This is a genomic window from Nitrospira marina, from assembly GCF_059568365.1.
In genome coordinates, this window is sequence record NZ_JCANTH010000001.1 from 2,422,203 (window position 1) to 2,479,873 (window position 57,671).

General features: G+C 50.7%; 50 protein-coding genes and 1 tRNA gene (2 of these 51 cut by a window edge). 25 read left to right on the forward strand and 26 right to left on the reverse strand.

All coding sequences use genetic code 11. The annotated features are described in order from the left end of the window. Window positions 1–704: the 5' portion of an HDOD domain-containing protein gene (locus LX98_RS10055; RefSeq protein WP_496428770.1), read on the reverse strand. The gene continues 538 nt to the left of window position 1, outside the view; only the first 704 of its 1,242 coding nucleotides appear in the window; it begins with the start codon at window positions 702–704; the stop codon falls past the left edge of the window. A gap of 203 nt (window positions 705–907) precedes the next feature. Here LX98_RS10055 and LX98_RS10060 point away from each other — a divergent pair. Beyond that, window positions 908–983: transfer RNA gene (locus tag LX98_RS10060), tRNA-Met, on the forward strand. Window positions 984–1,064: 81 nt separating this feature from the next. On the opposite strand, the gene LX98_RS10065 is transcribed toward LX98_RS10060, so the two are convergent. Continuing rightward, window positions 1,065–2,030 carry an ATP-binding protein gene (locus LX98_RS10065; protein WP_496428771.1) on the reverse strand — a complete coding sequence of 322 codons (966 nt, stop codon included), beginning with the start codon at window positions 2,028–2,030 and terminating at the stop codon, window positions 1,065–1,067. 382 nt (window positions 2,031–2,412) lie between these two features. Between LX98_RS10065 and LX98_RS10070 the strand changes: the two genes are divergently transcribed. Continuing rightward, window positions 2,413–2,727: a hypothetical protein gene (locus tag LX98_RS10070; protein ID WP_496428772.1), complete on the forward strand. Its 315-nt coding sequence runs from the start codon at window positions 2,413–2,415 to the stop codon at window positions 2,725–2,727. Between the two features lie 32 nt (window positions 2,728–2,759). On the opposite strand, the gene LX98_RS10075 is transcribed toward LX98_RS10070, so the two are convergent. Next, complete coding sequence (locus LX98_RS10075) at window positions 2,760–4,253, reverse strand: methyltransferase domain-containing protein (protein ID WP_496428773.1); 1,494 nt, start codon at window positions 4,251–4,253, stop codon at window positions 2,760–2,762. Window positions 4,254–4,421: 168 nt separating this feature from the next. After that, window positions 4,422–5,777 carry a glutamate-5-semialdehyde dehydrogenase gene (locus tag LX98_RS10080; RefSeq protein WP_496428774.1) on the reverse strand — a complete coding sequence of 452 codons (1,356 nt, stop codon included), beginning with the start codon at window positions 5,775–5,777 and terminating at the stop codon, window positions 4,422–4,424. 411 nt (window positions 5,778–6,188) lie between these two features. On the opposite strand from LX98_RS10080, the gene rpsB reads away from it, so the two are divergent. From rpsB to alr, 5 genes are all read left to right on the forward strand, one after another. After that, on the forward strand, window positions 6,189–6,971 hold the full coding sequence (gene rpsB / locus LX98_RS10085; RefSeq protein ID WP_496428775.1) for a 30S ribosomal protein S2: 783 nt from the start codon (window positions 6,189–6,191) through the stop codon (window positions 6,969–6,971). Window positions 6,972–7,032: 61 nt separating this feature from the next. After that, on the forward strand, window positions 7,033–7,629 hold the full coding sequence (gene tsf, locus LX98_RS10090) for a translation elongation factor Ts (RefSeq protein WP_496428776.1): 597 nt from the start codon (window positions 7,033–7,035) through the stop codon (window positions 7,627–7,629). After that, the gene (gene pyrH / locus LX98_RS10095; RefSeq protein WP_496428777.1) at window positions 7,629–8,357 is read left to right on the forward strand and encodes a UMP kinase; all 729 of its coding nucleotides are present in this window, start codon (window positions 7,629–7,631) and stop codon (window positions 8,355–8,357) included. The genes tsf and pyrH overlap by 1 nt, the downstream gene beginning before the upstream one ends. A 14-nt stretch (window positions 8,358–8,371) precedes the next feature. Further along, window positions 8,372–8,929 (forward strand): ribosome recycling factor, encoded by a 558-nt coding sequence (gene frr, locus LX98_RS10100; protein ID WP_312640923.1) that lies wholly within the window; start codon window positions 8,372–8,374, stop codon window positions 8,927–8,929. Between the two features lie 9 nt (window positions 8,930–8,938). Further along, window positions 8,939–10,162, forward strand: coding sequence for an alanine racemase (gene alr / locus LX98_RS10105; RefSeq protein ID WP_496428778.1), 1,224 nt, complete (start codon window positions 8,939–8,941; stop codon window positions 10,160–10,162). Window positions 10,163–10,205: 43 nt separating this feature from the next. Here the strand turns inward: alr and LX98_RS10110 are convergent, their stop codons facing one another. The 5 genes from LX98_RS10110 to LX98_RS10130 form a co-directional block, all read right to left on the reverse strand. Continuing rightward, window positions 10,206–10,517, reverse strand: coding sequence for an MTH1187 family thiamine-binding protein (locus LX98_RS10110; protein WP_496428779.1), 312 nt, complete (start codon window positions 10,515–10,517; stop codon window positions 10,206–10,208). After that, window positions 10,517–11,173 carry an NAD(P)-dependent oxidoreductase gene (locus tag LX98_RS10115; RefSeq protein ID WP_496428780.1) on the reverse strand — a complete coding sequence of 219 codons (657 nt, stop codon included), beginning with the start codon at window positions 11,171–11,173 and terminating at the stop codon, window positions 10,517–10,519. The genes LX98_RS10110 and LX98_RS10115 overlap by 1 nt, the downstream gene beginning before the upstream one ends. Window positions 11,174–11,385: 212 nt before the next feature. Continuing rightward, entirely contained in the window at window positions 11,386–12,285 is a 900-nt protein-coding gene (metF, locus tag LX98_RS10120; RefSeq protein ID WP_496428781.1) for a methylenetetrahydrofolate reductase [NAD(P)H], read from the reverse strand. A 32-nt stretch (window positions 12,286–12,317) separates the two neighbouring features. Next, window positions 12,318–13,406 (reverse strand): hypothetical protein, encoded by a 1,089-nt coding sequence (locus tag LX98_RS10125; RefSeq protein WP_496428782.1) that lies wholly within the window; start codon window positions 13,404–13,406, stop codon window positions 12,318–12,320. A gap of 152 nt (window positions 13,407–13,558) precedes the next feature. Beyond that, window positions 13,559–14,377, reverse strand: coding sequence for an ATP-binding cassette domain-containing protein (locus LX98_RS10130; RefSeq protein WP_496428783.1), 819 nt, complete (start codon window positions 14,375–14,377; stop codon window positions 13,559–13,561). Between the two features lie 386 nt (window positions 14,378–14,763). On the opposite strand from LX98_RS10130, the gene LX98_RS10135 reads away from it, so the two are divergent. The 5 genes from LX98_RS10135 (at window position 14,764) to LX98_RS10155 (ending at window position 20,885) form a co-directional block, all read left to right on the forward strand. Further along, a complete protein-coding gene (locus LX98_RS10135) occupies window positions 14,764–14,997 on the forward strand; it encodes a YtxH domain-containing protein (RefSeq protein ID WP_442433981.1) in 234 nt (77 codons plus the stop codon). Between the two features lie 694 nt (window positions 14,998–15,691). After that, window positions 15,692–16,810 carry a glutamate-cysteine ligase family protein gene (locus tag LX98_RS10140; RefSeq protein WP_496428784.1) on the forward strand — a complete coding sequence of 373 codons (1,119 nt, stop codon included), beginning with the start codon at window positions 15,692–15,694 and terminating at the stop codon, window positions 16,808–16,810. Beyond that, window positions 16,803–17,549: a gamma-glutamyl-gamma-aminobutyrate hydrolase family protein gene (locus tag LX98_RS10145; RefSeq protein WP_496428785.1), complete on the forward strand. Its 747-nt coding sequence runs from the start codon at window positions 16,803–16,805 to the stop codon at window positions 17,547–17,549. Before LX98_RS10140 ends, LX98_RS10145 begins: the two co-directional genes overlap by 8 nt. A 374-nt stretch (window positions 17,550–17,923) precedes the next feature. Then, window positions 17,924–19,534: an ATP-binding protein gene (locus LX98_RS10150; protein ID WP_496428786.1), complete on the forward strand. Its 1,611-nt coding sequence runs from the start codon at window positions 17,924–17,926 to the stop codon at window positions 19,532–19,534. Continuing rightward, window positions 19,527–20,885: a sigma-54-dependent transcriptional regulator gene (locus LX98_RS10155; RefSeq protein WP_312640901.1), complete on the forward strand. Its 1,359-nt coding sequence runs from the start codon at window positions 19,527–19,529 to the stop codon at window positions 20,883–20,885. The genes LX98_RS10150 and LX98_RS10155 overlap by 8 nt, the downstream gene beginning before the upstream one ends. 969 nt (window positions 20,886–21,854) lie before the next feature. On the opposite strand, the gene LX98_RS10160 is transcribed toward LX98_RS10155, so the two are convergent. From LX98_RS10160 to LX98_RS10235, 16 genes are all read right to left on the reverse strand, one after another. Then, window positions 21,855–22,478 (reverse strand): DUF3015 family protein, encoded by a 624-nt coding sequence (locus tag LX98_RS10160; protein WP_312640899.1) that lies wholly within the window; start codon window positions 22,476–22,478, stop codon window positions 21,855–21,857. A gap of 371 nt (window positions 22,479–22,849) precedes the next feature. Next, window positions 22,850–23,065 carry a hypothetical protein gene (locus LX98_RS10165; RefSeq protein WP_496428787.1) on the reverse strand — a complete coding sequence of 72 codons (216 nt, stop codon included), beginning with the start codon at window positions 23,063–23,065 and terminating at the stop codon, window positions 22,850–22,852. Between the two features lie 419 nt (window positions 23,066–23,484). Continuing rightward, window positions 23,485–24,150, reverse strand: coding sequence for a cyclic nucleotide-binding domain-containing protein (locus tag LX98_RS10170; protein WP_496428788.1), 666 nt, complete (start codon window positions 24,148–24,150; stop codon window positions 23,485–23,487). 66 nt (window positions 24,151–24,216) lie between these two features. Next, entirely contained in the window at window positions 24,217–24,588 is a 372-nt protein-coding gene (locus LX98_RS10175; RefSeq protein ID WP_496428789.1) for a response regulator, read from the reverse strand. Window positions 24,589–25,019: 431 nt separating this feature from the next. Beyond that, window positions 25,020–25,241, reverse strand: a complete 222-nt coding sequence (locus LX98_RS10180) for a CsbD family protein (RefSeq protein ID WP_496428790.1) — start codon at window positions 25,239–25,241, stop codon at window positions 25,020–25,022. 809 nt (window positions 25,242–26,050) lie between these two features. After that, on the reverse strand, window positions 26,051–26,995 hold the full coding sequence (locus LX98_RS10185; RefSeq protein WP_496428791.1) for a hypothetical protein: 945 nt from the start codon (window positions 26,993–26,995) through the stop codon (window positions 26,051–26,053). Window positions 26,996–28,314: 1,319 nt separating this feature from the next. Further along, window positions 28,315–28,767 (reverse strand): DUF1499 domain-containing protein, encoded by a 453-nt coding sequence (locus tag LX98_RS10190; protein WP_496428792.1) that lies wholly within the window; start codon window positions 28,765–28,767, stop codon window positions 28,315–28,317. Between the two features lie 250 nt (window positions 28,768–29,017). Next, window positions 29,018–29,299 carry a hypothetical protein gene (locus LX98_RS10195; RefSeq protein ID WP_496428793.1) on the reverse strand — a complete coding sequence of 94 codons (282 nt, stop codon included), beginning with the start codon at window positions 29,297–29,299 and terminating at the stop codon, window positions 29,018–29,020. Between the two features lie 541 nt (window positions 29,300–29,840). Beyond that, entirely contained in the window at window positions 29,841–29,990 is a 150-nt protein-coding gene (locus LX98_RS10200; protein ID WP_496428794.1) for a hypothetical protein, read from the reverse strand. Between the two features lie 107 nt (window positions 29,991–30,097). Further along, window positions 30,098–30,679: a ferritin-like domain-containing protein gene (locus LX98_RS10205; RefSeq protein WP_496428795.1), complete on the reverse strand. Its 582-nt coding sequence runs from the start codon at window positions 30,677–30,679 to the stop codon at window positions 30,098–30,100. A 231-nt stretch (window positions 30,680–30,910) separates the two neighbouring features. Then, window positions 30,911–31,180 (reverse strand): hypothetical protein, encoded by a 270-nt coding sequence (locus tag LX98_RS10210; RefSeq protein ID WP_496428796.1) that lies wholly within the window; start codon window positions 31,178–31,180, stop codon window positions 30,911–30,913. A 273-nt stretch (window positions 31,181–31,453) separates the two neighbouring features. Then, window positions 31,454–31,690: a hypothetical protein gene (locus LX98_RS10215; protein ID WP_496428797.1), complete on the reverse strand. Its 237-nt coding sequence runs from the start codon at window positions 31,688–31,690 to the stop codon at window positions 31,454–31,456. 397 nt (window positions 31,691–32,087) lie between these two features. Then, on the reverse strand, window positions 32,088–32,480 hold the full coding sequence (locus LX98_RS10220; RefSeq protein WP_496428798.1) for a DUF3309 family protein: 393 nt from the start codon (window positions 32,478–32,480) through the stop codon (window positions 32,088–32,090). A 523-nt stretch (window positions 32,481–33,003) separates the two neighbouring features. Then, window positions 33,004–33,303: a hypothetical protein gene (locus LX98_RS10225; protein ID WP_496428799.1), complete on the reverse strand. Its 300-nt coding sequence runs from the start codon at window positions 33,301–33,303 to the stop codon at window positions 33,004–33,006. 137 nt (window positions 33,304–33,440) lie between these two features. Beyond that, window positions 33,441–33,617, reverse strand: coding sequence for a hypothetical protein (locus tag LX98_RS10230; protein WP_496428800.1), 177 nt, complete (start codon window positions 33,615–33,617; stop codon window positions 33,441–33,443). Between the two features lie 179 nt (window positions 33,618–33,796). Further along, window positions 33,797–34,450, reverse strand: coding sequence for a cyclic nucleotide-binding domain-containing protein (locus LX98_RS10235; RefSeq protein WP_496428801.1), 654 nt, complete (start codon window positions 34,448–34,450; stop codon window positions 33,797–33,799). A gap of 598 nt (window positions 34,451–35,048) precedes the next feature. On the opposite strand from LX98_RS10235, the gene LX98_RS10240 reads away from it, so the two are divergent. Next, complete coding sequence (locus LX98_RS10240; protein WP_496428802.1) at window positions 35,049–35,441, forward strand: DUF4398 domain-containing protein; 393 nt, start codon at window positions 35,049–35,051, stop codon at window positions 35,439–35,441. A gap of 91 nt (window positions 35,442–35,532) precedes the next feature. Here the strand turns inward: LX98_RS10240 and LX98_RS10245 are convergent, their stop codons facing one another. Continuing rightward, window positions 35,533–35,790 carry a hypothetical protein gene (locus tag LX98_RS10245; RefSeq protein ID WP_496428803.1) on the reverse strand — a complete coding sequence of 86 codons (258 nt, stop codon included), beginning with the start codon at window positions 35,788–35,790 and terminating at the stop codon, window positions 35,533–35,535. A 2-nt stretch (window positions 35,791–35,792) separates the two neighbouring features. Here LX98_RS10245 and LX98_RS10250 point away from each other — a divergent pair, with 2 nt between their 5' ends. The 12 genes from LX98_RS10250 to sthA form a co-directional block, all read left to right on the forward strand. After that, on the forward strand, window positions 35,793–36,656 hold the full coding sequence (locus LX98_RS10250; protein ID WP_496428804.1) for a mechanosensitive ion channel domain-containing protein: 864 nt from the start codon (window positions 35,793–35,795) through the stop codon (window positions 36,654–36,656). Between the two features lie 184 nt (window positions 36,657–36,840). Next, entirely contained in the window at window positions 36,841–40,173 is a 3,333-nt protein-coding gene (treS, locus tag LX98_RS10255) for a maltose alpha-D-glucosyltransferase (RefSeq protein WP_496428805.1), read from the forward strand. 148 nt (window positions 40,174–40,321) lie between these two features. After that, the gene (locus tag LX98_RS10260; protein ID WP_496430589.1) at window positions 40,322–42,301 is read left to right on the forward strand and encodes a maltotransferase domain-containing protein; all 1,980 of its coding nucleotides are present in this window, start codon (window positions 40,322–40,324) and stop codon (window positions 42,299–42,301) included. Between the two features lie 425 nt (window positions 42,302–42,726). Beyond that, window positions 42,727–43,209, forward strand: coding sequence for a response regulator (locus tag LX98_RS10265; protein WP_496428806.1), 483 nt, complete (start codon window positions 42,727–42,729; stop codon window positions 43,207–43,209). 221 nt (window positions 43,210–43,430) lie between these two features. Continuing rightward, window positions 43,431–44,846 (forward strand): TrkH family potassium uptake protein, encoded by a 1,416-nt coding sequence (locus tag LX98_RS10270; RefSeq protein ID WP_496428807.1) that lies wholly within the window; start codon window positions 43,431–43,433, stop codon window positions 44,844–44,846. A gap of 1,415 nt (window positions 44,847–46,261) precedes the next feature. Next, window positions 46,262–48,346 (forward strand): transketolase, encoded by a 2,085-nt coding sequence (tkt, locus tag LX98_RS10275; protein ID WP_496428808.1) that lies wholly within the window; start codon window positions 46,262–46,264, stop codon window positions 48,344–48,346. 43 nt (window positions 48,347–48,389) lie between these two features. Next, on the forward strand, window positions 48,390–49,403 hold the full coding sequence (gene gnd / locus LX98_RS10280; RefSeq protein ID WP_496428809.1) for a phosphogluconate dehydrogenase (NAD(+)-dependent, decarboxylating): 1,014 nt from the start codon (window positions 48,390–48,392) through the stop codon (window positions 49,401–49,403). Between the two features lie 399 nt (window positions 49,404–49,802). Beyond that, window positions 49,803–50,012: a hypothetical protein gene (locus LX98_RS10285; protein WP_496428810.1), complete on the forward strand. Its 210-nt coding sequence runs from the start codon at window positions 49,803–49,805 to the stop codon at window positions 50,010–50,012. Window positions 50,013–50,200: 188 nt separating this feature from the next. Beyond that, window positions 50,201–53,374, forward strand: a complete 3,174-nt coding sequence (locus LX98_RS10290; protein ID WP_496428811.1) for an efflux RND transporter permease subunit — start codon at window positions 50,201–50,203, stop codon at window positions 53,372–53,374. A 1-nt stretch (window position 53,375) separates the two neighbouring features. Beyond that, window positions 53,376–54,710, forward strand: a complete 1,335-nt coding sequence (locus LX98_RS10295) for an efflux RND transporter periplasmic adaptor subunit (protein WP_496428812.1) — start codon at window positions 53,376–53,378, stop codon at window positions 54,708–54,710. 55 nt (window positions 54,711–54,765) lie between these two features. Then, complete coding sequence (locus LX98_RS10300) at window positions 54,766–56,334, forward strand: efflux transporter outer membrane subunit (protein ID WP_496430590.1); 1,569 nt, start codon at window positions 54,766–54,768, stop codon at window positions 56,332–56,334. Window positions 56,335–57,049: 715 nt separating this feature from the next. Beyond that, window positions 57,050–57,671, forward strand: partial view of a Si-specific NAD(P)(+) transhydrogenase gene (gene sthA, locus LX98_RS10305; RefSeq protein ID WP_496428813.1) — the 5' portion only. 785 nt of this gene lie beyond the right edge of the window; only the first 622 of its 1,407 coding nucleotides appear in the window; its start codon is at window positions 57,050–57,052; its stop codon lies beyond the right edge, outside the window.

Sequence of the window (57,671 nt, forward strand, 5' to 3'; positions counted from 1 at the left end):
AATTCCTCAAGATCTTTTATTTGAATATCAGGATCTTGCAATTTGGCCAATAAAAGCACTATCGCCATGCGGTTACCGGAAAGCTTGACTCCCTCCATGATTTGCGGTTTACAAAAAAAGTATCCTTGAAAATATTCAAATCCTTTTTCATAACACAGCGCATAGACTTCTTGATTTTCGACCTTTTCTGCAAGCAATCGAACCGGGTATTGCTTCAACACATCAATTTGCTCAAGAAGCTGATCACTCGTTAATGCTAATATATCCACCTTCACAAAGTCCGCAACATCTAATAATGCTCGATGAGAATCTCGAACGATAAAGTCATCCAACGCAATTTTGTAGCCAAGTTGCCTAGCCCTGAGAAGAGATTGGATGACGATGGGCGTAGGCTCAATGGACTCCAACACCTCAAGAACCACATTGTGATTTGGCAGGACTTCATAATTTTGGCTTAAAAAGAAATTTGCTGTCAGATTGATGAACGCCTGACTCGTCCCAGCAATTTGGTCAATTCCCATCTCTAAAAACGTATTCACCATGACCCTGGCGGTAGCCTCATCCCCGTCAACTACTTGCGCACTATTGCCTTGACCATCTCGATACAGGAGTTCATACCCAAAAACTCCATTTTGACGATCAAAAATAGCTTGTCGCCCAACCAGAACGGATTGCTTGATGTTTGGAGCAGCCGTTGAAGTCATAAAAACCTTCCAAGAAAAATAAATAAGAGTTTTAAAAGTATCTCCACGATCCCTAGGACTTACAAGGATCAAGTAAGGGCGGCTCTCATTGAATCCAGGATGCTGGGCTAAGAAATCCACCTAAAACTTGATCATTTTTCAGAAAAAGATTTGTCCCAAGTTCTCTAGCTATGGTATAGATCTTTTTGTTCAAGGTGAAATACGGCGGTGTAGCTCAGGTGGTAGAGCAGCGGACTCATAAGCCGCGGGCCGGGGGTTCAAATCCCTCCACCGCCACCAAGTTCCTTCTTCCCCTTTGCCTCTCTGATCCCAGAAGAAGCCGAAGGCTCTCTCTCTCTTCGGAAGCATTGGACACAAACGTCACCCAACATGAACGTTTTTGTTTGCATTCAATGAGACATTGACTAATGAAGCGGAATGTCCTCTATCAGGCGACGATTCATTAAATGGCACTTCAATGAATACCGAAGTCCCCTTAGACGGTTGACTGTGAATTTTTAGACGAGCCCCTATCTTCTTTGCCCGATTGACCATAATTCCCAATCCATGTCCCTGAGCCCCGACAAGATCAACTTCAAAGCCCTTTCCATTATCTGACACCTCAATAATTGTGTCTGTAGGCGTCGTCTTTGCAGACACTTGCCCTCGTTTGGCATGCGAATATTGTACGCTATTCCGAACGGCTTCTCGTACAATATGTAACAGTTGGGCACCCTGCTCCCGTGACAGATGATTCTCACAGGAAGGATCAACATAGACCAATATCGGGAATGGGGCTTCTCGACTCAAATCCTCAACAAGAGTCTTAAGAGCCACCTCAAATTTGTTTCCAAGCAAAACTCCTGCCTTGAGATTCTCCAAAAACACCTGGAGCATTTCTGACATTTCCGCCACTTGCTCAATAATGAAGGTGGTGGGACGCCCTACTTCCATAGCCATTTGAATTTTATGCAAGGCGAGGGCTATTCGTTCATGAAAATGCAGAATAATAGCATTTCGTTCATCAATGACGGCTAACAACTCCTTATTGCGTTGAAGAAGATACAGGAATGGAGACAACTGCACGATTCCGCCTAGCAATAATCCCGCGATAACAAAACCAAGCCATGTACTCACAAAATTTAATGGAGGAGGATTGATTTCAAGAAAAGGAATAGATACCCCATAGGTTTTTTGAATGGCCAGGAGCCCAACTGCCGCACTTAAGAGTTTCCACACCAGGGGGTTTTCAGTCGAACGGACCCGACGAAGAAGCAAAAAGACCGTCAACCAATGCATCAGGCAGGTTGCGATCAATACCCAAAACAAGAAGCTTCCACCATCCATCTACCTAAGAGATCCTTCCCTCGTGATACCCGGACATTCCTTCTTCACCTTGTATGAGCCATTCTCTGTTCACTGTGTTTCGTGAAATCCAATGATGTGGGCCATGGCAAGAACAGATCAAGCCACGAAATTTACAATTCTTGCCGGGTGCATTTCATAACCTCACTTTCTTTCTTTGTCGGAAATTTCCCAAGGCATCTTAAGAAAACGGATGCCCAATCACTTTGAGGTAGGCTTTTTGCTTTGACAATAAACTCCAGTCCAATTTCCTTCCCAAGACCCTGCCGCCATGACATGCCGTTAATTCTAGGGTCCTACCTTTGAGGTATTTACCTGTAGGGGTAGGTCAGACAGACTCCTCGCAGTAGGGAGATCTAGTCATATGCGATTTATCCTTATTTTCTTGTCAAGTCTTCTTTTCTGGTCTATGACCATCTCGATTGAGTATGGGAATCGAAATCCCGGCAACACTTCCACAGCGCAAGCCTGTTCAGGAGAAGCCAATGGAGAAGTTTTATTGGATTATCTATACATCGGTAGGATTAAGGGCATAAGGGATAATGGGCACATACTCACTGTTGGCCTCCCATCTGATTGGGCATCCCTCCCCCCAGACGTTCAGCAGGAGACATATGAAGCAGTCACCTGCTATGCAAAAACCCAACAGCGCACACTACAGGTTTTTGAAACGCAATAAAGAACCGGACGAACGACTCAGCTTGAATAAACTCAGGCAGGTGGACCGGGTGGGCGCTGCAGAGACTCTCGATAATATTCATATAGGACCTGAGCCCGTCCTTCATCAATAAGAACGAGCTGTCGTTGATCGAAACTATTGGCGCAATACAGATACGTCAATCGGGTTGTGGTCCCTAACTCAATATGCATTTCTCTTCCCCCACCATCCCGGCAGGTCGTCTCCTGTTGAATGCATTTGGAGGGAAGACCCTCGTAAATGATTTGAGCAGAGGAATGGTGGTTTTCATAGCAAGGCAAGGACGGATCCTCAGGAGCGTGAATCATGTTTCCCCAAAAGTCATGAACCAATTGTTGAAAATCGGATTCGGTTATGTGCGTAACAATTTCAACTAATTGATACAATAAATCCCGATCTGCCTCACCCCCAATAACCAACCCTGTCAAACCAGAAGAATGCTCGCACAAACCCCAAGCTAAGACCTCCTTCCATAGTCCGAAACGAAACATCCAGGAGCCCAAATTGGAATGATCACCAGTAATGCTGGCAATCACGTCATCCTTAACCAGGACCTGCCCCATTCGCTCGGCGGCAATTCCGATACAACGATAAAGTGTTTCGCCTGCTTCCCGATACGGTTCCTCATTCCACTCAAAAGGTTTCACACCATGTGAGAGTCGGGCAACTTCATACAGAGGTCCATCGATCACCTCTTCATCAACTGACCGATATCGGCAGAAAACCGGAGAAGATATGGGAAACACGCCTCTGGCATCTAATGCTCGTTGAAATAAAATTCGTCGACCAAGATTCCAAGTTTTCTCAAAAAGGATCATACGTCCCATTGGCCCTAACGTCCGCAACAAGGCATCTAAGCGTTCCCGTATTCCCGTCAGAACTTCCAGTTGCTCCTGTCGTTGAAGGTCAAAGGCACGTTGAAAGGTGTTCCAGGTTTGGCTTGGAAGCCCTGGCTCCCGTTCCGCCTGAAATAACCCATGAGTCGAAAGAATAAGATCGTAAGTTCCCGAGATCTGCTGTTGTGGCACCTGAGAGACCTCAAAGCGAACATTCCGGATTCCTCGTTTTTCTGCTTCGAAACAAGCTACTTTAATGGATTGAGAGGACCGATCGATTCCTACAAATTCAATGTCAGGATGCTGTTGGGCAAAAAAAATGGTTAGAATGCCAACTCCACAACCAAAGTCCAATACCTGGTTTGCTGGAGCAATCCTGCCACACACAGAGGTTCCAACCGTCAAAAAATAATGGAACCGTTGGGAATACAGAACAGGGATAAAATCCCGACGTGCCAATTCATCATAAAAATCAATGTCGCCTTTTCCGTCTTCACCATCGTCTCGATGCTCGAGTAACCGTTGAAAGTCGCACAATTCCTCTTTGGAAAGAGTCTCTCGTTGCCAGTCATAATATGACGCCTCATCATGAAACTCTCGCAATCCCCATGACAGCAAATACGGGAGAAGCTCCACAGGGTAATCAGAAATTTCTTCCCTTTTATATCCCATAATAAACCAGATTAAGATAATTCCTCTAAAAAATGAATACAGGAAATGTTGGGAAACAAAAGAAACACAGGGATAGAAGAAAGACCACTAACAGGAATGGGGAACGGAGACCTGGGTATATGCACAGCCGACACGAAAGGGCCGGCCATTCATGCTTCATCTGAAAAGCTAGAACTTGGCAGATAACATCATCGCATCCTGGTAGATCTGAGGAACTGGATGTGGCTGTTGAAGTTGTCCAGTTCCCAATACCATATATTTTTCAATCGTGAGCTTCGAGAGAATAAGAGGACCTCGCCCATGCAAACGAGTGCTATTACTCCCGATATCTGGACCAAGACCAAACTGGGGCCCGCCATGAAGACGGGTCGAAGCATTCACCATAACGGCGCTCGAATCGACTTCTCGAACAAAGCGCATGGCTAACTGGTAGTCTCGAGTTACAATAGTATCGGTATGCCCTGGGGCATAGGTCCCAATATGATCGATAGCTTCTTGACTGTCTTTCACCACTTTAATATTCAGAGTTAAGGATTGATATTTCCTCCCCCAATCCGCTTCCTCCGCCGCTTTAATCCCTAAATGCCCGGTCATTTCCAAAATACCCATCATGGAAACCGTTTTAGGACAGCCACACAAAGTCACACGATACTCCTGAAGAAGTCTTCGTGTTAACCCTGGCAATAAATGCCGACAAACGCCCTGATGAACCAAGAGAGTATCCATGGCATTCGCTGCAGATGGCATTTGAAGTTTGGCATTCACCGCAATGGTTTGAGCTAAAGGGATATCGACATCCTGATCGACATAAACATGACACAGCCCCCCCTCAAATCCAATGACAGGAACCCTCGAATGCTCCAAGATCCCATTTCGTAAACCAGCACTCCCTCGTGCAATGACGGTTTGGACATACTGAGGATATCGCACCATTTCCAGGGCCGCCTCTGGGGAACTCCGGTCAAGAAATGTCAGCCCCCCTTTAGGAACACCATTGGACACCGCCGCCGCTTGGAGATAGTGAACAATCGCACTATTAGTGTGAAACCACTCGGTCCCACCACGAAAGACACAGACATTGTTGGTCTTCATGCACATCCCAAACGATTCCGTGGTCATCAAAGGCCCCATATCCGACACCACCGCGACAATACCCAACGGAGAACGGACAGTATGAACCTGCATTCCATCTGGAGTTAGCCAGGCATGACTGGCCTCTCCGATTGGATCAGGAAGAGCTTGCAGATCTAACAATCCTTGGTACATGAGGCGAATCGTGTCTTCTGAAATTCGAATCCGTTCTGACGCCTCACGATGGGCTTGTTGATCGGTTTCCTTAGAAATGCCAGCCAGATCTTTGGCATTGGCCTCCAATATTTCCTGAGTATGATCGACTAAACTCTCAGCCATCGCCTTTAAGACCTGATTTTTCACACTGGAAGACAGGCACGCCATGGGGCGAGCAGCCTCCTTCGCTCCTTTCAAGAGCGCTTGCACATATAATTTGAGAGGTACTTCAACCATCCTTCGCACTCCTTCATTATAAAAATATCTGAATGCGGACTGACTATAGCCATGAAGGCTCACAGAGTCAAAAATAGCATTGATTCAAAAAAGATTTTCCTCAGAACACTTTCAGTTCATTCTACGATCCCTCTCCGAAGCTAAAAGCGCGTTGCATACCCATAAAAATAGTCAGGGTTGAATTATAATTTTCACCTATGCTAATCTCCATTGGTTTAATGGAAAAATATTGAACATCTCTATAATTGCATGAATGTCTCTTCACTTGGAACAGCCTGCCTGATAAGACAATCCACCTCTATTGTCTCCTGCCGGTCCCATTTGAGCCAAATTACTGTTTTGTGTTTCTTTAAAAAATCCACGGTTTTGTGTTAATTCGAATATCTCTGAAAGGGGGTGGGAAGGTCCGTTATGGTCACGATTAAATCGTTATTAGAAGCTGGGGTTCACTTCGGGCATCAAACCAATCGCTGGAATCCGAAGATGAAACGCTATATCTTTGGGGAAAAAAACGGCATTTATATTATTGATCTCCAAATTTCTCTCCAATGCTTTCAAAAAGCCTACGAATTTACCCGGGATACAGTGGCTGCCGGGGAATCCGTCTTATTCGTGGGGACCAAGCGGCAAGCCATGGGTATTGTGGAGGAAGAAGCCAATCGTTGTGGAATGTTTTTTGTTAACCAGCGATGGTTAGGTGGTATGTTAACGAATTTCCAGACACTCCGTCGCAGCATTAACCAACTTAAAAAACTTGAAGCTGCGGAAACCGATGGCACATACGAACGACTCAAAAAGAAAGAAATCGTTCGCATGAAAAAAGAGCAAGCCAAACTGGAAAAATATTTAAGCGGTATTAAAGGCATGAATGATATTCCTGGGTGCATTTACATATTGGACACCAGGATCCAGCACATTACGGTCAAGGAAGCTAATCGCCTTGGCATTCCGGTTATTGCGTTAGTCGACACCAACTGTGACCCTGAAGGCGTAGACTTTCCTATACCCGGTAATGACGATGCCATTCGATCCCTCAAATTATTTACCGGACAGATTGCCGACGCCTGCATAGAAGGTACGGAACTTCGCCGGAAGCGCCAGGAGTCAGTGGCGAATGGCGAAGGGTTTCTTCCCGACAACACCGAGCAAGGTCATCCATCGGTTGTGCCAAACAAGAATACCCAACCTGTCTAAGGATCTTGGGTTCATCTAATAAAACTGAAATTTATACCACTGTCAGTAGGAGAGCATGCACATGTCTAGTTTGAGTGCCTTGGTGAAGGAGTTGCGAGGCAAAACAGGGGCCGGAATCCTTGATTGCCAAAAAGCCCTTCAAGACACAGGAAATGATGTCGAAAAAGCCATCGATCTATTGCGTCAAAAAGGGTTGGCCGCTGCACAAAAGAAAGCAGGCCGAGAAACCAAAGAAGGTATTATTTCCTCGTATATTCATTCAGGATCAAAAATAGGAGTCCTGATTGAAGTCAATTGTGAAACAGACTTTGTCGCACGCAATGAAGAATTTCAAGCTTTCGTTAAGGAAGTGGCTTTACAAATCGCTGCCTCTCATCCTATGTACATTAAACGGGAAGACATTCCGGTGGACTTGATCGAACGGGAAAGGAATATTTATCTCGCACAGATGAAAGAGTCCGGAAAACCCGAAGGGACCTGGGAGAAAATCATCAAGGGGAAACTCGAAAAATACTATCAAGAGCAGTGCCTCTTGGAACAAGCCTTTATTAAGGATCCCAGCATCAGCATTCAAGATCTCCTTTCGCAGAAAATTGGGAAGTTAGGAGAAAACCTCACGATCAGTCGCTTTACACGCTACCAACTCGGCCAGGACTAATGCCCCTCAAATATCGTCGGGTCCTCTTGAAAATTAGTGGAGAAATGCTCGCCGGAGAGCAAACCTACGGCATCCAACCTTCAATTTTACAAAATCTCGCAGCCGAAATTGCCGACGTTCTGACCCTGAAGGTCGAAATGGCCATTGTGATTGGAGGTGGCAACATTTTCAGAGGTCTTGCTGCCAGTGCCTCTGGCATGGAGCGAGCTTCGGCCGATTACATGGGCATGCTCGCTACCTTGCTGAATGCTCTGGCTTTACAAAATGCTTTAGAGAGCAAAGATATCCCTACACGCGTCTTATCGGCAATTGAAATGCGGCAGTTAGCCGAGAGTTACATTCGTCGCCGAGCAATTCGGCATTTGGAAAAAAAGCGCGTGGTGATTTTTGCCGCCGGTACCGGGAATCCCTACTTTACCACCGACACCGCCGCCGCGCTCCGAGCCATGGAAATTGGTGCGGATGTTATCATGAAAGGCACTAAGGTTGATGGCATCTACGACGCGGACCCTATGACGACACCCTCGGCCAAACGCTTCACGGAGTTACCATTTTTATCGGTGCTCAATAAAAGCTTGAAAGTCATGGATGCCACAGCCATTACACTCTGTATGGATAACGATCTGCCTATCATTGTGTTCGATCTGACCTCATCAGGAAATATCAGAAAAATCCTTGAAGGGGAACCGGTCGGCACCATTGTTTCCAAAAATGCGCTTGTCACTTAACGTGGGGAATGATCATGAACGATCCAACCATTCTTAAAACCACGCAGCGAATGGAGGGAGCCATTGAGCACCTCAAGAGGGAATTCATGTCCCTTCGAACCGGTCGCGCCTCCTTGGGATTACTCGACCATATCACCGTTGATTATTACGGGACACCCACTCCACTCAAGCAAGTTGCCAACCTTGCGATTCCTGAGAGCCGACTGATCACCATTCAGCCATGGGATACCTCCCAAATCAGAGAAATTGAACGTGCCATCATTAGTTCAGAGCTTGGCCTCACTCCATCCAATGATGGCAAACTCATCCGGCTTCCCATTCCCCCACTGAGTGAAGAACGACGAAAAGATTTGGTCAAACTCAGCAAAAAATACGGGGAAGAAACCAAGGTACAGATTCGTGGATTTCGTCGGGAAGGCAATGACGAACTCAAACACCTTCACAAAGAAGGCTCACTGACAGAAGATACCCAGCACCGGCTAGAGGCAGAAATTCAAAAACTCACAGATAAATTTATACAGACCGTCGATGATCTCACCAAGAAAAAGGAGGAAGAAATACTCGCGATTTGAGGAATATTTGTGATACCGATTAGGCCACCTTCACCTTCCAATCTCCGACACGTCTCGTCACCGATTACCGTTTCTATCAGTCTTGATGCGTTAACCAGGAATTTCCAACAAATCCGGCAATGGGTCGATCCATCTACAAAAATTCTGGCCGTCATTAAAGCTGACGCCTATGGCCATGGGGCGATTCCTGTGGCTCAGACTCTGGAGCACCTGGGAATCTTTGGATTTGGTGTGGCATCCGTGATGGAAGGGATAACCCTTCGAGAACACCACATTCACTGCCCCATCCTGGTCATGGGGCCTATCCTCCCTCAGCATCTAAACGAAGTTATTCGCCATCAGCTTACTCCGGTGATTTCTCGTGCAGAAATCGTTCAACAACTTATCGAGCTTCTTTTTCCTCGCGCCACCCCATTTCCCATACATCTCAAAGTCGACACCGGATTACACCGACTCGGCTTCGAGGCGGATGAAGCCCTCTCCCTTCTTAACAAACTATCGCTCTCGCCCCCTCTCATTGAAATAGAGGGCCTCTTAAGCCATTTTGCAGATGCCGACAATCAGGATCACACCTTAACCAATCTTCAAATCAAAAAATTTTTGGCCTTTATCGACCAAGCAAAGCAATTGGGAGTCCAACCACCTATACTGCATATGGCCAATAGCGCAGGAATCCTGTTTCATCCAACCGCCCACTTGGGAATGGTCAGACCTGGATTAATGTTATATGGATACGCACCCCCGCAGAAGAATTCGCCCCAATCCCTCACTCTTGAACCGGTGATGCGTGCCACCACATACGTGGCCCATCTCCGGTCTCTACAGCCTGGTGAAATTGTAGGATATAACGCCCTATTCCGTACACGGAGGCCATCTCAAATCGCGGTCCTGCCGGTGGGGTATACCCATGGATTTCCCAGACACCTCACGGGAGTCGGACATGTCCTCATCAAAGGAGAACAGGCCCCCATCATTGGAAAAATTTGCATGGATATGATGATGGTGGATGTCACGGACATTCCGCAGCCAACGGTTGGAGACGAGGTCGTATTACTGGGAAAACAGGGAACACGGGAAATAACAGCTGAAGATCATGCCGGATGGTTGAATACGATTCCCTATGAAGTGTTGTGCGGGATCGGAGGAAAAGCGAACCGGATTTACCTTCCCCCTACACTTGACTCCTCTCCTTCACACACTTCAACGGAGTCAGCCAAAAAAATATTGGAATAACTCCTCAACACGGCCATCCTGGCTCGTTCAAACCGTTTCAGGATCATGCCGTTTTCAGCTTACGCTTCAAATGTTTCTCCACGCTCGCCACCTTTCCGGTTAACCGGCCTTTGTGGCCACGCCGGTAATCAACCTTAATTACACAAGAAATCCGCGGACAATCCTTTTTCATTCTGGTATAGCATTGCTTCACGACTCGAAACACGTCATCCCACTCCCCTTCCAACACCGTCCCCATGGGATTGAGGCGATACTCCACCCCGCTTTTATCAATCAGGTCCAGTGACCGTGACACGTATTTTCCGACACTTTCACCCTTACCAAGAGGTGACATGCTAAATTCCAACAGCACCATTACCCACCTTCCTTTCCAACGGATTCCACCTGCTCTTCACCGGACAACTTCCAACTATTGGGATACTGCAATTCCCCGGACAATTGAAAGCCATTGACCGCTTCCGCCAAGCGCTCCCGACGTCGCAGATCGCTCACTTCAGTGGTCTTTAGCTCTTCACGCAGGGCGCCCAGCCAATCCAGAAACTGATCGAATTCTTCATCAAACAGCAATTCAAGATTGTGCCGAAGCACCTTGGCCAGAGCCGGAGCGGTTCCACTCGTACTAATCGCTATTCGAAGATTCCCGCGGTTGACCAGCGCCGGCATCATGATCGTGGAGTACTCAGGCAAATCCATCGACCACACCAGGAAACGTTCGGTTTTCGCCAACTCAAATAAGGACTTGGCCAAGTCCAAATCATCCTTCAACACATTCATAATCAGCACAACCCCTTGGGCATCTCCCGATCGAAAAGTCCGTCCCCGGTGGATAATTTTTCCTGAGGCGGTCAACTTCCGCAAATCAACATGAAGAGTGGGATTGACCACAGTAATTTTTGCTCCGGCATCCAACAAGCGATGCACCTTCTCCACAGCCTCTTCATCACCACCAATTACCATACACTGGCGGCCATCCAAATCAACTGTTACTTGAAATCCTGCATTCTTCGTCATGAGTATCCTCCTTTAGAACCCAAGACATCTTACCCAAGATACACCATAAGGGGAAAGGGGAAAAACCAATCTCCTGGCCCACCCAATTAGATAGGTCACAGCCACCACAAAACCTAAAAAGAGGGAAACAGAGGCCAGGCCAAGAGAGCTCTGAGAAACCGAATGCCCATCATTGATGAGTGGAGGAAAATACAGGATTACTGAGGCAGGACTTATTCAACCGGATGCTGCAAACTTTCCGAACTTTGAATGCCGAGAGATTCATAAATTTTCAAGGTCGCTTTTGATTTATTCAAGGTATAAAAATGAATTCCCTTCACTTTATGATCCACAAGATCCACCACCTGTTCGGTTGCCCAATGAATGCCAACCCCTTCCGCATAGTTATCATTTTCAGCTCGATCCATAGCCCGTAACAGTTTGGCAGGAATACGGGCTCCAAGCGCCAACTCAGACATCCGAGCCATGCCCTTTCGTGAAACTATCGGCATAATTCCGGCAATAATGGGAACTTTAATGCCCACGACTTCGCAACGTTCACAAAAATCGAAAAAGTCCCGATTATCAAAAAATAATTGGGTGCAGATATAATCAGCTCCCGCGTCGACTTTTCGTTTCAGATTGTCCATTTCCTGTAACCGGTTGGGCGTACCGGGATGCCCCTCGGGAAATCCTGCCACGCCCACGCCCATCTCAGGAAACTGCTGCTTAATAAACCGCACAAGGTCAGACGCAAACTGAAAGCCGTCTTCGGGAATCTGGACATCCTTGCTTCCCTTGGGAGGATCTCCCCTCAAAGCCATAATGTTATGAATACCGCTCCCCTGATATTTCGAAAGAATATGATGAATTTCATCACGCCTAGACCCCACGCAAGTTAAATGCGACACAATGGTCAGGTCGGTTTCCCGTTGGAGCTTTACCACTAAATCATGCGTGCGTTCACGGGTGGATCCGCCAGCACCATAGGTCACACTGACATAGGCAGGCTTTAACGGCATGAGGGCTGAAATCGCTTCAAACAGTTCTTGAAAACCCCGTTCCGTTTTTGGAGGGAAAAACTCAAAACTAATCGCAGGATTATACGTCCGCAACACTTCTGAAATATGCATGCCATTACCTTAAATTGCTCACCAAGATTTGTCTAGTCTCCAGCACGGTTTGACCCTGCTTGAAGAACAGCAATGGGCCATACGCACCAACGAACGAGAATCGCTCCAACAAGACCTGTTAGGATCAGAACGGTCAGAAGATGAAACAGGGTCAGATTTCCAATCGCAATGGGAATCCCCTGTGCCTGCAGGGTGCCCAGAAACATCACATACCGAATCATCCCCATCAGCACCAGCGTAATCACCGTACAAATGAGCCCTCCCCAAACAAGCCCTTTGACCTGGGGAACCATAAATGACGCATTCAACAAGACCATGGCCAGCAACGCAGTCGTTACCCCCACAAAGAAGAAGACAGAGGGCAAACCTGCCCCGTCAATCAGTCCTCCCCTCGGCACCTCACCCAAAACGAGAAACAACCAGGGTCCGATAAGCACTTGCGGAACCAGCCCCGTTAACATCCACCCAACACCATATCGAACACGCTCATCAGAAGGGCGGTAGCGGTTTAGAATGGTGGAGGCGGAACCATTCGACGCACCGGACCATCCGAGCAGACCAAGCAACGTCACCACCAACCCCCCTGCCGCCAAGCTGGCAAAAAGGAGGTGAAGGCTTTTCGGAATGACACGAGTCCAATCCACGGTCGACAATCCAAGGAGAAACCACCCACCGCCCACATACCCCTCATGAGCCATCGCATCCCATCGCCCAATCCATACGACACCTGCTCCAAAGAAGAGCATGCTTGCACCAGTCAGCCAGACAAGGCCTGAATTTCCTCCAGGAAATTCCGGCGGCCGGCTTTTCCAAAGACAGATTCCCCCCAACACAAAACCCAGTATTTCTTCATAGCTCCACGGTCCCCCGGCAATATGAGATTCCGGCAGCGGATACCCAAGGATGGCGGGCACAAGAAGACCGACAATCCCGGACAGTACCAATAAACCCAGCGTTAAGCGAAGGACCAAGGGGCTGAGAACGTCGCGCAGGCCTTTATGGGGAGAATCGCTCTGCCATCGACACAGTAGGTCCGTCATCAGCAATAGAAGTGTCAACCCTAACGGCAACACCATCCGCCATACATCCAAGACCGTAAAGAGAAGAAATCCGTCAACCATATCCGCTCTCTTTCCTTAACACATGATTTAAAAAAAATTGGAAAACTTCGGGCCCAGGCCATACCGGATGAACGAGAAACCTGTAGAGAATAGAACACGTCCCGGAAGGCAATGTCATCCTCAGCCCATTACACGGTCTTCATGACCCGATTTTATCCGGGTAAGGCCGGAACAATCTGAAACCACCCCTGATCATGAAGAAGATGAACCGGAGTCTCAAAAAGGGCAGACAAACTCTGATCATTCAGAACATCCCCCTTAGGACCATCTTTCATGATCCGGCCCTGCTTCAACAACACAACCCGCTCAATCTCCGGAGGAATTTCATGGACATGGTGCGTCACCAGAATCACCGTTCCTCCTTGGCGTATAAAATTCCGAATGATTTGAAGGTATTGAAAACAAGCCTGCACATCCAGCCCGGTAGTTGGCTCATCCAACACAAGGATCTGAGGCTCGTGAACCAAAGCCCGACCCAACAAGGCTCGCCGTTGTTCTCCTGTCGACATTTCCCCGAAAGGGCGATCCCGAAGATGGGCAATCCCGAGGATGCTCAACATCTCAGAACTTCTGGTGCGATGTCGGAGACTGATGGTTTGATGTTCATACACATCCAAACTAGAGAAAAATCCCGAAAGAATAATATCCAGCCCGGTTGTATGACAGGGATAAGCTTGTTGCATATCCGCCGAAATTAACCCGATCTGTGAACGTAGGTCCCACACATTCCAGTGCTCCTTCCCCATCAGCCGGACATAACGATCCGACCCGGCGACGGGATACAGTTCCCTCGAAAGCAGCTTCATGAGTGTCGATTTGCCTGAACCATTTGGACCCAGGATGACCGTCGAACGGCCCTGAGCAATCGCCAGAGACAGATCATGGAGGACAGGCTGAGTGCCCCGGTACACCGTCGCATGGTGAATCTGAATAAAAGCGGATATGTCTGAACTCAACATGTCATCTGACATACACAAGCCCTCCTGCCATGAACAAATAAGCACGGCCCACAGGCCATATCAAACCCATGACGCCTTCTCGGAATTGGTAGAGTCCATAGACCTCAAGCGAGGGCAGTGCATGTCCCGGCAACTTTTCTTACCCCAAAACCCAGCAAGTCTATCCTTTACCAAAACAAACCGTCTCACACAAAGACAAATTGTTCCATCTTGATTACAGAATCGAACTGGAAATTCACATAATGCTCAAAATCAGGTCATCGTTTATAATGAACAGAACAACCATCACTGGCATGTCAGTTGCTTCTACATAAAGGTTGTGTGTGTGAGAAAGTAAACCGAACGGGACGGGCAATATTTACCATTTTCAGCAGACGGATAAAACCAGGGAGGTCGAAATGAAAAGGATGTCTTCAGGATGCGCAATCGGAACCATGGCCTTTGTGTCCGGAATTACATTGGGAATCGCAGCAGGGCTGTTGTGGGCCCCACAGTCCGGGAAACGAACCAGAGAAGACCTACAGGATCTTGCGTCCGATACATTGGATCAAGCCGAAGACTGGCTAGATAATACTAAAGAAACAGTTGACGACTTTGTCAAAAGAGGAAAAGCGGCCGTCATGGGCGCCTAATTCCGGCACTTTTTGTAGGCGAGTGGTCAGACAATGTTCACGGTATATTTAACCATGAGCGAAGCGAACACGCCGTGGGAGGCGATGCCATTTTGAGCGACCTTGTCCTCCAGAGCTGTTCGACAAGCCTGCCCTGAGCGCAGTCAAAGGGGATCAGTCCGAGTTCAATCGAAGGCCCTCAGTCTTAGTTGTGGCTAATCTTTATTGTCGCAGACCTTCCCACGGGCTCAGGACGACAAATTGGGAGAGGGCCTCGCCAATACAGCAGATGTTTGTCGCCTGCCTGGTTTAGAGTATCTCTGGTTGTACACATACTTCCAAACCTACCTCAAACCCTGTTGCCTTGGACCCCAGGAACAATCCGAAACAATCGAGGAACAATATTTTTTCTAGACTCTTCCTGCCCAGGGGGATACAATTAGTTCCTGTTGTCTGTACCATTGACCTTCCAATATTTCGGTATCTATTTGAACGTGTTTCCACATTACAAGTTATTCCCGAAACTTTGAGCGGGATACGCTGCAGTGGTCTGCTGTACATTCACCAAGCCCAACCTCTTCCCATTCGCAGGAAAATCTCATTCTCTGACGGATAGTTCCGCCAAGGGAAGGTGGCACAAATCTGATTAGATACCGGACACAAAACCAATCCCGTTCTTGGACCACCACAACCGATAAGGACATACGATTTTGCCATGCCAGGCCTAACACAAACTCCGTTTCATCAACGAATCGTCATCGGCGTCGAAATTGAGGCGTACAGCATCAATGTTACCGATCACAAGATCGGCAGACGCCTGTCAAAACCCCGGCCTGGTCTTTCTGAATCCGGCGAACGATTTACCCGGGATGCCTCCATCGGCAGTGAATATAATAGCCGACCATTCACGACCATCCGGGAAAGCCTGTTTTTACTTAAGGCCGGTTTGCGAAAATATCTGCGAGGCCTGTATCGCAGTCGAGAAGACGAACAGGACTATCGTGTGCCGTTATTTGTGGGAGGCTGGACGAACCGATTTGCCGGCACCCACCTCCACATCTCTGTCGCCAATCGTAAACTCACCAAACAAGAAGCCACCGCACTCAGCTGGCATCTCCATGACCAGCTTCCGTTGCTCATCGCGACCGGAGCCAATTCTCCCATATGGGACAAAAAAGTCACGGGCAAAGCCTCCAACCGGTTTCTTCGTGGAAATGCCACCTACTTCACCCCCACAAAACGAGGGGATCTCACATCGGTGGATACCAGGGAACTGGTCTATAGCAAAGGCCGGAAAACCAAACCGCCCACTCTGGAAATACGGGTATTCGATTCCAATATTCCAGAATTTGTCGTGGCTAATTTATGCCTGGTCAAGGCGGTCTGCCTGCGATGGCTGCGGGGAGAAGCCGCGGCCAATCGGATGAGCCATGCCGATTACCTCCTCGCCCGGACAGAAGCCGCCACGAAAGGCATGAAAGCCAGGCTTCCCTGGAAACGCGAATGGATGCCGGCTCCGGACTATTTAGACCAGTTCTTGTGGGAACACCGGGAGGAATTCGACGCCATGGATATTCCTGAAGAAATTTATGAGGTCCTGCGCTTGCTCAAACGCAGATATAACGGAGCCCGGCTCATTCATGATGCGGTGGCCCTGGCCATTCGCGAGCACCCGCAAACCTGGCAACGCCGTTTCGCCAAACGCTATCGCTCAGGATTGGGGCATTTGCTCAGTGGCAATACCTTGCAGGATTTTGCCGCAGAACTGGAAGTGCCCTTTCCCGGCACCGAACGAGTATGGCTGGGTCGAAAACGAGCATCCATCGATGAGTAAACGCTATCCCGCCCCGTTAATCGGGATCACCTGTGAAGCCGTGTCTAAACGTAAGGACTTCGCCAACTACGACTTGTTATGTGATCACCGCTATGCGGCCGCCGTCACCGAAGCGGGCGGCCATCCCGTGTTGCTCCCGATTAACCACAGGGAAACCCTTCGCAACCGCTATCTGGAAGGCATCGACGGGTTAGTCATTGTCGGAGGAGACGATTTGGATCCAACCTGGTATGGAGAACGCCCCAAAAAACGCACAAAAGTTGCGTTTCAAAACCGGTCCAAATTTGAAGCCTGGTTATACAAGGCCGGGAAAACCCGTCGGTTACCCATTTTAGGAATTTGCTATGGCATGCAACTGATCAATGTCCTGGAAGGCGGAACCCTTCATCAACATATTCACCCGCCCAAGAAGGGCTACAATGTGGACCATGAAGGAAAGAAAAACGGGCTGCACCCAGTCAAAGTCATTCAGGGCACTCGATTAGCAAAAATTCTCGGAAAGGGTCGCAAGGTAGTGGCCACAGAACATCACCAGGGCGTCCGGACACTGGCTCCAGATTTCATTCCTGCCGCCATCGCCAGCGACGGGCTCATCGAGGCGATGGAACATCCCAAATACCCTCATATTTTTACCATTCAGTGGCATCCGGAACGACAACTCCGCAGCCAAACCACCCAACGGCTCTTGCGGGCCTTCGTCCGATCCTGCCAACACTATCAGCGAACAAGAAATCCGTAGTCGGCCTTCAACCCCTCCCCTATTGTCCAACCAAAAAAAAATCGTAAATAATAGGGCAAGGAATCAGACAATGAGACGGGAAAGAGTGACGGGCTGTGTCATGTGGCAATCTGCAAGGCACCGGCATAAGACATTGGCAAGGTGAACCGGAACGCCCGCACCATCTGACCATTCTGAGCCGGAGGCGAAGAATCTGGCCCAGGTCGAACAGTCCCACACCCTCCGAAAGATCTTTCGTTTTTCTCAGGGTATTAAGATGACTCAAAATATGGACACGTACCTGACGCATTCACCATTCTCCATCGGGCATGCGGGCTTTGACATTTCTGGAATCCTTTCCAAAAGATGACAACAATCCGTTGGAATTTTAAGCAATGATTTCCTGGCAACATCCCTGGAAGCTCCAAGCCAAAGCTTCCTTCATCATCATCCTCATTGTAGGCGGGGCCATTCTGGTCACGGAACTCTTGCATCAGTATTATGTGGCGGAATTGGCAAAAGATGTCATTCACTCAAAATCTCTTGTTCTTCTCCGCCAAATCGGGGCGCGCTTTCAATCAGAAAAGCATTTTCACAATGCGATATTGCGGGAGAAATATTTAAACGATTTAATGAGCCGGAACCCGGATCTCATCTTTCTCAGGGTCTACGGGAAAAGCGCCAAACCCGATGAACCGCCTATCCTGCTGACGCAAGTTGGAGACACCAAGGACGCTTCAAGTGAAATCCCGTTGATGGTCACCCACACCTTCCAATTTGAAGAACCCCAAGGCCGCTTTCACGATCAACCCGGCGATGATCGGCTTAAACTATCCACGCCTCTTGCCATACAGGGAAAAACCAGCGGGGTCATTTACGCCGAATACTGGACTGGACAACTGACCACCATTACGCGATTTTTTCTCAATTGGTCCCTCGTCATCAGCCTGATCATGGGATTCGGCATCGTGGTGGCGTTAAACTTCTTTCTCTATCGACATGTGATCCGTCCACTTGGACGGCTAAAAGCCGGGCTGGCTGAAGTTGAAAAGGGGCAATGGGCCACCCTGGTCCCGATCGAAAAAACAGACGAGATAGGCGAATTAGCCCGCCAGTTCAATTCCATGGCACAACAGATTCAGGAGGTCATGAGGGAAAATGCGTCATTGAATCAGGCATTAGCTCAGGCCCGGGATGCCCTACAGACCAGAGTGGAGGATGCGACGGCAGAACTCCGGCAACGGAATGAAGAGTTGGCCGCCGTCAACGAGCGCCTCTCCATTGCGCAACGTGATATTCTCCGGCAACAACGGTTGGCTGTTTTGGGGCAACTGGTCGCCACCATCGCCCACAAGATCGGCACACCCTTAACGGCCATCTTCGGACACCTGCAACTGCTCCAGGAAGACCCGCATCTTTCCCATGAAGTCCTGGAGCGGGTGCGAACCATGCTCAAACAAACCGACCGGCTCACCCACAGCATCCAGGACTTACTTACCTTTACGCGCACACCCACCATTTCCGTCGAACAAGTCTCGGTTCCGACCCTGATCGACCAGTCGTTACTATTATTTCGCCCCCTTCTCCAGGAGCACGGCATTCAAGGCCTTACGCATTTTGCACCCGATTTGTGGTCGGTCCAGGGAGATGCCTTTCATCTTCAGGAGGCCATCAACAACCTCATCGATAACGCGATCGATGCCATGCCGGACGGCGGGCAATTGACCATTCGGGCCCGAAACGCCGAAGATACCCCTCAGGCAGGACCGGAGGTCATCATTGATATTCACGATTCAGGACCAGGGATTCCGCGTGAACACATAGAAAAAATATTTGACCCCTTCTTTACCACCAAAAGCGTGGGTTCAGGAACGGGCCTTGGGTTGGCCATCACCACCGAAATTATTCAATTGCATAAGGGTCACATCACCGTGCACAGCGAAGAGGGCCATGGCACCCGCTTTCTCATTCGGCTGCCGGCCTGGGGGAACTCGGATCATGCATAAAGCTACCATCCTCATCGTCGATGATGAACCGGACACACTGATCCTCCTTCGGGAAATCATGGAAAAAGAAGGCTATCAGGTCTACACCGCGACTAGCAGTCAAGCCGCCTTACACACCTTCGTCGATCAAACGCCCGATGTCGTGTTATCGGATATTCAAATGCCACACATGGACGGGCTCGCCCTTCTGGCTGAAACACGGAAGCGGAGCCCTCTCACCCAGGTCATTCTCCTCACCGCCTATGGATCATTGTCGACCGCAGTGGAAGGGATCAAAGCCGGGGCCTTCGATTACCTCTCCAAGCCATTCGCATTGGAAGAAATCCGTTCCGTCGTCAGACGGGCCTGTGACCATAAACACACTCTGGAGCAGGCACGCGTATCGATTCAGCCACTTCTGCCAAAAGGAAATGGCATCAACCAGATACAAGGCAACAGTCCGCCGATGGTGGCCGTATACAAACTTATCGCCAGGGTCGCCCCAACGGAATCCACCGTCCTCATCCATGGTGAAACGGGAACTGGAAAAGAACTCATTGCCAGGGCGATCCATGCCAACAGTCTCCGAAGCGACGGGCCGTTTATCGCCGTGGATTGCGGCACCCTCACAGAAAATCTTCTGGAAAGTGAATTATTCGGTCACGAACGCGGCGCCTTCACGGGAGCCATCACCCTCAAAAAAGGACTCCTGGAATCGGCCAATCGAGGCACCTGCTTTCTGGATGAAATCGGCGATATCTCCCCGAACCTGCAGAGCAAACTTCTCCGGGTTCTACAAGAGCATGAAATCCGCCGAGTGGGCGGCATGGAATCGATCAAAGTCGATGTCCGCATCATTGCCGCCACCAACAAACACCTTAAAAAGCTGGTGGAATCCGGGAAGTTTCGGGAAGACCTGTATTATCGGCTCAACGTTGTCACACTGCATCTGCCATCGCTGAGAGAACGGGTCGAAGATATCCCCACACTCATCGACTACTTTCTCACCAAATATACCCAGCTCAACAATAAAGTCATCACCGGAGTGCACCCCCAGGCGTTAGCCCTGCTCACCAACTATTCCTGGCCGGGAAATGTGCGTGAACTCGAACATACCATCGAACGAGCCGTGGTCATGACTCCACACTCGCTTATCATGTCTCACGACCTCCCGTTAGCGCTTGTCGCCCCTCCAGCCCTACCCGACCAATCGCCATCCCACCCAGACTGGAAAACACTCGGACAGCTCGAACGGGAACACATCCTTAAAGTCTTAGATGCCCAGCAAGGCGATGAAAACCGCACCTCGGAACTTCTGGGCATCCACCGGAAAACCCTCCAACGCAAACTCAAAGAATATGGCCTCCGCTAGCCTCAGTCCGCCCTCCCCGTCATCCGCATCCGATATCCACCCGTGTTTCTCATCATCAGAAAAGGAAACCAGCAGGAAGCAAAAACTACAAGTAACCTTCACTGACCTTTCACCTTCAGGTCGGCTAACCAGCCTGACGTGTATTTCGTCAGGCGGATCTTGTTTGACCCTTGCGAGTTGGGCCGTCCTCCCTGCGCCCACGTCAGCTGGATTCAATGAGGCCGACCTGGGTGAAAGTATGATTGTTGCGTCTCGAGGAGCGCAACCGTTGCTTGGCGACTTTTCCCGAAACAAAAGGACCTTACCGTACGGGGGCGAAACCCCGGAACCTCACTTCCCTCTTTTCTTAATCACCAAGACATTTTTACGGTCCGCGCTTTTTCCTGGAAGGTCCTGAAGGGTTCGTCTTCTGTGATCCGACGCCTGCCGGCTGGCCCCAAGGAGGGCGCTCTTTTCAGCAACGGACCCTGTTTGAGCGGAGCGAGTTGGGCGAGAGGGGAGTCATTAGATCTGGCGTCCATGAAATAGAACTATGCCAAGCCGGCAAGGCCAGGAGAGGATGATTGTGCGCCTATGCCTCTCGCCAATTGATGGAGAAAGGAAAGGTGGATTCCCGATAATGCATTGCGGAAAGAAAAAAAATGACTGATCGATGCTGGATTTTCTTCCTTGCAGCTAAGACCCATTTTATTCGAAAAAGATACCCAAAACCATGTTTACCCAGCTCAGCCAGATGGAATTGGCCCACGTGGGCCCACGAAGGGTGGCCAACTCGCAAGGCTCAAAACAAGGTCCCTAACGAAAAAAACGTCAGCCCGGTTAGCAACCTAAAAGTGAGGGCCGTAGGAGAAACCCTCGTCATATTTTTTCTCATTCCCGTTTGCAATCGGCGGGAACGAGAGAGTGCCCCTTCCTCACACCATGCAGAGGCAAACTTAGAGTCCGAGGGTCATCCAATGAGGCCTTCCCCTACGAGTAGGGTGACGTCACGCGTAACGTTTTGATCAGACGTCTAAACGATTCCGGCCGGGATTGGCTCTCATCAAAAATAAAGGCATGTTGGCGTTGTGCGGATTGTAAGAAATTGTCTCGCGTTTCTGGTGGGATACCCATTAACACGGACAGAGAGACCAGATATTCTCCAGATCCCCTGGATATGTCCTCTTGCAAATTGTCAAAGTTGACGACCACAAACGCAATCTTTTTATGATCAGGGTTGAGCATGCCATCCGCATTGAACCATGCTCCGGGTGTCGTGCTGGAAAGAAATTCTCTGGTGGGCTCGGTGAGATCGGATGTGGCTTGGCTGGTCCCGTCGGTCAGTCTGGTAATCGAATCTGTCGAGGCGTCAGTCAGCTCGGTGGAAGCATCAAACGGGGCCTTGGTCAAATCAACCGTGGCATCGGTAATACATCCAGTTAAGAACCCGCCCATGAGCATGGCCACACACAACCCCCGTATGGAATGGAAGAAAAACGGCTTCCGGTTTTCCCGTAGATCCCATTCGACAGTTTCGGACGAGAGACAGAGGTGTGTCGGTGCGAGCCGCGGCCTTTTAAGAAAACGATATAAATGACGGAAATAAGTACTCATGCGCTATTCCCCCTTAGTTAGGAAAATAAAAAAATGTATGAATTATTGAAAATAATAGACAATTACTCTGCTTTCCTTCCCTCCCCAAGTTTATCCTGAAAGGACAGGATTTTGTACTATTGACGCATACATGGATCATGGTTCGCCGCCACATCTCTCACAGCATTAGATTGAGAGGGACTACCCAACCCCGCCTGAGGTCATGTGGGCCCTGAGGGCCTACACGGCTTCGGACTGACATTCTCCCGGTGTTTCCGTATTTCGAAATGTTGAGAATCCTGAACAAACGGGGTGGGACGTGGTTCATGCTGCCCCTGCATTCATGGTCCGGCAGGTGGCAATGGCGTGATTATGGAAAACGAGCCCGCTCGTTATTTGCGGGCAGCCACTGCCCGCACGGTCAAGGCATATTGATTGATGCGTTCCGCCCGGGGCGATGAGATCGGCTCCCCCTTTTTCCTCATGGGCTCTTCTATGGATCCACAGTTGATGCACCGCACCGCATCATACATCCAGACAGATCCATTGTTTTCTAGACCGTAAAACTGATCCGACATCTGAAATCCTCCGCAACGTAGACAATTCATATCTGCCTCCTTGTTGACTACAACCTCCGTTATGAAATAATTGTTCCTCCGTAAGCCTTTTCTCTACAAGGTCGACATCTTTTCGGCCTACGACACAGGCATCGCCTCCCTCTCCCAACATGCTTCAGCCACAGATGCAACCCATAGCACACTCATCATTGGCGATAAGCCCGAAGAGGTATCCATGGCGTGCCCCTTTAACAATCAATCCCTTTCTGCGAAGCGCGAGAGCACACAGTTTGACAGGCGTGAAATGCCCTAACTCATAATCATAGGCCTCCGTGGAAGGTCTGTCTGGTCAATTTTGCTCAGTGGTGTGGACGAAAACGATGGCACCGCGAGGAGGTGTTCCGGCTCAACTTTATTGAACCGACTGAACGGCAAGAGAAGCGGAAGGGAGACCAAACGGAGGAGGTATTCTAGTCGTGAAGGACGACATTCAGGAGGGAACTGTGCACGTGCAATTCCTTGTCCGCTTTGCTGTTGTATTCAATGAAGCCCAGTTTGCGAAACTTATTCATAAAGTAACTGACGCGAGAGCGCGTGGTGCCGATCATTTCCGCCAGCGTTTCCTGACTCAATTTCGCAATGACGGCCTCCGGCTTGCTTTCTTTTCCAAAATGGGCCATGAGGAGCAGCACACGCGCCAGCCGCTTCTCGCTGGAATTGAAGAGTTGATCGACTAAATCCTCTTGGATGCGAATATTGCGTGCCAGGAGATGCGTGAGGAATAGTTCAGAGAAAGTGGGTTGGTCATGAAGTATTTTGATCATGGCGGTTTTGCCAATGCGAACGATTTTGGCCACACCGACCGTGGTCGCGGCCTCCAGACGCAATACCTGGCCGGTGAGGCAGGCTTCCCCAAAAAAGGTCGCTGGCTCCAGAATCGCCACAACGGCCTCCTTTCCGCGTTTGGAGACTACCGTGAGCGTGACCTGGCCCTCCAGAATATAAAAAACGGCCTCAGCCCTCTCACCTTGTGAAAAAAGAACCTGGTTTTTTCGGCACGACAGGATGGTTTTACCCTCCCCGACTTGCGTCAAAAATGCGTTTGAATTGAATGAGGTTCGTCGTTTAGGTGCCATGCATCCTATTGGAATAAGAAGGGTAATGAATTCATGATAACGTCAGGCACTTGAAAACCATTTTTCTTAAGAAGCCGCGCCGACCGAGCAACGAAGGACGCCTTCCAACTCTACCCAATTAAAGGGTTTATACAGACAGGCCCGCGCCCCTGCCGCAATTGCCTGGGCCTCCAGGTGGCATTCAGTATGGCCAGTGAGCATCACGACCGGTATGGACGGGTACCGCTCCTGCATATGCTGTAAGACCGTCAACCCCGTGATCCCAGGCATCATATAATCAAGGAGGACCAGGTCATAGTCCGCCTGTCCGAGCATCACCAACCCTTCCCGGCCATTTTCAGCAAGGTCTACGGTGTGCCCGGAATATTCCAGGCGAATTTTCAGATAATCCCGAATGGAAACGTTGTCGTCGACCACGAGAATGTGTTTTCTAATCATTGTGAAAGGCAACCTTTCCTGTCAGAAATGGTTTGCATGCGACTGCGAGGCATCGTCCCTTTTAATTCGAAACGAACGATGCGCTTCCCTCCGCGTAAAGCTTTCTCCTTTCACTGAGTTACTTTTCACTGAAAACTACCTTCTTGAGATGGACAAGCTGTTCCGACCCCTTGAGCAACGAATCAGAGTACCCGGGACCTAATTCGTGAGCGAGACCATTTTCGCTATGGCCTGAATAGCCATATTGGCGTTCATCGTCATACGCTCGTTTATGCATACCTAATTGGTCTTATCGAAATAAGGCACAAGAAGAAAATGGTTAATTGGACACAGCCGGCATGGAGGCGGTGCACACAATTATGAGATAGGGTATGTTCATGAATTTCTCATTGCCTGAATGGAATGCTTGCGCACTGCTCTCTCCTTCGAAATTACTCGTCAGCAGGTCTTTTGCTTTGTGATTTCAACCGCATACGGCTTGCGCCATTCGGGAGTTCATCCTTTTTGTCACCATACCGCTCCTGCACCTTGCCGAGGATCGTGAGGTCAATTCCTTCAATCTGCTGCAAGGCATCATCGGTGAACTTGCCATACCGCTGCTTGAGTTCACCTTTGAACTGCTTCCATTTTCCTTTGCGTTGATCGCCGTTCATATTTTTCTCCCTTCCATAAAAGAATCGAATTCGCCGGGGTACGGTCTGGATCGGTCCCTGCTATCCCGATTCTTCCGCTGCTATGTCACTATGGAGGGGAAGCTGGGCAATGTCTGGTCAATATTGCTCACGTTGGAAAATTTTCCCTACGGAAGGGATTTGGTGGAACGTTCAGAAAGGACGGCCTGCTCAGACACAGACAGTCCAGCCTGCCAATCGCGGAATGTGAAATCCTGGACCTGACACGCAAGGCGTGCCGGAAATTATGACTTAACAAGACCGGGATAGCCTGGCTATCGCATACTCTAGTCATCCACCAGTTGCCCGACAACAGCCAGGCGATTTGTTCAGGACAAGCCCTCCCTGCCTACTAGACAGAGTAGACCTGGCCGTCTGCCTCCCACTTCTTCATTTCACAAGTGGATCGTTCCTTTCCTCCATTTGCTTGAGGAAATGGCGTTTTATTGAAGGGGTGGGTGTTGTGAGCCACCATGCAAGTGGGAATTTCGCAGGAACCTTCTTCATAAGACCTTTTGCGGCCGTAACGCTCCATCCTCATGGATCTTTTCAACGAATGGCTCCAGCCCTTGTCTCCTCACGAACTCACCAATTTCCTTTTAACCCCCGTGTGTTCATCACGTCGTGTCCCAAAACTTGAACTACTCACCCAAAGCGCTTCCACTCGGAGGGATCGCAACCTATGCCGGGACACACAGGCTGTCATTTGCCATTGAATATCCTTCCTTATCCCTATAAGGCTTTCCTGACTTGGTAGAATGGTTTTTTCTTTCATGCTTTTTAAAATGACCTCACCCATTGCCTAATGCTGCCTGAAAGTCTCCAGGGCACTGGGAGTGACTGCTCCCCGAAAAAGGGATGTTTCCCGCCACGGAAAGCCGGGGTCCCTTTTCCTTTTTCAGTACATGAGGGGAGATATGCAGATGGAGTTGTGATGGTATGGTGGCATTGAGCCAAAATACGTCTCTAAACTTGGCAATAGTGTTCATACAGGACTGGCATAACGGTAAATGCCACATGCGGTACTCGGATCCATACCCCTCCCTGAACATCCCATACCATTTTTCCTCTTTCACACACCGGTTATACTGAGGATCGCTTTTACGGCAAAATGGCGTTAACGTCTTCAGGATTTTCCCGACGTCCTCATGGAAGACTTCAGGTTGACTCCGTTGCGTCTCGGCTAACGAGTGCAATTCCTGGTCGGTCAATCCGACCTCTTCAACCGCCTGGTGCCATCCTTTTTGCCTCCACCGTTCGAAACCCTTATAGACCTGCATGGCTTCTCCTTCTTCCAATCCTAAAAATAAGCCCACCTCGGCGGGTTTCATGCCATAAAAATGATAAAACAGACAGATGAGGGCATCATGGTTTATCACAGCACAACGGAGCAATCCTTCGATGAACCGGTACAAAATGGAATTGGAAGTCAGGGAGACGTTTGATTCCTGGAATCTTCTAAGGAATGCCGAAACAAATTCATCCAACAACACCGTTGGATGACCAGGCAATTGAGATGGGCAATACTCAATAAACCAGCCAACCAGGTCAAAGGACAGCCTGCGAAGCAATTTCACATGTGAGGTGTCGTCGACCCATTGCCCCATGTCCTGCAAATTTCGTTTGATAATCCCCGATGACCGTTCCAGGAAAAACGGAAAATCGGCCGAAATACTTTGCTGGAATTCTTCTTGATTCGTCACCAGCCCATTGAGTGAAGAAGTAAGCGTTTTCACGGTGTTCTCCTTTCAGGGGAAAAAGACCATTATGAATTCATCGTGTTCGGAGCGTCTTCCCCGTTGCCGCCCTATTTCGCGATCACAGAAAGCTCATTCAACACACACGTGGATGCATGATGGTTGACTTTTCTGGAATGAAAAATTGTTCGGTTATACCTGTTCCGGTTTTTGAGCACCCTGAAATCCCTCACATTCCGGTGACTGGCGTTCAATATTGCTCAAATGACAAGAATGGAAATGAGTCCGTGAATTTGGATATTTCGGTTCGAAGAAGCGGCCCCGCGGCCACAAGGGGTTCAATCAAGCGCCCAGTGAGTTCGGCCAGGCTCCCGTGCGGCACATAGCTCAGGAACGTACAAGTTCACGCCATGGCATAAGGCTACATTGCTTTGTCGTTCCCAACTCAATCAGGGACTGGACACAACTTAAACATATGTGTGGTCCAAAGGTTTTTGATGTACAGAACAATTCCAAATCGGTCGAGCCACACATACGGCAGTAAACCAGATTCAGGAGGGCTGGGTTTAAAAGCAGTCGAGCAGGTCGGCAGGTCATAACGTCTCCTCCTACAGCGAAGGATGCGAGAGGGGTTGCGTCTGTCAGTCCATTCAAACCATAGCAAGGAGACAGTATGAGATCTGGTCAAAATTGCTCACTGATCGGAAAGGCCACGGTGCCGTCGAGTGGCACCGTATCCCAAGCCTGCGGAAATCCCACTCTTCATAGGCGGTGAGTACGTCATTTGGGTTTGGGTAAGAGGTCTCCCCATCCAGCATTTCAAGTCTGAATCCAGAACATTTCCTGTCTCTTTCATGTGGGGCACTCAAATATTTGTCCCCCATGGTCCGACGCCTGCCATCCGCCCAAGGGAGGCACGTTCAAAAAGATTGCCGGGCCATGTCTGAGCCCTTCGGCAGGACTCATGACAAACTCCGCGAGTTGGCCCGTCCTTCCCTGGCCGGCGTTCGCCCCATCTCATAAGGCTAGTTGGGGCGTCACTGGTTCTGGGGCCTTTTGCGGAAAGAAAAGTGCGTCGCCTGCCGGGGCGAAACCCGGCCACACAGAAAAGCACGTCAACACGAGAGGTGGAAACATTACTGCAATGCGTTCACCGCCCAGCGCTTTTTCGAGGGGGAAAACCCAAAACGGATTCCTCCTAAACATCATCTAAGCTGTCAGGCCAAAACCATAGTTTGCGTACGATTCCGTTGTTTCTCACTGACGTTATGGCAAGCCGGGACGAAGATGTGGCGAGAAGAAGTTGTTTCCCGACTCCCTTCAGAGTTTGCGGATTGTCTCCATGAGCTTGCACGTGGCTAGAGTCGGCCCTCCAGCAGACTTCGAACTTTCTCCATCCGCTTCCGGTTGACACCGAAATCGGAATAGCCAACCCGTGATGCCGACCGGAAATGAATGGTCTTTGTCGCGTCATCAAAGAGAATTTCGACATCATCAACAAAGCGAAACAGAAAACTTCTGACTTCGTAATGCAGGAAGATCTCCTCTTCCTGAACCAACTCCGTGCGACTCAATTCACCGAAAACCTGTTTCAACACCACTTTGGCCTCAGCCAGCGTCTTCTCATAGCGGTAGGGTGCTATGGCATGGTTTTCCGAATCACTATGAGTGGATACGCAATTCGGGCTGTCTGGACACCGGGCAAGGCGTGGATCCTTCACCGTTAATTCCCCTTCTGTCGCTCCATGAGCCATCGTGGCCATGAATAGAAAGAATATCAAAACCGTTTTCGGAAAAACCGTTTTTGTCATGAGAGCATTCCCCGTTTAGCCGACGACAGGCCCCTAGATAATTCGGTTTCAGCCCGACCGAGTATTCCTCTTGGCCAATCTAAAGCAGTCTTTACGGCAAGAGGACATACCAAAGTCTAATCAACATTGCTCAGTTATTGTAAAAAATGGTGACGGTATACCAACTGACTTGGGTCCATCGAATCGCCGCGGCAAAAAGTAATAAAAACCCTAGTCGTGGAGAACGTCATTAAGGAAGGAGCGCAACCTCTTAGGCGCGTGGAGCGTAACTGGTCATAATCGTTAACCCAACGAAATCGCACGGGTGGTCGAAATTCACGTCTTCCACGGCCTCATCGACGAGATCCCCGTGCCCAGATTCAAGCGCGTAAACCGCGATGACCGGCAAGCTTAATTTCGGAAACCAAACCGTGCGCCGTTCCGACGCGGTCAGATAATAGGGGTGTTTCCGGGATAGGGATCCACCAACAAGAGTCTTCGTGTATGTGTACTCGGTGATCCGAGAGGCCTGTGTTGGGTCCATCAGTTCCATTGTGGCTTCTTATGACAGATCTGAGGGCAAACTCAACTTCTTCTTGGTCTGGAGACCAAGGCGCTCCCATTCTTTCGGAAGGCAAAGTCCGCAAAGCCCATGACTGATATTGCCAAATGGCGTTGGGGCTTCCTCGTGGTCATAGATGACCCGACAGCAATAACATTGCTTGAACATAATCGTCATGAGGTTCTCTCGTAGGCCTCCATAGATCTTTCCATTGCTAAACCAGCCACGTTCGTATTGCCACGGATTCCTGGGCAGTCAATTGCACGCTAAACCAGCGGCCGCTCGCCGTCTGTTCAAAATTGCACACCTGTGGAAAATTCTTTCCGCAGCCGGCCTAGCCTCACTCACGTGAAATGGGGCAGCTTTTATTTTAGACAACACAGATAGTTTGGGTTACTGCATCTCTTGCCTCGTGCCTTGCTATGGTTCTCTATCAAAGCTAAAGACATCCGGAGAGTCCCGCAAAGGCTTTTTAACCAACCCAAGGAGACGTGCTTGCGTCATAGAAGAGTCATCGATGAACAGCCGAGTATCAGTCGGGACCAACCGACTCGAGGGCAGATTGGATCTTGGCGAGAACGACCAATTTTTGTGTCATGTTCAGGTCCTGAAATTCCGCAAGATCCGGGGTACAAAACTGTCTTGTGATGGTGCCGGACCTGACTTTAATGCTCGTTTCCATGCCGGCCAGGTTTCCCAACTCTGAGTCCCTCGTACTCCGGTTTTCCTAGTATCTGCGCTGTACGAGAATAAACTAATTCTCCTCATGGTCCCTGTTATCCCAGCTGCTTAGCGGGTCGGTCGATGAGACAACAATTCGGGGCCCAATATCTTCAGGAGACTTGCCCTGTCCTCTGCATGTTCTTTTTCTTGGGCAAGGATCCCTTCCAGTACTTTACAGGTCGTGGGATCATAAGCGCCGATAGAGGCGACCATTGCACGATAGCTATTGATCGCCATCCGTTTGGCTATCAGGTCTTTCGTGATCATCTCCCTCAATGACTCCCCTTCGACATATTCCGGGTAACTCCGGTTTAGGAACCCTTCGGGAGACAGGTTCGGTTCTCCCCCAAGTTGAACAATGCGTTCGGCCAATCGATTGGTATGGGCTTGTTCCTCCATCGCGTGTTGGAGAAACTCAGCCTTCGCGCTGAATGAACTGATTCCGGCTGCCATGAAGTAATGGCGCTTATAGCGAAGGACGCAGACGATTTCGGTGGCAAGTGCTTCATTAAGCAACTTGACCACCGTGTTCGCCTTGGCCTTGTATCCAGATGTCATGGTGCTATGTTTAAGCCCTTTTCGTTCTCGAGCCTGGGACGTCTTCATCTCAGTCAGAGCGATAGTTTTCCCGATTCCATCCTTTTTCACGATTTCCTCCTTTCGTGGGGTGCCGACGGCTCACTTCTACCGCGTACAGGACCCCCAAGGCCCTTTTATCATCCTCTCACAACGCAGCAACCGCTTCTCCATTAGCTGTCAATCGATAATGGGGAAATCTCGATACAGGACCCCCTTTTGGAAAGTTGGCAATCGAGAAGATTAGGGGTTTTTCACCCATCCAGGACGAGGATTGAAATGAACCCCGCCACCTCCCCATGATCATGATGGCTCATCCAATGGCTGGAAAAACGGTGGCTCAGCGAGTTCAGGTTGCACACCCCCAAACCGTTTGGCCTGTTCGGAATATGCCGGCAATTCTTCATGATCCAGCTTGCCATCGTTTATGAAATCGACGAAATGTTCATTCAACGCATTGGTGGCGCTGACATAACTTTCCCAAAGGCCTATATACATGTTCAGGGAGCGGTCGGATATCCTGCTCGGTCCGTGCAAACACAAGACGCGGGGGTTAAGCGTTTCCGGGACCATGATTATGGTATCTCCTTTATGGTGCCGGTGAGGTATGCCTGCTCTTCTTGAATCCGGTCATCCGTCTTGGCATCCATTGCTTTTTCAGTGCAGCCGGCGTGCACGAGATTCTCCCCACCGTGTGAAAGAATGATCGTTCAGGTGTCATCGCGAAATTTCATCCTGGCAACTGTTCTTTTCCCGGTGATTGATTACTATGGCGTGTAGACCGGCACCAGTCTGTTCAAAATTGCTCACCCTGAAAAAATTGGTGCGGGAACCGCTCGGCGCAGCCTATCCGATTGCACGACGGGAATGAGGTTTTGAGCCGAACCCTTCCAACAGAAAGCCAAGATCCGTTGCATGTTTGTCCTCATTGACCGAGAAGTCGTTTAACAACATCGAGTGATGGTGGGCTCGTCGTTGCCAACATTCAGGATGATCACCGTCATCCACAAGATCAATGCCTTCGGCCCTTGGATTGTTTAATACAAACCCGCGAATGTTGCCGATTGGGACAGGGAGGGGCATGGGGGGATTGCTGATGGGACGTCACCTTTGGACTGACTGGGATTTCAAGATACGATGTTGGAGAATCACGGGGTTAATAAGTTCTCCACACTGAAGACACCGAAGGGCCCAAAACCCATTGTCCCCGGTGCCGTCATATATGTCCATGCAAAATACTCGAACGAACAGTTCCTGACATCTGGGGCAGGTCAATGACGAACCGAGAGAAAGTGGGAGAACTGAGTAAGACGAGGAATGGGTGTTGGCTTTGTTTATTTGAGTACAATTCATTACGCCCCCTTCTGATTGAGGATGAACGACCGTTCCCGACTCATCGTGTTCACACGCCGAGGTTTGCACCGCTAGGCCTTCTTTTTTGGACCGGGTAATGTATGAGCCCCCCGACCCTTCATACAGGCTATGGTTGTATAGTCATATCATTCCCCACACTTTTCACCCCTTTCAGATGGGGATGATCACTTCTTAGACTTTGGGCCGTCCTTAAAGCCGACCAGTCAGCCGTAGAGAGAACCAAAATCAAGATGACCAACCCTACCCTCCGCTGGGGGGGACAAATCCGGTCTGCATTGTGCGGCCAAGTGGGCAACGCCCCAATAAGGAGCAGGATCAGAATAGCGAGAAGTATGGTGCTCATCTGGCACCTCTGTTTGGTTGTTGACCGAGGACAACGAATGCACGACCGACCATGCTCTACCCTATCACCCTCAGCTTTTCTCGTCCGTTCATTTTTGCACACAACCGGGACTATCGTTCCCGTCTTTATTGGTAACCCAACAGATATGGCCGGCATTCAGCAAAACTGTGGAAGAGATGGCGGAGACTGGAGAGCCGATTGGGCGGGAAGAAAGCAGGAAGCGCATTGGAATAGGACCGTCAGAATCACTCAACACGTTAGACGTGTGGAAAAAGACCGTTCCCATCAAACCTTCTGAAACAAATCCCGAAAGCCCAGGGGAACACTCCCCGACTACAGTCTGAAGAGGGGTTCCGGGCCATTGGTTGATTCAACCGGAATGGCCCGGATGTCGCATACTTGAAATGGCATGAAGACAGCCTCCCGATTCATTCAAGAGGCGAAACGACCTGTCTGCCCGGTTGACTGGCTGGCCAGGCGTTGTGCGGTTTCATTCTAGAATACCAGCGCGCTTACTTCATTACGGGGGGATCGGCATGTTGCAAATCTTTCGTTGTTTACTTTTTTTTCATGTCTTTTTTCATGCCTTTATGAGAGCTTTGAGCAGAAATGTCTTTGTCCGATTTCTCCATGCTCTTTTCCTTGAGTTCCTCTGCGGCCGATGATTTACAAGTATGACTTAATGACCGGAGGTCGTCTGTTCAATATTGCTCAGGGAAAAAAGAATAAAAACGGTGGCACGGCTAGAACACCGTCTGCCCGATTCTCCTTCCACTAATCCTAACCCGCAAAGAAGAAGGGAAGCCTCGTCGTGGAGAACGATATTGAGGAGGGAGTAATGCACCGGCAACCTGCCCTTGGACTCAATAAAGCCCGGTTTCTTGAACATATTCAGGAAGGAACTGACGAGCGGACGTACATGGTGCCGAATCACGTTAAACAGCACGTCCTGGCTGATCATCGGAATGCGTATCACCATCGTATCTTCTTGCTCAAAGTGAGTCGCGGGAGGAGTGGGCTGGTTAGAAAATTTCGAGTTCTCCGCGAAAGGACTCAGCAGCCATCTATTCGGAAATGACCCGGGTCTGATGTTATTGTGAATGAATTTAGTTGTCTTCAAATCTTTGTGAATACGCTGGAACTCACGAGTTCGATTCGCACGATCGCCTCCATGAGTTGCAAGGGCCCTTCATAGTGCACAAAACTCGGAGCCTCATCGGCCAGGATCCAAGAGTGATAGTGAAATTTGGCCGTCAGCTGGCCGGTAATTCTGCCGAGCCACGTCCGAATCATGCCGATATCCTGGCGACTCGACAGGTCATCCTGTCATCACCATACTCGCTCAGAGTATTGGCGTAGAGAACGGCATAATATAGATTGAGTTTACGGAAGGACAGCTTGCAGTCTGTCCAAAAAGGTCAAGAAAAAAAAGATTGGAAAGGTAGCGGAGTGGACGGAAACGGAAGGGGAACCTAGTCGTGGAGAACGACATTGAGGAGGGAGCTATGCACGTGCATTCCGCCGTTGTAATCAATGAAGCCCAGTTTGCGAAACTTATTAAGAAAAAAACTGACGCGAGATCGCGTGGTACCAATCATTTCGGCGAGCGTTTCCTGATTGATTTTCGCAATGACCGCCTCCGGCTTGCCTTCTTTCCCAAAATGGGCCATTAGCAGCAATATGCGCGCCAGCCGCTTCTCAGCCGAATTAAAGAGCTGATCGACCAAATCCTCCTGAATGCGGATGTTGCGGGACAAGAGGTGAGCCATGAACATTTTGGAAAAAGCGGGTTCGTCGTGAAGCAATCGGATCATCACCTGTTTGTCAACACGGACGAGAGTAGATTCTTCCAGGGCGGTCGCCGTAGCCATATACACCAGCTGTCCGGCCAGACAGGCCTCCCCCAAAAAAGCCCCCGACTCCAGTATGGCAACGACGGCTTCTTTTCCCTCCTTCGAAACCACAGTCAGCTTGACCTGGCCAGACTGAATAAAAAATACGGCCTCTGCCTTCTCTCCTTGCGAAAAGATAACCTGCTTCTTGGGAGACCTCAGATTGGTTTTACCGCTTCCGACTTTTTTGAGGAACACCTGAGGATTAAACAGCGATTCCGATTTGCCTTCCATAGGCTATCTCCTGTGAGAGACCTGACATAGAGAGAGGGAGCAGATTCGTGGAAAAGGTTTGAGGTTGCGGAATATCATTCCATAAATGCAATACTTAGATCAAGGTTTTTACCCTAAGCCATAAACCTACGCTTCACGGGAAATTCCCCGGTTCATCGCGCCAAATCTTGTAGGAGACCTTTCCCCGCACCCCACCTTCCTTGTGAGAGTATTTCACTCTCCTGGGAACTTCCAGTTCAGACGCACGGTCTCGGACATCACGGGGCACCTCAACTTTCTCCTCGCAGGCGGTCTCTAGGGCAACCAGGCTCTCCACGGTGAATGATCACTATTACACCCTGTGGCCTCTTCTCCTTCACGAACCAGATCGGGACAAAGGGTCCAACCATGGGCCAAGCTGTCCTACACACCGGGACCCCTGTCATAAAAAACAACTGACAAATCCGGCATCTACCAAAACCTTTTCGTCATTCGCCATTGGCGTAGGATTTGCTACATCAGCCATTGAGCCAAGGAGAAGCGCGACCGGCCTTTCCCCAGAACGTTTCTAGACCAAGGTCCCATTTTGGAAGAAGAGCAACTCCCGATAAACCAACTCGTGGCGAAAACTCAGAGACGTCTCGGTGCAGGAATACCCGCAGCCGTGTTCGGCTTGAGTATCCTAATAATGACCGGCTGTCAGGATCCGCCGATTCACGAATTACAGAAAGCCCGTCAAGCGGTGGAACATGCCAGGAGGGAAGGAGCTTTGACCTTCGCACCTGATCTCTACAGTTTAGCGGAAAGTGAGTTGACAATCGGAGAAGAAGAATTTCACGAACAATCCAGAAAAATGTTCTGGGCTCGAGATTATTCTATGGCTACCCGGTTAATTATGTTGGCACAAACGGATGCCCATCAAGCCCTCTCTCTGGCCAAAGAAGAAAAACAGAAATCTTCGATGTCAGACGGAGATCCTCCACCTCTTCTTTCAGTCCACAGCCACCATTAGGGGCACCGTTTGACCAACGGGGACCTGTTCTTTCAGGACCACGAAAGGAGGAATAGTTCTCAAGCTCGGTGACTCCTCCAAACCCCTTTGATTAGGAGAACAAATACAGTATGATCTGAAGAAGCCGGTTGGCATTTCTCAATCGGATCTGCCTATTCACGGCTCTTAGCCATACGCCTTCAGCTTGACTCGTTGGATCGTGATTCACCTGTGTTCCTCGTTTATCTGCAAACGTTTCGGCATACGCCTTTTCCCCCAATCGGGCAGCCCTGGAATGATGCCTGAGACCGCTATGCCTGTCGAATTGATCCCAACGCGTCCAGACCACACATACGTCATGAGGAGCCACACGTGGAACAAATCCTAGATTCACCCGGTGACATATTTATCCGGTACGGCCTGAGTACGTTCTTTCTCTTCTTAATCATCATCATCGTCAGGATGGGGATCCACCATAGTCTCTTTCGGTCAACCGAGCTTTCCGTAGAAACACGGAGACGATGGGCGGTTAACCTCCGAAACGGCCTGCTCTTTCTGTTTATCCTCGGGATGATTTTCATTTGGGCCCCGCAACTCCAAACCTTTGCCGTCTCTGTGTTTGCGGTTGCCGTCGCCTTTGTCCTGGCCACCAAGGAAATCATTGACTGCTTGAGCGGCTCAGGACTCCGGGTGTTGACCAAAGCCTATTCCTTGGGTGATCGGATCGAAATCGGGGGCATTCGCGGAAATGTGGTCGACCACAACGCCCTGACTACCACAGTGTTGGAAATCGGCCCTGGCCAAACCTCTCACCAATATACCGGCCGGGCCATGGTCATCCCCAACAGCTTTATTTTCGATCACCCCTTAACCAATGAAACCTATACCAAAAAATACCGCCTTCATATTGTGACGGTCCCGCTGAGTACCGATGATGACTGGAAGACCGCGGAACGTCTGCTGCTACAAGCCGGCGAGGAAGAAGCCGCGCCGTATATCGATGAGGCCAGAACGTATCTTAAAAAACTCGAAGGCAAATTGTGGTTGGACTCCCCCTCCGTGGAACCCCGGGTCACGATTCAGTTGCCGGAACCCGGCCGCATCAACTTATTACTCCGCGTGCCCTGCCCGACTCAATATCCTTCCCGTCTGGAACAAGCCATCCTTCGAAAATTTCTTGCTGAATTTTCCTTTGCTCCTCGCCTGATTATACAGGAATCTCAATCTTCTCATTAACAGTAGATTAGCCTTTTCACCCGTTCCTATGGTAAACACTTTCCATTCGTTTTTATATTTCAGCATCCTCGCTGAACGGTCATCCATCCATACATTGCCGATCTCAAGACCCATATCGCGGCCGCACCCCCTGTCTACGGCCGTGAAACGAACACTTTAGTCAGAAATCAGGAAAGGCCACTCCATGATTGTCGACACACTTGAGAATGATCCACTCTGGTACAAAGACGCTATAATTTATGAACTCCATGTTCGGGCGTTTTGCGATAGTAACGCCGATGGCATCGGCGATTTCAAAGGGCTCACCCAAAAGCTCGATTACCTCCATGACCTCGGTATAACGGCGATTTGGCTCCTGCCCTTTTGTTCTTCTCCCCTCCGGGACGATGGCTATGACATTTCCGACTACACCAACATACATCCACATTATGGAACCAGGCGTGACTTCCAGGCGTTTGTCCGGGAGGCCCATCGTCGTGGATTACGGGTGATTACAGAATTAGTGGTGAATCACACCTCGGATCAACACCCCTGGTTCCAGCGTGCACGTAAGGCACCCCCCGGCAGTAAATGGCGGAATTGGTACGTGTGGAGTGAAACGCCCGAGTTGTATTCGGACACACGAATTATTTTCAAAGATACGGAACATTCGAATTGGACCTGGGATCCCGTAGCCAAAGCGTATTTCTGGCATCGTTTTTTTTCTCATCAGCCGGACCTGAATTACGACAACCCTGAGGTGCAAAAGGCGATCTTTGAGGTCCTGGATTTCTGGCTGGAACTGGGTGTGGACGGCTTGCGCCTGGATGCCGTGCCCTATCTCTTCGAGCGGGAAGGCACGAATTGCGAAAACCTCCCGGAGACGCATGCATTTCTTAAAACGCTGAGAACGCATGTCGATAAAAAGTTCAAAAATCGTTTCTTTCTGGCGGAAGCCAATCAATGGCCTGAAGACGCCGCAGCGTATTTTGGGGGTGGCGATGAATGCCACATGAACTTTCATTTTCCCTTGATGCCCCGCCTGTTTATGTCGATGCAAATGGAAGATCGCTTTCCGATTATCGATATCCTTGATCAAACTCCCGCGATCCCGGAAACCTGCCAATGGGGGCTCTTTTTGCGGAATCACGACGAACTTACCCTTGAAATGGTCACGGATGAAGAACGGGATTATATGTATCGCGTCTTTGCCCATGATAAGCAGGCCAGGATCAATCTGGGAATCCGGCGGCGATTGACTCCGCTCCTGGGCAATGACCGGAAAAAGATTGAACTGATGTACAGCCTGTTATTCTCGATGCCCGGTACACCGGTCATCTATTACGGGGAAGAAATCGGGATGGGAGATAATTTTTATTTAGGCGACCGGAACGGGGTCCGGACTCCCATGCAATGGAGTGCCGACCGCAATGCCGGATTTTCCTACGGTAATCCACAGAAACTGTATCTACCCATTATCATTGACCCTGAATATCATTACGAAGCCGTTAACGTCGAACTTCAACAAAATAACGCACAGTCTCCACTCTGGTGGATGAAGCGCATCGTCTCCTTGCGTAAACGCTATAAGGTCTTTGGACGAGGCTCCATTGAATTTCTTCATCCGTCCAATCGGAAAGTGCTGGTCTTCCTCCGGCGGTATCAGGACGAAACCATTCTGGTGGCCGTGAATTTATCCCGGCATGCCCAATGGGTCGAACTCGATCTTGCTGAATTCAAAGGACGACGTCCCATGACCTTGTTCGGACGAAGTAAATTTCCAGCCATTGGCGATTTGCCTTATCTGCTCACACTAACCGGGCACGCCTTTTACTGGTTTGCCTTGGACCCGATTGAATCCAAACAACTTGAGGCTCAGGGAAAAACGGAACACGGCTTACCCACCATCACGATCTCCAAAGATTGGGATAACCTTATCCATAAACGGGAAAAGGTCAAACTCGAAAATGTGTTACCCCAGTACTTACAAGGCCGACGATGGTTTGGCGGCAAGGCCCGCACCATGCAATTCGTGGAAATTACGGAAACGATCCCCCTTCCGCAGGAAGATCCTTTGGCCGTCCTCGCGCTCATACGCGTGGAATACACCGAAGGAGAACCGGAGATGTACCTCCTCCCCTTCAAGTATCTCCCGGCCGATCGTATGGCCCCACTCATGGACTCTCCGGCAGCCATTGCACGCGTGCGAGTCAAAATGAAAGACGGTGAGCAGGAAGGCCTGCTCATCGATGCTATGTGGGATCAGGAGTTTCAAAAAATGCTGTTGGATAGTATTTCCCGAAACCGCCGGTTTAATGGTCCGGCCGGCGATTTAATCACCCAAGCCATGAAAATCTTTCGACGGCAGCTTCAGAAAGAAGTCCCGACCCTTGAACCCACACTGCTTAAGGGTGAACAAAGCAACTCCTCGGTCTTGTTTGGACATGACTTCATTTTAAAACTCTACCGCCGGGCTGAAGTCGGCGTGAATCCTGACTTTGAAATTGGACGGTTTTTAACCAATAAAGGGTTCCCCCACATCGCCCCTCTGGCTGGAGCCATCGAATATCAACGGGACAATGGAGACCTCCTGACATTTGGGATCTTACAGAAATTCATTCAAAACGAAGGAGACGCCTGGAAATTCACGTTGGATGAACTCAGTCGATATCTGGAAGAAGCGCTCACCCATCCGACAGCCATCACGACCTCGTCCATTCCTCAAAAATCGTTGATGGCCCTGGTCGACGAGGAGATACCGACCGGCGCCCGCGAATGGATTGGCCCCTATCTGGAGGAGGCCCGGTTGTTGGGCCTTCGAACAGGAGAACTGCACGCCGCGCTCGGCTCCGACTCCGAGGATTCGGAATTTAAACCTGAACCGTTTACAGATTTTTACCGGCGGGGCCTTTATCAGAGCATGTTGGGAACGGTCAACATGAACTTCCCCCTTCTTCGCACTCAGGTTAAAGGGCTCCAGGAACCCGTGCACACCCTGGCGAAACACGTGCTGGAAGGAGAAGGCCGGTTACGCAAACGGCTCTTAACCATACGGGACCGGAAACTCACCTGCACCCGCATCCGATGCCATGGCGACTACCATCTCGGTCAGGTGCTCTATACCGGAAAGGATTTCATCATCATTGATTTTGAAGGCGAACCGGCCAGGCCGTTGAATGTCAGACGACTGAAGGAATCCCCCCTGCGCGACGTCGCGGGCATGTTGCGATCCTTTCATTACGCGGCGCATGCCTCCTCTATCGGATTGGTCGAAGGCGTTCGACCGGAAGACTTTTCTTTGCTTGAACCTTGGGCCCGCTATTGGCAAATATGGGTCAGCGTCAGCTACCTCAAGGCGTACCTATCCATCAAAGAAGTCCGTGACATTCTGCCCCCGTCATCCGACGACATTCAAATTTTGCTGAATGGATATTTACTCCAAAAAGCGATCTACGAACTCGGCTATGAACTCAATAACCGTCCCGATTGGGTGCGTATCCCCCTGGACGGCATTCTCCAAATTTTAGAAGTCGACTGATATTTCACAAACCGAGCCTTGAACGGGGAGTCCGGCTGACTCATGGCGAACGTCCAGACTTATCAGGCCTTCTTGACGGGAAACAATTCCCAATCGTCATCTACAGGTATCCAAAGAGCCACACACGAAGGAGTGCGTCATGCCTAATATTCCCAAAACCTTACAAACCCTGATCATTGAACATGTCGAACCTGAACTGGATGGGGGACGCTATCCGGTCAAACGGATCGTCGGGGAGAACCTGGACGTCACAGCTGACGTGTTCAAGGAAGGACACGACACCATTGGGGCCGTACTTCGTTACAAATTGCTGGGACAGAAGGAATGGTCGGAAACCCCCATGCATCATGTCGATAATGACCGGTGGGCTGGATCATTTCACCTTGCAGAAAATACCCGATATCTGTATTCCGTGGGAGCCTATGTCAGGAGTTTTGAAACCTGGAGAATTGAACTGACCAAGAAACATGGGGTGCTTCCGGACCTTTCCAGTGAATTATTGGAGGGAGAAGTGCAAGTCAAAGAGGCGATGACCAGGGCGAAAGGTCCCGACAAGTCCGAGCTGAAACTCTGGTTGGAAAAGTGGAAGTCGGCTTCCGACCAGGAAGCCCGGATCGCCGTCGCCCTGGATCCGATTGTGGCCACACTCGTCGACCGACACGAACAACGGGCTGCCTGGTCCACCTATGAGAAGGAATTGGAAGTGATTGTCGACCGAGAGCGTGCCCGGTATGGCGCCTGGTATGAAATCTTTCCCCGGTCGGAAGGAACCGTGCCGGGAAAAGGGGGAACATTTAAAGATTGTGAACAACGCCTTCCGGCCATCCGGGATATGGGATTCGATGTCCTCTATCTCACCCCTATTCATCCCATCGGAGAGACCAACCGCAAAGGCCGCAACAACAGTTTGAAGGCCAAGCCGGGCGATCCGGGCAGTCCCTGGGCCATCGGAAGTCGACATGGAGGACATGATGCGGTCGAACCGGCTCTCGGCACGATGGACGATTTTGACCATTTTCAACAAGCCGTCAGAAACCACGGAATGGAAGTCGCCATAGATTTCGCCATCAATGCCACCCCGGATCATCCCTACGTGACACAACATCCTGACTGGTTCAAGCAACGCCCGGACGGGACGATCAAATACGCCGAAAACCCTCCCAAAAAATATGAGGACATTTATGGATTTGATTTCTATACCGAGGCCTGGCAGGACATCTGGCAGGAAATGAAGCGGGTCCTCCTCTATTGGATCGACCATGGAGTCAAAATTTTTCGAGTGGATAATCCCCACACCAAACCCGTGATCTTTTGGGAATGGCTCATTCGGGAAATCCAGTTGGAGCACCCGGATGTCCTGTTTCTGGCAGAAGCCTTCACCCGACCTAAAATGATGCGGGTCTTGGCGAAAGCCGGTTATACCCAGTCCTACACGTATTTTACGTGGCGAAATTCCAAAGGAGAAATGACCGAATACCTGACCGAATTAACCCGGACCCAAATGCAAGAGTATTTCCGGCCGAACTTTTTCGCCAATACACCGGACATCCTGCCCGAAATTCTTCAACAGGGAGGTCGGCCGGCCTTTAAATTCCGGCTCGTGCTGGCCGCCACGCTCTCCCCGACCTATGGGATCTATAATAGTTATGAACTGTGCGAAAATAAGGCAATTCCCGGAACCGAGGAATATCAGGATTCGGAAAAATATGAAATCCGGCACTGGGATTGGGATCGTCCCGGAAACATCCGTGACTATATCACCCGCATCAACCAGATCCGCCGGGATCACCCTTCCCTGCACACCTTCACCAATCTGCAATTTTACCAATCCGACAACGACCACATTCTCTTCTATGGGAAAATGAATGCCGACAAGACAGACATTCTTCTATTCGCAATCAATATGGATCCCTATACCATCCATGAGGCTCGCCTCCGAATTCCAATTGAAGAATGCGGCATTGGAGAACAGGACACGTATCAATTGCATGAACTCATTCAAGATTATCGCCATCAAGTCGTGGGAGGTGACTACACCATTCGGTTGGACCCTCACGACGAACCAGCCGCTATTTTCGCACTCCGCCGCCGGACTCGCCGTGAAAGCGACTTTGACTATTTCATGTAACAGGGAACGCTCCGCAGGTTTACTTACCCCACAATGAAAAATCGGCCCCTGCCAATTCCTGGCAGGGGTCTGAGCTTCGACAGAGACTTCATGGGCGCAATGTTCAACAAGAACCTCATCTCCCACATAACCGACGAATTTAAGCACGCATTCGTGTTTGACGCACCTCAGGTCGATCCCCGCGACTCATCTGCGAGGATAATGAGAAACAGAAAAACCCAAAGCCTCCCGATTAGGCCATCTCAAGAGAAAAACCCCAGCAACAGAAAAGACAGTTTGTCTCCTTTTGAGACAACGTATCTCTTATTTGGAAGCCAGGCACATTCGCTTCTCGGTACCGTTTTTGACATTTCCGAATATACCTTTAAATACCCAGTAATTAGAAATGTCTCTTAGCCTCCCGAAACCGACTCTGAAGAATATTCATGGAACGTTCCTTGCATTTCTTTGCTGTCATGCAAATGACAATCTCACCTTGGAGGGATTTTGAGGCACCGACCTCATCGGTCTCCCCTCAGATCCTCCCCAAGAACCAAACCATAATCCTGGTGGAGGATCAATTTGACCTCCGATGGCTACTGAAACGTAGACTTGAAATGAATGGGTATACGTGCCTGGAAGCGGCAAACGGTAGAGAAGCCTTGGCCCTTATTCAGCAGCACCCATCCATTCGTTTGATCCTTTCCGACTACATGATGCCGGAAATGAATGGCCTGCAACTGCTTCAAGCCCTTCGGCAGAACCCCATGAATCGAAAAATCCCGTTTATACTGATCACGGCGAGTTGGTCAGATCAGCTCCAGCACCTGGGCATGAGTGCAGGGGCCTTTGCGATCCTGGCCAAGCCCTATCACCACGGGGAACTGATCCAACTTCTTGAACAAGGATTATCCATTCAAGCGGCCTGATTCGGACCGTCTTGACAGGAAAAACGCTCATTAAACACGGTTAGCAGGCCGCTGCCCCATAATTTCACTCCTTCCTTTGTTTTTCCCTTTAAGGGACTGCCATGAAGCAGAGCTTTGAAGGAGGCTTCTCACCCGATTGACTCAGCTGAGCGGCTTTGAATTTCGATTGTTTTTCGTACCTGCTCATGTGAGAAGGTAGGAGAATTCGTTCCTTAGCCTTCATGTTGCCTTCATTACCACTTCCTACTCGTCCATGCTCGTGGTACCCAACCACCACGATTGGACGGTTTTTTCCCCAGGGCCAACTGTCAGCCGGCCAACTCGTCACACTAGGCGGTATTGCCTTGATCACTATCGGAACGTTCCTACTGAAGACCCCATGGGCCACCATTCCTGGTAAACCATTAAGTTTTCTCAACGCTCTCTTTACGGCAACTTCGGCCGTAACGGTCACCGGCTTGATTGTGGCGGACACGGAAAAAGATTTCACCGTATTCGGACAAATCGTCATTTTGACACTCATCCAATTGGGCGGGTTAGGGTACGCGATGCTCGCAACCGTCATGCTCATCGCCGTGGGACAACGCATCGGACTACGAAACCGCATGATGGTGGCGGAGGCCCTCAGTTCATTGGATTTGGCGGGATCTATTCGTTTTGTCAAAACCATTTTGATCATCACCTTTACCTTTGAAGGCGTGGGCGCATCCATCCTCGCCGCGCGGTTTTCCCAGGAAATGCCCTTATTAGAAGCCTGTTGGCATGGTATTTTTCATGCCGTTTCCGCCTTTAACAATGCGGGATTTTCGACGTTTTCTCAAAATCTGATACCCTATCGGGACGATGTCCTGGTGAATGTTTCCATTAGTCTCCTATTCGTTCTGGGGGGCATCGGGTTTATTGTCTTCCGCGACCTGCTGAGTTATTACCGAAAAGAACGGTATCGCATTCAAACCCATACGAGGCTGGCCTTACTCGTTTCGGTAAGCTTATGGGTGATTGGAACGATAGGATTTTATCTGTTGGAATTGCATAGTCCGGCCACGCTTGGCTCGCAAACTCCTACAGCAGGAGCCATGGTCGCCGCCTTTCACTCGGGAGCCGCCCGGACAGCAGGATTCAATACGCTGGACCTGAGCCTCCTCCGACCCAGCACGTTGTATATGCTAATTTTGTTAATGATCATCGGGGGATCACCGGGAGGAACCGCTGGAGGAATTAAAACCACCACGTTCGGCATTGTGTGTCTATCAGTCTGGGCCGTCTTCCGTAAACGACTGGATGTGGAGTTTCACTACCGACGGATGCCTCTCCATCTTGTCTTGCAAGCTCTGGCAATCATGTTCCTGGCCATTGGAGCCGTCACCACGTTAACCTTTTTCCTCGCCTTAATTGAAAATAAGCCTTTTTTGGCTCTCATGTTTGAAGTGGCCTCCGCATTGGGAACGGTTGGGTTTTCCGTCGGAAACGGAGACGTGCTCAGTCTCTCCGCGATACTAACGGATTTTGGAAAGGTCATTATTCTATGCAGTATGTTTCTCGGGAGATTCGGACCTCTTCTGGTTGGTCTCGTCTCCCTCACTCCACCCGTCCGCATGCTCTATCGTTTTCCTCAAGCCAAAGTTGCGATAGGTTAAGAGGAGAGGCATGGCAACACCTGACCAATTAGCCAGGAAATTGTCATGAGAGACCTTCCATCACCCTACCTTATGGTATTCAGCCTGTGTTCGGGTGAAAAGCAACACACTTTTCCTCTCCGGTTCATCTTAAGAACTCCGATGGATGATGGAATAGTTCTGGGTGCTCTTCGAGAACTTCCATGTACAGTGAAAGACCGATCTTTTTAGGCCAATCTACTGCTGAAGTCTCACTCGCCATAGCAATGGTCTTTCACGCCTCGCAATAATTTGCCGGAATCGTCGGGGATGGCATGTGTCCGCTGCCGCCATCTTAATTTTCTTATTCAATTGGTTTTCTATCACCTCTCTAACCTCTCTCGCCCAATTCCCTCTGTAGACATGTCCGCCAAGTCGGAATAAACATTACAAAGAAGGAAGCCTTCCCTGCACTACTCATAGCATTTTTCTTTTGCACGATCAGGCCTCAAGTACCCGGTCACATTCAATCCAGGTTGCAATAAACAAGTTTGAAACGCTGTCCTTGAGCAATTTGGCTCGGTTCTTAAAGTGCATTTTCGCGGACCCCATGAAATCTAACGAGGCTTCCCGGTGGAATTTTTTCCTATCAAATGAACTTACGCCGGTAAGAGTTGAATTGTTTTCTCATTGAATAACATATGAAGAAAACACTGTGTTCTCAATTGTATTGATTAACTTAATTTTTCCCTGACGGTTCTGCGGTTCGGGACGGTCAAAGACATGGTGCCTGTGTATAGCCAGCCACCTTTCCTTCCTTTTCGTCGCTTTTCAGAGGATGGCCGCAAGATAGTGGATAAATGGTGGATTAGCAAAAATATCCCAGCTCGACTGAATTCGTTCGTTTCTTGGGAATCCTCTCGGGCAAGTTGGGGATCCCGTACAGAATTTGACTTTTTAGAGAGGCGAAGGCGTTTTCCATATTGGCCTTTAGAGTTGGGCTTACGGGGTTCTGACTTCGACCGGGGGGTACGCATTGGGCCAACGACCTGTGGGATGGAATATGAACATTTCCGAAAAATGTCAGACAGGACAATCGCGGCACGACCGGTTACGAATTTGATCTTCCGTTGGGTCATCGGTTAAATAGGACAAGGTTTGAAGGGCGAGGATTTTAAACATGAGCAGGACATCCTAACGAGTGGAAGGATTAACACGGCTGAGTTGTCGGGGATCGCCTGACACAATCCCCTTGTCATGGAAGTACCGCAAGGAGGAAGCCGCTTGTCAGAATTTTTTAGAGATGTCCTGAAAGTACTTCAAAGTCGAGGTATCCGGTAGCGATCGGTAAAGAAAATATTGAAGAAAAAGAACTCAAAAAAACCTCTCACCTTATTGGATGACCTGGAATCCATCGAGGTGGGGCCACCAAAAGAAGCCTGCAAGGAAAACGTACGATGAATACCACAAGAGCAACAACTCTGAGTCCGGCGCAATTGGAGCAATTGTCGATCAATACGATTCGTTTTTTGTCGGTGGATGCGGTGCAAAAGGCCAACAGTGGTCACCCGGGACTCCCGCTGGGCGCAGCCCCGATGGCCTATGTCCTATGGACACGATTTCTTCAACATAACCCCTCCAATCCTCACTGGTTCAATCGAGACCGTTTCGTTCTGTCGGCCGGCCACGGATCGATGCTGTTGTACAGCTTGCTCTATCTCACCGGCTATGACTTGCCGCTCGAGCAGATCAAACAGTTTCGCCAATGGGGCAGCCTCACGCCGGGTCATCCCGAGCGAGGAATAACACCCGGCGTTGAAACCACCACAGGCCCGCTCGGTCAGGGATTCGGCAATGGAGTGGGCATGGCTATCGCCGAAGCCTATCTTGCCGGCCGTTACAATCGGCCCGGTTTCGAAATCATACATCATTACACCTACGGGGTGGTGAGCGACGGTGACCTGATGGAAGGCGTGGCGGCCGAAACCGCCTCCCTTGCGGGTCATTTGAAGCTGGGAAAGCTGATCTATTTGTATGACGATAATCGGGTCACGCTCGCCGCATCCACCCAGCTCACGTTCACCGAAGACCGCGCCCAACGATTTGCGGCGTATGGCTGGCACACACAAACGATCGACGACGGCAACGATGTGAACGCTATCGATCGCGCTATCCATGCCGCGCGTCAGGACACAGACCGGCCCTCACTAATTCTAATAAGGACTCATATTGGCTATGGTTCTCCCCACAAACAGGGTACCTTTGCCGCGCATGGCTCCCCGCTCGGTGAGGAGGAAGTGAAATTGACGAAACAGAACCTCGGCTGGCCCATTGACCCGCCATTTCATGTACCGGAGGAAGTTCAGCAGCATTGTCGCCAGGCCATTGACCAGGGCCGTCAAACGGAGGCGAAATGGCACGAAACATTTGCGGAATATGAAAAAGAATATCCGGACCTTGCCCGTGAACTTCGCTCACTCATCAACGCCGATTTACCACAAGGCTGGGACACGACCATCCCACAGTTCCCCATCGATACCAAAGGCTTGGCCACCCGCGTCGCCTCGGGAAAAATCATGGACGCTATCAGCAAAACACTCCCTGGCCTGATCGGGGGTTCGGCTGACTTGAATCCGTCCACCTTCACGGAACTGGGCGAAGCCGGCAATTTTGGGAATTCCTCCATGGCTATCGGAGATCTACAAGGATCGGCGGGCGGCGGATGGAGTTATGCCGGGCGTAATCTCCAGTTCGGGGTTCGCGAGCACGCGATGGGTGCGATCTTGAACGGCCTGGCCACGCACGGCGGCACCATTCCATTCGGGGCGACGTTTCTGACCTTCTCCGATTACATGCGACCGCCGATTCGCCTCGCCGCCCTGATGGGAATCCAAGTGATATATGTGTTCACGCATGACAGTCTCGCATTGGGTGAAGACGGCCCGACCCATCAATCCGTTGAGCAGGTCGCCAGTCTTCGGGCGATTCCCAACCTAATCGTAATCCGACCCGGCGACGCCAACGAGACGGCAGCGGCTTGGCGCGTCGCGATCGAAACGCGGGACCGGCCGGTGGCTTTGATCCTGACGCGGCAATCTGTGCCGACGCTCGACCGCACAGAGTTTTCCGCTGCCGATGGCCTGAAGCGCGGCGGATACATCCTGGCTGATGCCCCAAATGGCCATCCCGATCTCATTCTGATCGCCAGCGGGTCTGAAGTCTCTCTGATCGTGGAAGCACGACGGAAACTTCAAGAACAAAAATACCAGGTGCGCATCGTCTCGATGCCGAGCTGGGAACTGTTCGAAGCCCAGGCACAGGAATACCGCAACACAGTGTTGCCGCCGTCAATCAGTGTAAGACTTGCAGTCGAAGCCGGAGTGACACAGGGTTGGTCTCGCTATGTCGGTCAACATGGTGATGTGCTCGGCGTGGATCATTTTGGTGCATCGGCCCCGGGGGAAATTGTAATGCGAGAGTATGGCTTCACCGTCGCCAATGTATGCAGAAGAGCTCTGGCTCTCTTGGAAACGCCACGTTGAAGATCGGAAGACACGAATACCTATTTTAGGAAGGAGAGACACGATGCAACTTGGCATGATCGGTCTTGGACGAATGGGCGCGAACCTGGTCCGGCGCCTGACGAAAGATGGCCATACCTGTGTGGTCTACGATAGAAACCGCGCTGCCGTGAAAGAGCTTGAGGGCGGAGGCGTACAGGGCGCCGCCTCGCTTGACGAATTCATTATGAAACTGTCCAAACCACGCGCGGCTTGGGTGATGGTGCCCGCCGGTGTGGCCGGCGAAACAGTCCAGGAACTGGCCTCGCGCATGGAGGCAGGCGATATCATCATTGACGGCGGCAACACGTATTACCGCGACGATCTTGAGCGAGCGAAGGCCCTCAAAATCCGCGGCATTCACTATGTCGACTGCGGCACCAGCGGAGGAGTGTTCGGACTTGAGCGCGGCTACTGTCTGATGATCGGCGGGGAGGAAGCTGTCGTCAAGCACTTGGAGCCGATTTTCAAAACTATTGCGCCGGGGATCACGTCGGCGCCCCGCACCCACGGGAGGAGCGGTGCCTCAATTCCCGCCGAACAGGGCTATCTACACTGCGGCCCGACCGGTGCAGGACACTTCGTAAAAATGGTCCACAACGGAATAGAGTATGGCCTCATGGCGGCCTATGCCGAAGGCCTCAACATCCTCAAGCACGCGGATGTCGGGCTACACCCCCGCGAGCAGGATGCCGAGACGACGCCACTGCGTGACCCGGAGGCCTATCAGTATCAGATCGACGTGGGCCAGGTCGCGGAGGTATGGCGTCGGGGCAGTGTGGTGTCTTCCTGGCTGCTCGATTTGACCGCGGCCGCGCTGGTTGATGATTCGGAGCTAACAGGGTTTTCAGGGCAAGTCTCGGATTCCGGCGAAGGGCGCTGGACGGCGCTGGCTGCGATTGACGAGGGTGTGCCGACGCCGGTGATCAACGCAGCGCTCTTCGGACGATTTGAATCCAGGGGCGAGGCCGACTATGCCAACCGACTCCTCTCCGCCATGCGAAAGCAGTTCGGCGGACATGATGAAAAGAAGGAATGAGGAAACTGAGATAAGCAGGAGCGAATGCGATGACACTCGGTCCGACGCCCTGGTGTTCTTCGGGATATCGAGCAATCTGGGGCATAAAAAGATCTTTCCTGGGCTTTACGAATGGCGAAACATAAGGCACTGACGGTGCACTGCCGCATTGTGGCCCCACAGTGGAGCTTGCCGTAATTACGTAAACACGCGAGGGATAGCATCAAGCAGGCGGCAAGATCGATGACCGTGGCGCTCTCGGTCACCTGCATTTTCATATGCAGTACGTGGGCGGCGATTCCCTTACAATGATCCGGCGATCTTCATCGCGCTCAACCAAGCACGGGGCAGTGCCCGACGCCCGGCGCACTACCTCGCCATTCCAACAGCTTTATTTGCAACCGTGATCAAAAGTACTCAATGCCGCGGGTCTGGCCCCCCAAGCGCGGATCATTGTTGAAAAGCCGTTCGGACGCGACCTGGCCTGGGCGCGCAAGCTCAAACCGTATCGCACGATCTGCATTCCCGGAGGACTGGATCTTCCGCATCGCCCACTACCTCGGAAAAGAGGAGATCATGAATATCCTCTATTTCCGCGTTGCCAATTCTATTCTGAAACAGCAACTGTGACTCGAATATCCAGAGAATCCAATTTGGGGCTTGTTTTGCTATTCGGTAATCAATTTGGTAATTGTTCTGCTGTTCGCCAGAAAAGATGCTTGCGTCAGGGGATGTATCTTGTACGGTTCATGAGGTACGCAGTGTCCCAATGACAAAAACCGGCATCCGCCTATAGCCGCATTTAGCAGAGATTGCGCATGAATCAGCTTGTCCTCATTGCTTTGCGAAGGCCTTTGACCTTCGTTGTTCTTGCCATTCTTATCGTGATATTCGGGACGAAGTCGGTGCTCCAAACCCCAACCGATGTCTTTCCGAATATAAAAATTCCCGTCATCTCCGTGGTTTGGTCCTACGCAGGTTTGCTGCCGAGTGATGTATCCGGACGTATTACGTTTTATTTCGAACGCGCCTTGACCTCCACTGTCGAAGGCATCAAGAAGATTGATAGCAAATCCTATTTCGGCATCAGTATTATCAATATTTTTCTTCAAGAGGGAGTCAACCTTGCCGGGGCGGAAGCCGAGGTTGCGGCAATTTCGCAAACAGTCGTGAAGGCGCTGCCCCCGGATATTTCTCCCCCCATGATCATGCGTCTCGAAGCGTCCTCAGTGCCGGTGGCCATGCTGCAAGTCACCTCCGACACGCTAACGCCCGCGGAACTCTATAACCTTGCCTTTACCCAAATCCGGCCTCTTCTCGTGACGATTCCCGGAGCGATCCTGCCGCATCCATACGGAGGACAACCGAAACAACTCCTGGTCTCGCTCGATCAGCAAAAACTACTTGCCCGTGGCCTCACTCCAGCAGATATTTTCCATGCCTTCGATAGGCAGAATAAGGTGTTGCCGGCGGGTGACCAAAAGATTAACACCACCGACTGGATGGTTCAGACAAACGCGATGCCGTTGCAGGTCGAGGATTTTAACAATATCCCGATCAAGCGAGACGGAAATGCCTTCATTTATATGCGTGATGTCGCCAATGTGACCCTTGCCGGCCCGCCACAAACGAATGCCGTGCTGGTGGAAGGCAAACAAGCCGTCACCCTCGTCGTCATGAAAAGCGGTGAGGCTTCGACCTTGGAAGTTGTTGATGGGGTCAAGAAGGCGATTCCGCGAATTGAAAAGATTGTGCCCAAGGGCGTAGAGGTTAAAATTCTCAACGACGCGTCGCTCTTCGTGAAGGAATCGATCGCGGACGTGGTGAAAGAAATGGCCACAGCTTCCGCACTGGTTGCCCTTATCGTTCTGTTGTTACTTGGTTCATGGCGACCAACGGTTATCATCGCCACCTCAATCCCGCTCTCGATCCTGTCAGCACTCATCTGCTTAAACTTAGCCGGAGAATCGCTGAATCTTATGACGCTAGGTGGATTAGCGCTGGCCGTCGGCATACTCGTCGACGACGCGACGGTCATGATTGAGAATATCGACACCCACGTCGCCATGGGCAAACCCCTCGATGAGGCGATCGTCGACGCCGCCAATCAGATCATCGTCCCCACGTTGGTCGCCACGTTAAGCATCGCCATCGTCTGGCTCCCGCTCTTCGAGCTCAGCGGCGTTTCCGGCTGGCTATTTGCACCAATGGCCAAGGCGATCATTTTCGCGATGCTCTCATCGTTCATCCTTTCCCGGACGCTTGTGCCAACCATGGCGAAATATATCCTTGCGGATCACCACGAGGCCGCTGAGGAGGGTGGAGGCGACGAACCGGATAAACGCCGAAGCTTCTTCGTCCAATTCCAGCAAGGTTTCGAACGCGGCTTCGACCGGTTCCGTGAGGGATACAATGCCCGCCTCGAACAAGCCATTGCCCATCGCCGCACCTTCGTCGTCATCTCTCTCTCGCTCGCACTTGTCTCCCTCAGCCTGTTCTATTTCAACGGACGAGACTTCTTTCCCGAGGTCAAGTCGGGAACCATGCAGATGCATATGCGAGCGCCGCTCGGCACACGTATTGAGGTCTCAAGCCGTCTCAGCTCTCTCGTTTCGAAGGACATCGCGCAAATGCTTCCAGGGCAGGTCGAAGGGGTCGTCAGCAATTGCGGTCTGCCGGTCGGACCGCATAACCTCGCTTTTATACCGACACCGACGATCGGGTCGCAGGATTGCGACCTGACGATCGACCTGAAAAATGAAAAGTCCCCGGTTTGGGACTATCGGCGTGTCCTCCGCAAAGGTCTACGAGAGCGATATCCAGGCACAGAATTCACGTTTCAGCCGGCTGATCTGACCGCAAAAATTCTCAACTTTGGCTCGCCGGCGCCGATCGATGTGCAAATTAATGGGATGGAGATGTATGCCAACTACGAGTTTGCACGGAAATTGGCAGGAGAACTTCGCAAAATTCCCGGCGCCAGCGACGTGACGATACAGCAGACGATGCGCACACCCACCCTTTTCGTTGAAGGCCAGCGCACGTTCGGTCTCGGCACAAACCTGAGCGAGGGGGAAATTGCCGACAATCTGCTGTTGTCCACCTCTGGGAGTCAACAAATCGACCAGCAATATTGGCTTAATCACAAAACGGGCATTTCCTATCAGATCAACATCTATACGCCGCAGCCTCAGCTCACGAGTATTAAAAATCTCATGACGGTGCCTGTCGATCAGAACAATCTCGACTCGTCGCAAGATAACGTACAGCTACTCGGCAATGTGACCACACATTCAATGATCGGTACGCCAGGCCTGATTTCGCACGCAAACATTATGCCGCTGTTCAATATCTATGTGTCTGCCGAAGGGCGCGACCTCGGAGGCGTTCTGGCGGATGTCGAGAAGGCTGCCAAGGATCTGGAGGACGAGTTGCCACGCAGTGCCGCGCTTGAAATTCATGGGCAGGCGGAAACCATGTACGAGGCATATGTCGAGTTGATTGTCGGTCTCATCTTTGCCGTCGTGCTGGTGTATCTCCTGATCGTCGTCAACTTTCAATCTTGGCTGGATCCCTTTATCATTATTACAGCATTGCCCGGGGCTCTGGCGGGTATCGCCTGGGCATTGTTCCTGACACACACGAATATTTCCGTGCCGGCGCTGACGGGGGCCATCATGACGATGGGCACCGCAACCGCCAATTCGATTCTTATCGTATCCTATGCCCGTGAACGGCTCGAAATGCATGGAGACGCAATTGTGGCTGCTGTCGAAGCCGGAAAAGCCCGCATCCGTCCGGTGCTCATGACGGCATCGGCCATGATCATCGGCATGCTGCCGATGTCGATGGGCAACTCCCCCAATGCGCCGTTGGGCCGGGCTGTCATCGGCGGTCTGATGGTCGCGACCGTATTCACCCTGTTTTTTGTGCCCTGCGTCTATGCCATCATCTACAACAGGCGAGGGTCTGGCCAAAAGGCCAGTGGATAATATGAAGATCCTGCGTGGAAAAGGCCTTGTGATCCTCGCCATCCTGCTGGGTCTTCTATATATGGGCTATCGAATCTATGCACACAACAGCAGCGCCGCTGCGTTACGCGAGGAGACCCTTGCCGGCGCCGTCCCAATCGTAGCCATCATCAATCCCAAACCGTTACCGTCAACACAGACCATTACCCTCCCAGGCAATATTCAGGGTTGGTTTGAGGCGCCGATCTACGCCCAGGTCTCGGGCTATGTGAAAATGTGGTACACGGATTACGGAGCGAAGGTGAAGAAAGGCGATGTCCTGGCCAAAATCAACGCGCCGGCTCTTGACGCTCAATATCGCCAGGCCAAGGCGGACCTGGCGTCTGAGCGCGCCCTATATGGTCTCGCCAAATTGACCGCAAAACGTTATCTGGCTCTCCGCCATAATCATTCCGTCTCCGAGCAGTCGATTTCAGTAAAAGTGGCAGAGGCGAACGCCCAAGCGGCAAGGGTCAATTCCGCAGAGCAGAATGTCAGAAATTTCGAGGCGCTGATTCGGTTCAAAACGATCGTGGCGCCCTTTGATGGTGTGGTGATTGATCGCAACATCAATGTCGGTGACTATGTCAACAAAGAAGGCACGATTAGTTCTCCCGGTGCGATCAGCAACCTCTTTACTGTGGCCGACGTCAGCAAGGTGCGCCTCTTTATCTCTGTGCCGGAGTCTTTCGGGGCATTCCTCAAGCCAGGCCTGACGGCTGAGGTAACTGTGCCGCAATTGCCCAGTCGTCGTTTTACCGCAAAATTCCTGACTGTCGCAGGAGGATTCAATGTGAGCACACGGACCGCGGTTACCGAATTCGTGCTGGACAACGAGGATAGAGCCCTCTGGCCTGGCTCATACGCCAAGGTAAGTCTCACCACGCCCGTTGATTCTGATTATCTCACGATCCCAACCAGCGCGATGGTGTTCCAGGAAAATGGCACAGAAGTCGCGGTGGTGACGGATGACGATCGCATTCAATTTAAATCGATCACCGTAGGGAAAATTCTTGACGCCACGGTTGAGGTCACAGAGGGAATTACCCCAACCGACCGCATTGTGAATAATCCCAGCGCGGCTTTGCTCGAAAACGACAAAGTGCGAATCGTCACACCAGCTCCGGGATATGATCGTCTCAACACCGACGCACCGATGCCCAAGGCCCAAATTGACGCATCAATATCAACTGGCCAGGCCGATACACCTTTGGCAAAGGACCAAATCGACGCATCAATGTCAAAGGGCAAGGCTTATACACCTGGGGCAAAGAACCAAACCGACGCACCTATATCAAATGACCAATCATCAAAATAACGGCCCTCGAAACATGTTGAGGGAAGGTTTGCGAACACCACCAGAAATTCCATGTATGTTATTGACTTGGGTATGGCATAGCAGCGTTTTAATAATTGCTCTTCATTTATCGGCATGCTTGCCACACGTGGATCTCGCGCCGGACTACCAACCGGCCGAATTCGTCGTCCCCGTTTCATGGCACGGTTCCAGTCCCTTCGTCGAAGCGAAACCCTCGGATAATGAATTACGACAAGATTGGTGGACGCTGTATAACGATCCGGTATTGAACAACCTTGAAGAACAGGCCATGGGTGCTAATCCGGATCTGCAAGCGGCTGCTGAACGGTTTGTCCAGGCCCGCGATATGATGATGAAAGCCCGGTCACGTCGCATCCCCCAAGTGGGCCTGGGATTCGGCACCTCCCGCAATAGGCAATCCGAAAATCATCTGTTTCGCGATCCCGATATCTCGGACACCGCATCGACGGTCTCAATCGGAGGGATTGCATCCTGGGAACCCGATTTCTGGTCGGCGATCCGGAACGCCACGCGTGTAGAGATGTACCGGGCCGAAGAACGTGCCGCTGAATATGGGCTTGCGCGACTCAGTTTACAGGCCGAAATTGCGGCAGACTATTTCACGCTACGCGGTCTCGACGCGCAACTTGCGATTTATACCAAATCAATCGATCTCTATAAGGGCTCGCTGGAACTGATTACGAACCAGTTCACCGTCGGGATCGCGTCACAACTTGACATTGCCCGTGTCGAATCGCTGCTGTACAGCACTGAGACAAAAGAAGCCGAGGTTCGAGGCCAACGACAGGTGACGGAGCAGGCAATCGCGATCCTTCTCAATAGGGCGCCGGCCAGTTTCACGATCGACCCGGTCAACGACCTTCGTGTGGAAAATTTCGAGGTGCCCCAGACAATTCCATCAACCTTATTGGAGCGTCGCCCCGACATCGCGGCGATGGAGCGCCGGATGGCCCAGGCCAACCGCGCCATCGGCATCGCTCGCGCCGCCTTTTATCCTAATGTGACGTTCTTAGCCGGCGGGGGGTTCGAAGATTCCGGCTTCGATCTGATCAAGCTTGCCAATAGTTTCTGGTCCTATGGGTCGGCCATTGAGCTACCGCTCTTCCAGGGTGGATTTCGCCGCGCCCAATTACAGCAATCCTGGTCGGTCTATCGCGAGACGGAAGACCGCTACCGTTCGACAGTGCTCAACGCCTTTCGCGAAGTCGAGAACAATCTGAGCCTGACCAACCAGCTCACCACTGCAGCCAAACGGCAAGACGCGGCCGTCGGGGCCTTTCTCAAAACGCAAGACCTGACCTCCAGCCTCTACTTTGGCGGACTGGCCTCCAGCCTTGAGCTCATTTACGCCGAGGTCAACACGCTCGCGGCGCGTATCGACGCTGTGGTCATTAAGGCCACCCTGCTGAAATCTTCCGTAGCCCTCATTCGTGCGCTGGGCGGGGGCTGGAACCGCAACCAATTGCCCGCCGATGAACAGATCCAGCCCTTCGATACGTTCCAATATTTTGATCTTGACAAACCCCCACCCGCCGGGGGAATCGATGTCAACGCGGACAATAACGCGGTAAATAATGATTTGACCAAACCACCCACTCCTTGATTCACGCTCACCCCTGATCAATGGAAATGGCTTATGCGTGGGCTCGGCACCTGGACCAATGGAATCTCCAACTTGAACATGTGCGATATCCGGAGGCCAAGTTATGACAAGTTCAGGAACTTACCTGCGGGCACCATGAGTTAAAGCCGGCATGGCGCAGGGATGAAAACCAATGCAGGATAATTTTTTGAAGGCTACACCCGGACAACGGAATACCGTCGAAGAGGGCCACTGATGACAGAAAGCCACATGCTTGAGCGGTACCTTGAATCTAAGTCATGCCATCAAGAAATCCCCTACGGGGATGGACATGATTTTTATGGGATTCCTCGGTTTCGGAATATTTATGGCCGGGGGCTTTCCTGTGCACACATCGGCATTGCTCAGTTGAGTATCGTAAGGTTGTAAGTCAGACAGCATACTCAATGCTAATGAATTGAGGGTGACAATTATGGAGTCGGTATTTTCCCGGCCTTGTTGGGGCAAATACCGACACGAGTGAGAGGGGCATGGACAGCATTCCCAACCGACCGATAGAGGTACAACAGTAATCAGCAAGTCGCGAGGGATCAGTCCTTTCGCATTGAGGAGAATGGCAGAGTGAAAATGCTTGAGACTCTTCCCCATTCTATGTTTACATCGAGGATGCTTAAGAACATCCGGATATCATCTTGGCACATGGCATCAAATATATTGTGATATATCTTGGATTCAAATGAGTAACCAATTCGAATTTGATCTTTTATGCATCGGCAGCGGCCCGGCAGGCCAACGAGCGGCGATTCAAGCCGCCAAGTTCAGGAAGCGGGTGGGAGTAGTTGAACGTCAGCAATGCGCGGGCGGCGTGTGTATAGAACTCGGGACCATTCCCAGCAAAACTCTGCGCGAGGCCGTGTTATCCTTCATGGCCACCAACCATCCGTTTGTCCAACAGACAAGAAACCGGGAACGGCACCGTCCCACAGCGGAACAATTATTTTCTCGTGTGCAACTCGTCCGAAATCGCGAAGTCGACGTCGTGGAGGACCAGCTTTGGAGGAATGATATCGAACTCATTTCCGGCGAAGCCTCTTTCACCGACCCCCATACCCTTGTTATTCACACAGAACACGAGACGAAAACCGTCACGGCTGAGAATATTCTGCTTGCCGTTGGAACCGTAGCCGCTCCGCCACCTGGTACCGGCGTGGATGGTGAAATCATTGTCACCAGTGACGAGATGGTCCATCTCACATCCTTGCCCAAAAGATTGGTGGTAGTCGGCGGGGGCGTAATCGGGATGGAGTATGCGTCAATGTTTGCCGCACTCGAAATCGATGTGACCGTAGTGGACAAAC

Bases quoted from the DNA above. Each gene is read 5' to 3' on its own strand.
- LX98_RS10115 (WP_496428780.1), bottom strand. From the start codon at position 11,173: ATGACGAAGAATGCAGGATTTCAAGTAACAGTTGATTTGGATGGCCGC.
- LX98_RS10265 (WP_496428806.1), top strand. From the start codon at position 42,727: ATGGAACGTTCCTTGCATTTCTTTGCTGTCATGCAAATGACAATCTCA.
- LX98_RS10170 (WP_496428788.1), bottom strand. From the start codon at position 24,150: ATGGCACCTAAACGACGAACCTCATTCAATTCAAACGCATTTTTGACG.
- frr (WP_312640923.1), top strand. From the start codon at position 8,372: ATGAACGATCCAACCATTCTTAAAACCACGCAGCGAATGGAGGGAGCC.
- LX98_RS10130 (WP_496428783.1), bottom strand. From the start codon at position 14,377: ATGTCAGATGACATGTTGAGTTCAGACATATCCGCTTTTATTCAGATT.
- LX98_RS10070 (WP_496428772.1), top strand. From the start codon at position 2,413: ATGCGATTTATCCTTATTTTCTTGTCAAGTCTTCTTTTCTGGTCTATG.
- LX98_RS10295 (WP_496428812.1), top strand. From the start codon at position 53,376: ATGAAGATCCTGCGTGGAAAAGGCCTTGTGATCCTCGCCATCCTGCTG.
- LX98_RS10160 (WP_312640899.1), bottom strand. From the start codon at position 22,478: ATGAGTACTTATTTCCGTCATTTATATCGTTTTCTTAAAAGGCCGCGG.
- LX98_RS10200 (WP_496428794.1), bottom strand. From the start codon at position 29,990: ATGGAAACGAGCATTAAAGTCAGGTCCGGCACCATCACAAGACAGTTT.
- LX98_RS10220 (WP_496428798.1), bottom strand. From the start codon at position 32,480: ATGCCGGCCATATCTGTTGGGTTACCAATAAAGACGGGAACGATAGTC.
- LX98_RS10155 (WP_312640901.1), top strand. From the start codon at position 19,527: ATGCATAAAGCTACCATCCTCATCGTCGATGATGAACCGGACACACTG.
- rpsB (WP_496428775.1), top strand. From the start codon at position 6,189: ATGGTCACGATTAAATCGTTATTAGAAGCTGGGGTTCACTTCGGGCAT.
- tkt (WP_496428808.1), top strand. From the start codon at position 46,262: ATGAATACCACAAGAGCAACAACTCTGAGTCCGGCGCAATTGGAGCAA.
- LX98_RS10075 (WP_496428773.1), bottom strand. From the start codon at position 4,253: ATGGGATATAAAAGGGAAGAAATTTCTGATTACCCTGTGGAGCTTCTC.
- LX98_RS10190 (WP_496428792.1), bottom strand. From the start codon at position 28,767: ATGACAAAAACGGTTTTTCCGAAAACGGTTTTGATATTCTTTCTATTC.
- treS (WP_496428805.1), top strand. From the start codon at position 36,841: ATGATTGTCGACACACTTGAGAATGATCCACTCTGGTACAAAGACGCT.
- LX98_RS10065 (WP_496428771.1), bottom strand. From the start codon at position 2,030: ATGGATGGTGGAAGCTTCTTGTTTTGGGTATTGATCGCAACCTGCCTG.
- LX98_RS10285 (WP_496428810.1), top strand. From the start codon at position 49,803: ATGCCGCGGGTCTGGCCCCCCAAGCGCGGATCATTGTTGAAAAGCCGT.
- LX98_RS10180 (WP_496428790.1), bottom strand. From the start codon at position 25,241: ATGAACGGCGATCAACGCAAAGGAAAATGGAAGCAGTTCAAAGGTGAA.
- LX98_RS10215 (WP_496428797.1), bottom strand. From the start codon at position 31,690: ATGCCCCTCCCTGTCCCAATCGGCAACATTCGCGGGTTTGTATTAAAC.
- LX98_RS10080 (WP_496428774.1), bottom strand. From the start codon at position 5,777: ATGGTTGAAGTACCTCTCAAATTATATGTGCAAGCGCTCTTGAAAGGA.
- LX98_RS10125 (WP_496428782.1), bottom strand. From the start codon at position 13,406: ATGGTTGACGGATTTCTTCTCTTTACGGTCTTGGATGTATGGCGGATG.
- LX98_RS10145 (WP_496428785.1), top strand. From the start codon at position 16,803: ATGAGTAAACGCTATCCCGCCCCGTTAATCGGGATCACCTGTGAAGCC.
- LX98_RS10110 (WP_496428779.1), bottom strand. From the start codon at position 10,517: ATGGTGCTGTTGGAATTTAGCATGTCACCTCTTGGTAAGGGTGAAAGT.
- LX98_RS10140 (WP_496428784.1), top strand. From the start codon at position 15,692: ATGCCAGGCCTAACACAAACTCCGTTTCATCAACGAATCGTCATCGGC.
- pyrH (WP_496428777.1), top strand. From the start codon at position 7,629: ATGCCCCTCAAATATCGTCGGGTCCTCTTGAAAATTAGTGGAGAAATG.
- LX98_RS10175 (WP_496428789.1), bottom strand. From the start codon at position 24,588: ATGATTAGAAAACACATTCTCGTGGTCGACGACAACGTTTCCATTCGG.
- LX98_RS10165 (WP_496428787.1), bottom strand. From the start codon at position 23,065: ATGAATTGTCTACGTTGCGGAGGATTTCAGATGTCGGATCAGTTTTAC.
- LX98_RS10210 (WP_496428796.1), bottom strand. From the start codon at position 31,180: ATGGTCCCGGAAACGCTTAACCCCCGCGTCTTGTGTTTGCACGGACCG.
- metF (WP_496428781.1), bottom strand. From the start codon at position 12,285: ATGCATATTTCAGAAGTGTTGCGGACGTATAATCCTGCGATTAGTTTT.
- LX98_RS10150 (WP_496428786.1), top strand. From the start codon at position 17,924: ATGATTTCCTGGCAACATCCCTGGAAGCTCCAAGCCAAAGCTTCCTTC.
- gnd (WP_496428809.1), top strand. From the start codon at position 48,390: ATGCAACTTGGCATGATCGGTCTTGGACGAATGGGCGCGAACCTGGTC.
- LX98_RS10235 (WP_496428801.1), bottom strand. From the start codon at position 34,450: ATGGAAGGCAAATCGGAATCGCTGTTTAATCCTCAGGTGTTCCTCAAA.
- LX98_RS10300 (WP_496430590.1), top strand. From the start codon at position 54,766: ATGTTATTGACTTGGGTATGGCATAGCAGCGTTTTAATAATTGCTCTT.
- LX98_RS10290 (WP_496428811.1), top strand. From the start codon at position 50,201: ATGAATCAGCTTGTCCTCATTGCTTTGCGAAGGCCTTTGACCTTCGTT.
- LX98_RS10225 (WP_496428799.1), bottom strand. From the start codon at position 33,303: ATGGTGATACGCATTCCGATGATCAGCCAGGACGTGCTGTTTAACGTG.
- LX98_RS10270 (WP_496428807.1), top strand. From the start codon at position 43,431: ATGTTGCCTTCATTACCACTTCCTACTCGTCCATGCTCGTGGTACCCA.
- tsf (WP_496428776.1), top strand. From the start codon at position 7,033: ATGTCTAGTTTGAGTGCCTTGGTGAAGGAGTTGCGAGGCAAAACAGGG.
- LX98_RS10230 (WP_496428800.1), bottom strand. From the start codon at position 33,617: ATGATTCGGACGTGGCTCGGCAGAATTACCGGCCAGCTGACGGCCAAA.
- LX98_RS10195 (WP_496428793.1), bottom strand. From the start codon at position 29,299: ATGGAACTGATGGACCCAACACAGGCCTCTCGGATCACCGAGTACACA.
- LX98_RS10135 (WP_442433981.1), top strand. From the start codon at position 14,764: ATGAAAAGGATGTCTTCAGGATGCGCAATCGGAACCATGGCCTTTGTG.